This window comes from Chamaesiphon sp. (assembly GCF_041737865.1).
Classification (GTDB): domain Bacteria; phylum Cyanobacteriota; class Cyanobacteriia; order Cyanobacteriales; family Chamaesiphonaceae; genus Chamaesiphon.
The window spans coordinates 1-47,861 of record NZ_JBGSQZ010000049.1 but is presented as its reverse complement, the minus strand read 5'-3'; the positions used below and the strand labels follow the sequence as shown (position 1 = coordinate 47,861).

Below are 47,861 nucleotides of genomic sequence, written 5' to 3'. Positions count from 1 at the left end.
CACTTCGGACATCTCGCCATCATCTTTATATGGTTGAGCGGGATGTATTTCCACGGTGCTCGTTTCTCCAATTATGAAGCGTGGCTCACCGACCCAACTGGGATCAAACCTAGTGCCCAAGTCGTCTGGTCGATCGTCGGTCAAGACATCCTCAATGCTGACGTTGGCGGCGGTTTTCATGGAATTCAAATCACCTCTGGTTTGTTCCAATTGTGGAGATCGTCTGGGTACACCAACTCCACACAGCTTATGGCTACAGCAATTGGCGGTCTCGTCATGGCTGGGTTGATGCTGTTTGCTGGTTGGTTTCACTATCACAAACGTGCTCCCAAACTGGAGTGGTTCCAGAATGTAGAGTCGATGATGAACCACCATCTGGCTGGTTTACTCGGTCTTGGCTGTCTATCTTGGGCAGGTCATCAGATCCACGTCGCTCTACCTATAAATAAATTACTAGATTCTGGTGTCGCACCTAAGGATATTCCTTTACCCCACGAATTCTTGGATCCTGCCAAGATGGCCGAACTGTATCCCAGTTTTGCTAAGGGTTTAACCCCGTTCTTTACATTGAACTGGGCTGAATATGCAGACTTCCTCACCTTCAAAGGTGGTCTGAACCCTACCACTGGCGGTCTCTGGTTATCCGATACGGCTCACCATCACCTAGCTCTGGCTGTACTCTTTATCGTTGCTGGTCACATGTACCGGACGAACTGGGGCATCGGTCACAGTATGAAAGAAATTTTAGAAAATCATCGCGGACCCTTTACTGGCGCAGGTCACAAAGGTCTATATGAAATTCTTACTACTTCCTGGCACGCTCAGTTAGCAATTAACTTGGCAATGTTAGGGTCGATCAGCATCATCGTGGCACAACACATGTATGCGATGCCTCCCTATCCTTACCTCGCTACTGACTACGCTACTCAGCTATCGTTATTTACCCACCACATGTGGATTGGCGGTTTCTGTGTCGTCGGTGGAGCTGCTCACGCAGGGATCTTCATGGTGCGGGATTACGACCCAGCAATGAACCAGAACAACCTACTCGATCGAATGTTGCGTCACCGCGATGCAATCATCTCGCATCTGAACTGGGTGTCGATGTTCCTTGGTTTCCACAGCTTCGGTCTGTATGTCCACAACGACACCATGCAGGCTTTGGGTCGTCCCCAGGATATGTTCTCAGACAAAGCAATTCAATTGCAACCCGTATTTGCTCAGTGGATTCAAGGCTTGCACACTGCTGCGGCTGGAAATACTGCTCCAAATGCTCTGCAAACTGCTAGTCTCGCTTTTGGCGGCGATACCCTCGCTGTCGGTGGCAAAGTGGCGATGATGCCGATTGTATTGGGTACGGCGGACTTTATGGTTCACCACATCCACGCTTTCACCATTCATGTCACCGTCCTCATTCTCCTTAAAGGTGTCTTGTTCGCTCGTAGCTCTCGGTTAATTCCCGACAAAGCTAGTTTGGGCTTCCGCTTCCCCTGCGACGGTCCTGGTCGTGGTGGTACCTGCCAAGTTTCTGGTTGGGATCACGTCTTCCTCGGTCTGTTCTGGATGTACAACGCCATCTCGGTTGTAATCTTCCACTTTAGTTGGAAAATGCAGTCAGATGTCTGGGGTACTGTCGATGCCGATGGTACGGTTTCGCACATTGCTGGTGGTAACTTTGCTGCTAGTGCAGTCAATATCAATGGTTGGCTGCGGGACTTCATGTGGGCGCAATCGGCTCAAGTCATCAACTCCTATGGTTCGGCTCTGTCCGCCTACGGTTTGATCTTCTTGGGTGCACACTTCATCTGGGCGTTCAGCTTGATGTTCCTCTTCAGCGGTCGCGGCTACTGGCAAGAATTGATCGAGTCGATCGTTTGGGCGCACAACAAGCTCAACTTTGGACCAGCAATTCAACCTCGCGCTCTGAGCATTATCCAGGGTCGGGCTGTAGGTGTAGCTCACTATCTCCTTGGAGGTATTGCGACAACCTGGGCATTCTTCTTAGCTCGATCTCTATCGATCTGACAAACTTTGCCTGCTTTCGATGTCAGTCAACAGGCTTAATATCCCAAGATTGACATCGATCGAATCTGGATATCCAGGTTCGATACATCACTAACAATGATGCTAATCAATGCCACACGAGATGGTTACAGTTAGCATCATCTCTACTGTAATCATCTCGTCCGTCCGCGAGGAAATCCGATAAGAAAACTATGGCAACTAAATTCCCTAAATTTAGCCAAGACCTCGCTCAAGACCCGACCACTCGTCGGCTCTGGTACGGGATTGCCACGGCTCACGACTTTGAAAGCCACGATGGCATGACTGAGGAAAATCTTTACCAAAAGATTTTCGCAACTCACTTCGGTCATCTGGGCATCATCTTCCTCTGGGCATCTGGCAACCAGTTCCACGTAGCTTGGCAAGGCAACTTTGAACAGTGGATTAAAGATCCACTGAACGTCAGTCCGATCGCTCATGCAATTTGGGATCCCCACTTCGGTCAACCAGCAGTTGATGCTTTTACCCAAGGTGGCGCGACTAATCCAGTCAACATCGCTTACTCTGGTGTTTACCAATGGTGGTACACGATCGGAATGCGGACGAACGAAGACTTATACTCAGGCTCGATCTTCTTGCTCCTCCTGGCTTCAGTCATGCTATTCGCTGGCTGGTTGCACTTGCAACCAAAATTCCGTCCGAGCTTGTCTTGGTTCAAGAATGCTGAATCTCGCCTTAACCACCATTTATCCGGTTTGTTTGGCGTAAGTTCTTTAGCTTGGACTGGTCACTTAGTCCACGTTGCCATCCCTGAATCTCGCGGTCAGCACGTTGGTTGGGACAATTTCACCACTACCTTACCTCACCCTGCTGGATTAGCACCCTTCTTCACAGGTAACTGGGGTGTATATGCAGAAAATCCAGATACCGCTCAACAGATGTTTGGGACTTCCCAAGGTGCTGGAACAGCAATCTTGACTTTTTTGGGTGGCTTCCATCCTCAGACTCAATCCTTGTGGTTGACTGATATGGCGCATCACCACCTAGCAATCGCGGTGATTTTCATCGTTGCTGGGCACATGTATCGCACCAACTTTGGGATCGGTCACAGCATTAAGGATATCCTCAATGCTCACAAACCACCTGGAGGAAGACTCGGTGAAGGTCATAAAGGTCTTTATGACACGATCAATAACTCCCTTCACTTCCAACTAGGCTTGGCATTGGCTTCACTGGGTGTGATCACCTCCTTGGTGGCTCAACACATGTACTCCATGCCGCCTTACGCGTTCTTGGCACAGGACTTTACCACCCAAGCCGCACTCTACACTCATCACCAGTATATTGCTGGGTTCTTGATGGTTGGAGCCTTCGCCCACGGTGCGATCTTCTGGGTTCGTGATTACGATCCAGATCAAAACCGAAATAACGTTCTAGCGCGGATGTTAGAGCACAAAGAGGCAATTATTTCCCACCTTAGTTGGGTGTCTCTGTTCTTAGGTTTCCACACCCTCGGTCTTTACGTGCACAATGATGTCGTAGTTGCCTTTGGGACACCTGAGAAGCAAATCTTAATCGAACCAGTATTTGCACAGTGGGTTCAAAGTAGCCACGGTAAATTACTCTACGGTTTTGATACTTTACTTTCAAACGCAGATAGTTTAGCTTCCACCACTAGTGCAGTTTACCTGCCAGGTTGGTTGGATGCCATCAACTCCGGTACGAACTCCTTGTTCTTGACCATCGGCCCTGGTGACTTCTTGGTTCACCATGCGATCGCTCTCGGACTCCACACCACCACCTTGATCTTGGTCAAAGGTGCGTTGGATGCTCGTGGTTCCAAACTAATGCCCGACAAGAAAGACTTCGGCTACGCCTTCCCTTGTGACGGCCCCGGTCGTGGTGGTACTTGTGACATCTCTGGTTGGGATTCGTTCTACCTGGCAATGTTCTGGATGCTCAACACCTTAGGGTGGGTAACATTCTACTGGCACTGGAAACACTTAGGTATTTGGCAAGGTAACGTCGCCCAATTCAATGAGTCCTCGACTTATCTGATGGGTTGGTTACGCGATTACCTCTGGCAGAACTCCTCACAGTTAATCAACGGCTACAACCCTTACGGGATGAACAATCTGTCTGTATGGGCATGGATGTTCCTCTTCGGACACCTCGTCTGGGCGACTGGCTTTATGTTCCTGATTAGCTGGCGTGGATACTGGCAAGAGTTGATCGAAACTGTTGTCTGGGCACACGAGCGGACTCCACTTGCGAACGTAGTTCGTTGGAAAGACAAGCCTGTTGCAATGTCGATCGTTCAAGGTCGGGTTGTCGGTTTAGCTCACTTCACAGCGGGTTATATCCTTACCTACGCAGCCTTCTTAATTGCCTCGACTGCTGGTAAGTTCGGATAGCTAAACTTATCATCAGTTAAATAAAATCCCTCGTCACTTAGTGGCGGGGGATTTTTAGATTCAGTCAGTTATAATCGATTTATGGATTACGAATGGGACACGACCAAAGCAGATACCAACTTTAAAAAACATGGGGTAAGCTTTGAAGAAGCTCAAACAGTTTTTAATAATCCTTTATCAATGATTTTTGATGATGAATTACATTCATCGTTAGCAGAATATCGAGAGATTATTATCGGTCATTCCCAACAGAATCGGCTACTGCTAGTTAGCTTTACCGAATGTCCCCAAGCTATTCGCATTATTAGTGCCCGTCCAACGACTCAAAGAGAACGAGAAGATTATGAAAACAACTTATTCTAATCCAGCTCCAGATGATGAAGATGATTTGGCCACCGAATACACTTTTGACTATACCAAGGCAAAACCTAATAGATTTGCGACACGAGACTCTAACTCAACAATGACTGTCATCGTCTTAGATGAGGATATTGCTCAAGTCTTCCCTACATCAGAAGCGGTTAATAAAGCTCTCCGGCAATTAATTGAAACTTTCTCATAAGGCAGCCAACGAAAAGTTTTTCATCTTTGCATAACACTTTAAGCTTTCTCTATTTATTGGTAGTCCTTTTTGATTAAGCCAATCATGATAATCTGTATGAATCCAACCTTTGATTAAAATTATGTTATCTTGATCGGTTGCAAGAGAAGGATCTTCAGATTCGCCCTCAATATGGTGTGCATGTTTCTCATCTTCATCTGTAAAAGGTTCCTCACACAAAAGACAAATGCTATTTTGTCTTTTCAATTTCCCAATTACAGAATTTTTTAACGCCTCTTGGTGTTTAGCTTTAATATTTGATGAAAGTGCAAGCTGAGGATTTCTGGCAACTATACAAGCTAAGAGGGCAAGGCTAGCTCTATAGTCACTTGCTCGCTTAGGGTTTTCTTCAGCTAATGTTTCAAGAAGAGCATAAAGCCCTACTGGCTTTATTGCTGCTGAGACACCAAATTTGTCAAATCGAATAGGATCTCTAACTAAATAAGCTTTAACAACATCTCTATGGTTGTTGACGATTGAGTTTGAAGCTTTTTGACGTTGTATTGACTCTCAGAAAGATTTGACATAAGGTTGTTCCTCTGGCTCAGGACAGATTGATGCTCTAAATAAGTTTCTAGAAAATTTCGAGTACTGTTCGTACCCATATCTATACTAAAGTGCCCAAAATATTGCTGCTTATAACAGTGCAATGAAGAAATCGATCATTTCAAACACACCGCCTTCAATATTGCATTAGAATTAAGCCACAGAATGTATGGTAAGTGATACCTATTGCATGGATTTCAGACAGATTATATCTGACAAATATCGATCGACCTCTGATAATTAGAAAATTGAACAGGGGGTACGATCGACTAGACGGCTAAAATAGAGTCAAGATTTAAATAATTTAGTGAAATATGTAAGAAATATGAACAGCCTCTACAGTAAAATCGATTCCCGACGTATCCCTATCTACTCGCTCCAAGATGCTGCCCGTTATTTACGGATTCCAGTTAGTACAATTAGATCCTGGACGATTGGACATAACTATCCCGTAAAAAGTGGCTCCAACTTTTTCGCGCCTATTATTGATATCTCCCCATCCAAACCCTATTTACTCTCTTTTACCAACCTCGTCGAAATTCATGTCTTACGGGCTATTCGTCAGCATCACAAAATTCAACTCAATCGAGTTAGAGATGCTCTCGATTTTATGGATGAAAGATTTCAAGTGGCTCATCCCCTTGCAACTCAAGAATTTAGTACTGATGGCGTGGATTTATTCATCGATCGTTATGGAGAATTAATTCAAGCTAGCCAAGTAGAGCGGAGTCAATTAAGACTAGCAATTAATACACATCTAGAACGGATCGAGCCAGATGATGGAGGACTTGCTATTAAATTGTATCCCTTCACTCGTTCTCACGAAGAAAATAATCCCCGCATTGTGGTTATAGATCCGCGAGTTGCTTTTGGGCGAAGAACGATCGATGGTACGGGAATAGCAACTAGTATCTTAAAAGAACGCTACTCGGCGGGAGATTCGATCGATGAACTTGCTATCGATTATGATTGTGACAGGCTCTCGATCGAAGAAGCAATTAGATGTGAGCTCTCGACGATTTCTGCATGATTGAATTGGCATCTACAACATTTTTTATAGATCGTTGTCTGGGCAATAAGCTAATTGTAGAAACTTTACGATCGGCAGGTGTCAATGTTGAAATTGATGATGACCATTTTGGTAAAAATACTCAAGATGTCGATTGGATTCCAGAAATTGGCACAAGAGGATGGGTTATTTTAACTAAAGATGCCAGAATCGGTAAAAATAAAATAGAACGCCTAGCTGTAGCAGATGCGGGAGTGAGAATGTTTGTTTTAGTCTCTCAAAATCTTTCAGGAGCGGACATGGCAAATATTTTTCTTGAAGCTATTCCCGAAATAGAAAAATTCCTCCTCAAAAATATTGCTCCTTTCATTGCGAAAGTCGATCGAGACAGTAAGGTTAAAGTATGGAAAGATAATCCAGACTTATTATCGGAACTTGATGGCTTTCTTAAATAGACATTATCGATATCGACATTCTGAAAACATCGATTTTGCAGATATTTAGGGTGATGGATGATAAATTAGATCGATTTCATCTCCAGCAAAATTCGAGAGATTATTTCTATGACAATTAACTTCTATAGTTATTGGAAGTTAATTGTCATACCTGGGATCTATTGCTGCTGAGAATGCCCACATTGGTTGCAGTAGGGTAAATTCTTATAAGTGAGATGATGACAGTTTTGGCATTCACTCAGTTGATAATAACTGCAATGAGGACAGTAAATATCGGACGATCGAATCTTCCTAGCACAGTTGACGCACTGAGATTTTTGAACTCTATTGGCTGTCTGAATTTTGGAATTGAAGACAAATTCTTGGAAGACTTTAATCAGTCCAAATCCAATTAGTGGCACTAGCAAAATATAAATGTAGCTAATTAGGAACAGTAGGCTCCCAAATAGTTGATAGACAATACTTGAGATTAGATTGAAGATTACCCCAATTTGAAGAAATTCAAGAACTTTGAAAAGTAAAGGAATCAGGAAGATTACTAATAGATGCCAGCTAATCAAGGCAATTAGCCCATAACCTCGTCTTTGGGCAAAGTTATTAACTACTAATGCTCCCAATAGCAATGGTAGTAGAAATATAAACTGAAAACCAAATTGAATACTAGGATACCAGAAGGATGCTCGATCGTAACTACTTTTAAGTAGATTAAATTTATTACTATCTTTAAGGATACTAATAAAAGCACTGCTTTCTGGCTTGGCAACTAGTACATTTTCAAGCTCGGTGTTTTTTTGCTTGAGGGTGGAAATCTTAACATTATTTTGCTCTAATATCTGTTTGGCTTTTTCCGCTCCAACTTGATTTATCGATCTATCTCGTTCTTGCCCAGCTATTTTATCCAATAAAGATGAGTCGTATTGACTCTTAATAGTCTGATTTGCCGATTCTAGTTTGCTGATATCTGCTTGTTGTCGGTCGATACTTACTACAGTCTTTTGATTTTCACTCGTGTTTATTTTATCTCTAATTCCAGCATACTCAAAACAGATATTAGAAATAGTACCTAATTTATTTTTGACATCTTCTTTGTATTTTTGACTGAGATCGACTTGTGGAGAAGGGCTACTATAGTCGTAACTATCTACATCCCTAGTCTTTAATAGAATTGCCTGTCTGATGACATCATAATCTTTACCATTTGTAGTTTTAGTTCGATAACTATTCCACTCGGAATAACATGGATGAGCTTGGGTTGGATTGAGATGCCATCTACTAATATCATCGAGTCCAGCGAATACATTAGTGAGGATAAATAGATCGACTAAAAGAATGACGATGAGGCTCATTTTATTGAGTGGCTCATTATTAATCGTTCTAGACCGATCGAACAACCTACTCAAAATCCGACGTACTCTAGCAAACATATAATTTATAAGCTAATTTTTTCAGCCAAAATCATTTTATCCCTTTGTCGATCGACACATGAGTTATTATGTGCCAGATTAACGATCGACCTCACCCCCTCATCAACTTTTTCTGGACAAGTCGAGCATGAAGAGAATATCGGTATAGTGGTTCTCGAAATTCTCTCGATCTAGAAACGATCGAGGGCACATTGGCAACTGGTAATCTAGGGGGTATAGACTTTTGTGACTTCTACGCCTAGTTCTTCACGCCAATCGACTAGAGACTTTGACCATTGTTCTTCCCATTTTTGTGCGAGTAATGGCTTTGCCTTTGCACCGCTACGATAACCTAGAGCGACACATTCCAGCATCCTGTCCAAATCTGCTGGGGATTTGGTTAATGTGCTTAAAAGTCCGCCTGTGAGGAGAATCAAGGACATGGTGCGATGAGTTTGGGCAAGTTCAAAAGACTTTAGCCCAAGTTCTCCAGCGACATCGGTACTAAATCCCCCGACGATGTGCCAAATATCGTGTGTTTGGCGCAAACGTAACATCACATAGCTAATATCATCCTGAACCTTGATGTTGCGGTAGAAGTTAGGATCGAAGTTGGATTCCTTGATGTAGGTAGCATAAGCATACCCGAGGGCATCTGTGGGTAAAGCTAGTAGAGAGTTGAGATCCAGAAGGGGTGGAGTATATCTTTCTCTAATAATTTGCGCGACGGTAGGATCGGACTTCACAAATTCTAGTGCTAGTTGAGTGGCTTTTGTATTTCGCAGTCCATCCTCAATGTCATACACAGAGTCTGTTTGGGTAGGATCTCTGAATAAGGAAATAGCCCCTCTAATTGCCATCAAAAAGTCAAGATGCAGCATTGCTCTACCGATCGCCATAGAAATTTCCTCCGTTTTATAGATAATACACCCGCTCCGTCACTCTAACAGAGCTAAAATAGTAGGGTGAGGCTAAATCGAAGATCGGGTAAATGACACGGCTAAGACGAGCATCTACACAGCCTTTCTTCCTTGTCGATCGAGGTGACGACACATTCAACTAGATTAGTCGAATCAAGTAGGGTTTAAACCCATAAGTTAAAAGATTTGGTATTGCCGAGAAAGATGCCCGATCTTGCCTGATGACTTGCATTTGAATAAGTGACCTGCTACCTTAGTATTCCCTAGCAAACAATCGGGCATTACAGATACGATCGTAAGTAGCGCAGCATACCTAAATAAAGTCGAAATCATGCTATAAGCATAGATTAATACTCTCGTCAATTTTGGTTGCTGGCAGTGCGATCGCCATTTCAGACTGAGACACAGAAAGACGACTCTTTCTGCGGAACGCGGAGCGAACACACCCGTCAAAACCAAACGTTGAACTAAATTAATTACCGATCCTGCCCGCACTACAATCATGAACCACATAGAAAATCATTTGCACATGAACAATTCAACAACTCCGACTACTTCCAATCAAGAGCCATATTTAGGCCCTCGCTGGTTGGTTGAAGAACGAGATGCTTGTGGAGTGGGGTTTATCGCGTGTCCAGCAGGGGAAACTAGCCACAAGCTGATGGAGCAGACATTAGCAGCTCTGACTTGTATGGAGCATCGTGGTGGTTGTAGTGCGGATCGCGATTCGGGCGATGGTGCGGGGATTTTGACGCAGATTCCTTGGGCATTATTTGACTGTTTGGAGCAGGTAACAGATAGATCCAAGTTGGCGGTGGGGATGCTCTTTTTACCCCAGGATTTAGCAAAACGGGCTGTTGCTAAGAGCATTGTTGCGGATGTCATCAGCCAAGAACAGTGTCAATTAATCAGTTGGCGAGAAGTTCCAGTTAAGCCGGAGACTCTAGGTACTCAAGCGCGGGAAAATCAACCCCACATCGAGCAGGTAGTCATTGCGGGAACTACCACTGGGGACGAATTAGAGCGTCAACTGTACATGGTGCGTCGCAAAATTGTCAAGGCAATGCAAGCCGAAGGGACGATTAAGCCTGGAGATAATTTTTATATTTGCTCGCTTTCTAGTCGGACGATTGTCTATAAGGGCATGGTACGATCGGCTGTATTAGGTCAGTTTTATAGCGATCTAACCAATCCGAAATTTACGGCAGCATTTGCCGTCTACCATCGTCGCTTTAGTACGAATACGATGCCCAAATGGCCGCTGGCACAACCGATGCGGATGTTGGGACACAATGGGGAGATTAATACGCTCTTAGGTAATATTAATGGGATGACGGCGCGGGAAAGCGACCTCAATCATCCGCTGTGGAAAGAGCGGTTACGTGAGTTGCAGCCGATTTTGAATCTAGATAATAGTGATTCGGGGACGTTGGATAATGTCTTGGAATTACTCGTACGTTCTGGTCGTAGTCCGATCGAAGGACTGATGATGATGGTACCAGAAGCGTACAAGAATCAGCCAGAATTAGATAATTATCCTGAAATTACCGACTTTTATGAATATTACTCAGGCTTGCAGGAAGCTTGGGATGGGCCAGCATTACTTGCATTTTCTGATGGTAAGGTAGTTGGGGCTACGCTCGATCGCAATGGATTGCGTCCGGCGCGGTACTGTATTACCAAAGATGGTTATCTCTATGTCGGTTCTGAAGCTGGAGTTGTAGATTTACCTGTAGCAGAGATTGTCGAAAAAGGTCGGTTAGGCCCTGGACAAACGATCGTTGTAGACTTAGAAACTAAAGAGATTTTACACAATTGGGAAGTTAAGCAGCGCGTTGCTAATGCTCATCCCTATGGTGCATGGCTCAAAGCACATCGTCAAACACTTACCGCTGGGAAATTTGAATCTAGCTGTCGGCTGGAGTCACCGAGCTTACTCAGTCAGCAGACTGCATTTGGCTATACCGAAGAAGATGTAGCAATGATCGTCAATGATATGGCAGAAAATGGCAAAGAGCCGACTTTCTGCATGGGCGATGATATTCCGCTGGCGGTGTTGTCAGAAAAAGCGCATCCATTGTATGACTATTTTAAACAACGGTTTGCTCAAGTAACTAACCCCGCGATCGATCCGCTGCGGGAAAAATTAGTGATGTCGCTGGATGTCAGTCTGGGCAAAAAGGGTAATTTACTCGAAGCCAAGCCAGAAGCGGCGGGTTTCCTCAAGCTAAATAGTCCCGTACTCAATGAAGCGGAATTAGAAACAATTAAAGCGTCCTCCCTGGGAAGTGAATTTCTCTCGACGCTGTACTCTGTCGATGATGGTGCTCAAGGATTGAAGGTCGCGATCGACAAATTATGTGCCGCCGCGCTCCAGGCTGTCAAGACAGGTAAACAAATCCTCATCCTCAGTGATTGGAGCCAGGATGGTTTAAATGATGAAATTACTTATATTTCCCCCCTACTCGCTGTCGGTGCAGTGCATCATTATCTGACACAGCAGGGATTGCGGGCGCGGGTATCGCTGGTTGTCGATACCGCCCAATGTTGGAGTACCCACCATTTCGCCTGTCTGATTGGCTTTGGCGCAGCGGCTGTCTGCCCTTATTTGGCGTGGGAATCCGTTCGGAGTTGGTGGCATTCGTCCAAAACTCAAGCCGCGATTGGTCGGAACGAAATTCAGATTAGTATTGAAAAAGCTCAGGCTAACTATCGGAAAGCGATCGAAGATGGATTGCTCAAAATCCTCTCGAAGATGGGCATCTCCCTACTATCATCCTACCAAGGGGCGCAAATCTTTGAAGCGATCGGGATCGGACGAGAAGTTCTAGACATCGCCTTTGTCGGGACAACCTCCCGCATCGGTGGTTTGACAATGGTAGATGTCGCCCAAGAAACCATGTCTTTCCACCACAAGGCATTCCCCAAAGAGCTGAAGAAACTCGAAAACCTCGGCTTCTTTAATTATCGTCCGAGTGGTGAGTACCACATGAATAGCCCGCAACTAGCTAAGGCTCTCCATAAAGCGGTCGATACCTATCCGACTCAAGCGGGTTACGACCACTATGAAGTCTACAAAAAATACCTTCAGGAACGCCCCTTAACGGCTCTACGCGACCTACTCGACTTCCAAACCGATCGAACTGCCATTAGTATCGATGAAGTCGAGCCTGTGGTCGATATTGTCAAACGCTTCTGTACGGGCGGCATGTCCCTCGGTGCACTCTCCCGCGAAGCCCATGAAGTCCTCGCCATCGCCATGAATCGCATCGGTGCGAAATCCAATAGCGGTGAAGGCGGCGAAGATCCCGTCCGCTATAAAACCATCGATGATGCTGTCGATGGTAAATCGGCAATCCTCCCTCACCTCAAAGGGTTACGGAATGGCGATACCGCCAAGAGTGCGATCAAACAAATCGCATCGGGACGATTTGGCGTGACACCTGAATACCTGATGAGTGCCAAGCAAATCGAGATCAAACTCGCTCAGGGTGCCAAACCAGGCGAAGGCGGACAATTGCCTGGGCCAAAAGTCAGCCAGTATATCGCCATGCTCCGCCGCTCGAAACCAGGTGTGATGCTGATTTCACCCCCACCTCACCACGATATTTATTCGATCGAAGATCTGGAGCAACTGATTCACGATCTCCACCAAATCAACCCCGTCGCCAAGGTATCAGTCAAACTAGTAGCCGAAATCGGTATCGGTACCATTGCCGCAGGTGTCGCTAAAGCTAACGCCGATATCATCCAAATCTCTGGACACGACGGCGGTACGGGTGCATCGCCACTATCGTCGATCAAACACGCCGGAAGCCCGTGGGAATTGGGACTAACTGAAGTCCACCGCGTGCTGATGGAAAATCAACTCCGCGATCGCGTGTTACTGCGCGTCGATGGGGGGTTAAAATCAGGCTGGGATATTATCGTCGCCGCGCTGATGGGTGCTGAAGAATATGGCTTCGGATCGATCGCGATGATCGCCGAAGGTTGTATTATGGCACGAGTCTGTCATACCAATAAATGCCCCGTCGGTGTCGCTTCCCAACGCGAAGATCTCCGCGCCCGCTTCCCAGGCATCCCCGAACAAGTAGTCAATTTCTTCCTGTTCATCGCCGAAGAAGTCCGCAGCATATTGGCTCGTCTAGGCTACCGATCGCTCAACGACCTGATCGGACGTGCCGACCTATTTACCCTGCGCCCAGAGGCGAAATTAACCAAAGTAGCAGCGATAAATCTCGACTGCCTCACCCAGCTTCCAGATACTAAGATCGATCGCTCCTTCCTGCTCCACGGCGATGTCCATAGCAACGGAGCCGTCTTAGACGACGAAATCCTGGCAGATGCCGAAATCCAAGCCGCCATCCAGGGACAAGGTGTAGCTACTAAATCTTATAAGGTGGTGAATACAGATCGATCGATCGGTGCGCGGATCTCTGGTGCAATTGCCCTCAAATACGGCGACAGCGCATTTGAAGGACAAATCACCCTCAACTTCGAGGGAGCCGCCGGACAAAGTTTCGGTGCATTCAACCACGAAGGAGTCAGCCTCAACCTCACAGGTGAAAGCAACGACTATGTAGGTAAAGGCATCAACGGTGGCGAAATCGTCATCAAACCCTATACAGGCACCACCTTCGATACCAGCCGCAACGTCATCATCGGCAACACCTGCCTCTACGGAGCCACAGGCGGCTACCTCTACGCCAACGGACGCGCAGGCGAACGCTTTGCCGTCCGCAACTCTCGCGCCACCGCCGTAGTCGAAGGCACAGGCGATCACTGTTGCGAATACATGACAGGCGGTGTGGTAGTAGTCCTCGGACAAGTCGGACGCAACGTCGGCGCAGGAATGACAGGCGGTTTAGGTTATTTCTTGGATGAAGACGATACATTCATCGCCAAAATCAATCCTGAAATCGTCAAATGGCAACGGGTACAAACCGCAGCAGGTGAAAAGCAATTGAAGGATTTAATTGCAGCACATGGTGCGAAAACAGGCTCTCAGAAGGCACAGGAAATCTTGAGTCGCTGGGCGGAGTATTTGCCTAAGTTCTGGCAGTTGGTACCGCCTTCGGAGGCGGAAACGCCAGAGGCTAGTGCGAAACAGGCGGTCAGTGCTTAGATTATAATATCATCAACGTTTAAGGTAAAGTGGAGTAATTCACTTTACCTTTTCTTTCGATCTAAATTATTGAGATTGTTGGTGAAAATTGAAATATCCGCTCAAATCTAATATTGAACCTCTTGCTCAACGGCTCCATCCGTTAATGCTAAAAATGAATTTGCCCTAGAGCATAAGATTCCAATATTTACTTCAGAAGAAAAGTAATTTGGTTCCCATTTTTGCATCTTAAACGTATTGCTGAGAACTAAAATAGAGGTCGGTCTTACTTGAGTTTGAAGCTGTCGTCTATATCGATATTCTGATAACTGTCCTACACCGAGACGAATACGTGGCTGGAAATTCCGTCTATTAATTGTCTTAATCTCAAAAATGGTTTCATAACCATTCTTTTCTGCAAGTAAATCAACTGAGTTTGGATCGTCAGTCACAGTGTATGAGAGTTCAGTCAATCTAGTTGCAAGCTGTGCAATGATTTCTTGGTGCTGACGTGTTTTGTCTCGCAGCCGTATTCTACCCCGAACAATGTTTTCAACATTAACTTCAACGTTTACGTCAACAATTTCAGGAATACTTGGGGAAAACGGTCTCAGATTAATTTCTGATACATCGGCAACCGTAGGAGGACTGTCAATTTCATCTCGCAATTCAATATCAGGATAGTTATTCGACAGGTATTCCTGGCTACGTAACTCATCAGGTGCTATCCATTGAGATTCAATGCTTGGGCTTCCAAAGAAACCATACCAAGATAAAGCGTTTTCACTCTTGGTTGAAGAACTTTGTGATATCCAAAAAGTTGTTGGATCGTTATGGAAATCTAAAATAGTTTGAAGTTGCTCAATTTCGGCTAAAGCCAGAGGAGATAAAGAAATTTTGTTATCTTCCTTAACTACAAAATCACTTCGATCCAAAAACTGAAACCATTCTTGAATATCTCGTAACCTTCGCGAATCTACATCTGTTTTTTCACCTGTCTGCCTTAGATTTAATAATTTTGCATAAGCATCTTGCCAATCACTATTACGAATCGTGGGTACAAGTGCTAAAAGACACTCATGACTATTTAAGGTCGGAGAATGGCTTTGTCGATAAAGTTCAACTAATACTTGTAAAATCAGCACTCCTGGCTTCACCAAAATTCCTGAATTGGTATCCAGTTCTGTCCGAGTTGTTGGAATACTCATTCCTGCTTGCGATAATTCTTCTTCTAGTGCAGGCGAGATGTCTGTTTTATGCCCATTGGGATATTGGTACGCAAGAACTTGAGATGAAAAAAGTTCAGAGTAACCAATCGTACCATCGATATACATCAATCCGATTGATGTTAAGTGTGGCTGTTTAATATATTTTGTTGAATAAATTAGACCTAGCTCAGATAGTATCTGTTGATAATCCCTCCAAGCATCCACCTGACCAGAATCTTTTCTGATATTTAGGGTGAAAACCTCGTCAGCAACTAAAGCCTGATTAACTAGCCGTCTATAATTAGGGTATTCCCTAAATCTATATGCAGACTCAAGAAGAGCAAAAACCTCTCTAGGATTTACTCTTCCCATGTGATGGTTGAAAGACCAAGAATATCCTGGATAAGGAAGCGTCAAAATACCAACTCCTTTTTCTTAGTATTCAGTAGAGCCGTTTTAATAGATTGTCCAACTGCACGGGCAAGTAATGGTGGTACCGCATTTCCCACCTGCCGATACTGCGCTGTTGTGGTACCTAAAAATCTGTACCAATCAGGAAATGATTGAAGGCGTGCTGCCTCTCTAACAGTAATGTGTCGGGGAAGATATGGATGAATATGAGGTCTACCACCCCCAGCTTTAGAACCAACTAATACCGTCCCTGAAGGTCTTTCTGGATCGATTCTATCTGTATGGTCTATTTTGTCTCTCCCACCTTGAGGAATCTTTTCATATCGGCTACGTACTCTATCTCCATGAATACGAATGTCCTGATTATATAGCCCGTCAACATCTTCTAGAGCTAATCTAGCGGGTATCCAATCTGGTAGGTTGTGATTATCCAAATCTAACTTTGATGGGTTGCGGTACTCAGGAATAGGAAATATAAATTTAGTCGGCTGACGAAATCCCACAACGAATACTCTCTTTCTAATTTGTGGAACTCCATAATCAGCAGAATTTAACGTATCGGTGTGAATGTCATATCCTGTTTCCGCTTGGAAATGGTAGTAGAGCTTTTTCCAATCTTCACCGCCGTTGAGGGTTAATAATCCTGGTACATTCTCAAACAGAAACGCCTCTGGCTGTAACTCATTAATAAGGCGAATATAGTCAAAAACAAGTTGTCCTCGTAAATCTGAAAAAGAGGCTCTTTGCCCCAAAATACTGAACGATTGACAAGGCGGGCCTCCTACCATGAGACTTATTTTGTCTGCCTTAATAATTTCTCTGACTTCCTGACCTTTTAAGTCACGGACATCTTTGGCTTCTGCTATACAATCTCGGAAGTTATAGGAAATAGTATCACAGTAATATTGAACTTCATCGTTCGCATACCCAAAATCAAACCCTGCCAGCGATAGCCCTAGATCTAATCCACCTCCACCTGAAAATAGAGAGACGGCGACAAACTCCTTATTCCTTTGTCGGGGCAGATGTAGAGCATTGAGAGCGGTAAGATGAGAGTTCATCAAGGTTTTAAGAGCTTGCCTTACAAGGGTTCTAAATATGTGATTATATCTCAAAAGTGACGCTTAGTTGCCCTGGATGATAATAATTTGGCTTTCTGAGTCAGTTCTGGGTCGATTTGGTTACAATGAGGTCAAGCTACTAGAACAAGCTATTGCCAAACTGAAGACTCGCCCTATTAGCGATCGAGATCGAATCTCGATCGAGCCGACAAGACTATACGCGATCGAGAATTTAGTTAAAATATTCACAGATAGCCAAAGGTAGCAAAGATGAATCATCAATTACAACAAGTACTGACAGAGATCGATCGATTGTCATCAACGGAACAAATCCAAGTAATCGAACACATCACAGTCAATCTCAAAGAGATAGTGCCAACGACACAGCCCAGCAAAAGTAAATCCTGGCGCGACTTAGCCGGAATCGCACCCAATTTATTGAGTGGTGAAGATGCTCAAGCATGGGTAAATAGAGAGCGAAATGAGTGGTCGCAGCGCGAAGAACAGATCCTGGCTGACTGATGAAAAGAGAACAAGCGATCGCAGGAGTGAGGCTAATATTTTTAGATACGGCTCCAGTTATTTATTATATCGAGCGACACCCAACTTTTTTTCCGCTGGTACGACCGATATTTGAGAGCTTGAGCGATGGAGATTTACGAGCGGTAAGTTCGCCTATAACTCTAGCTGAATGCTCAATCGTGCCCTATCGACAGGGATTGTTAGAACTGCAACAAGATTTTACAGATGCTTTGGTACGGAATGAAAGTGTGATATTTAGAATCACCGACGAACTAGTAGCAATTGAAGCAGTAAAAATGAGAGTCAAATACGGATTGAAGTTACCAGATGCAATCCAAGTTGCTACGGCGATTGTTTCTACTTGTGACGCTTTTTTAACCAATGATATTGCATTGAGTAAGGTTACAGAAATTCGAGCGATTGTGGTAAGTGAGTTAATACTGTAAAGTACTTAAAATAAAGCTAGCCCAAAGTAACTATACCTAGACTGAGTTACTGGAACAAGCCATTGCCAAACTGAAGACTCGCCCTATTAGCGAACAAGATTCGATCTCGATCGATCCTAAATGAGAATTTGAGTTGTGGATCGATCGACCTTACCCTACTGAATCGATCGCAAAGCCTTGATAGAATAGAGATAGTGACTCACTAAAACCATGAAATACCCTCTCCATACCGTCTCAAAACCCGTTTCCGGTAGTGAAGCCGAGAAACTAGCCCAAGCAATCCAAAGCGGTGGACACACAGCTAATGAAATCGCTCTAGCTTTAATGCAGCAAATCGCCGCACGTCGCCTTCAGAAATCTGCAAATGCCTCCAAATAGTAAATTTGCAGACGTTGACTTTTCCGCGATACCAGTCGAGCGTGTTACTCCTGTATTAGCAGAACTAGGACAAGGGTTTCGTTGTGCGCGGGGAGAATTTGTTACCTATTGGCGAAAAGGGCGGATTCAGCGAGAGATTAACGCCAGAATTAGCCAATGTTGGATATTGCAATGTGAGGATTCTTTGGCTGGGTATATCACCCTGATTGCTGATAAATTAGAGATCGATCGACCGATTTTAATTGATGAAGACGTTCGATATCAAACATTTCCAGCCATCAAGATTGGTTTGCTCGCAGCCGACAAGAGAGCAAAAGGTGCAGGTCGTCTACTGGTAGAGTGGGCGATAGAATATGTAGCAGGTGAGATCGCGCCGACTATCGGTGTCAGATTTCTAACGGTTGATGCCATGTATGATGCGGATTTAACACCACATTATGATGCTTCTGGCTTTTATGAAAAGTTTGGTTTCAAATTTGTCAACTCCGAAGAATCCTTACCACCTTCGACTCCCTACCGAACGATGTATCTCGATCTCAAACCTCTAATCGATTTGTTGGACAGCTCTGATTAGAATAAAATTAGACCAGATTAACTATACATAGACTGATTTGTAGGACTGAGTTACACAGAACAAGCTATTGTCAAACTGAAGACTCGCCCTATTAGCGATCGAGATCTGAGATCGATCGATCCTAGACAAGAATTTGGTACTTTGAGTTGTCGATCGATCTCAAAGTATTGCAGTAGGTAAATCGAGTAGACTAAAAGAGTAGATTATTGAATCATGGAGACAATAATATGACATTAGCTGAAGTACTTCCTGGGGCGCGACAACTTTCCGCTGTCGAGAAACTCAAACTAATTCGGATTCTCGCAGAAGACTTAGACACCGCCGAGGACATTTCACCACTAGAGCCATTCAAAACCTACGATCTTCCCACACCCTACGATAGCTTTGGGGCTGGGGCAATTTTAATGGCGAGTCTATCTTCACCTCAACCGTAGATTGTCAATAGAATATGAGATTCAAATATTCAACCACTAATCCAACCCAGAACGAGTTCGATAGTCTGCCCAGAATTCTCTTAGTCTTGAGACGAGGAGATCGCCGAATTGAAGCGATTGGCTTGGTGGATAGTGGGGCTACAGTGAATGTCTTACCTTACGAACTAGGTATTCAACTAGGTGCCGAATGGGACGATAATAAGGCTATTATTCAATTATCAGGCAATCTTGGTAATCAGCCAGCAATGCCTTTAGCTGTAACTGCTGAAATCGAAGCCTTTCCCCCAACCGAATTACTATTCGCCTGGACACACAGCCAAAATGTGCCACTTATTCTCGGTCAAACCAACTTTTTCCTGGAATTTGATGTCTGCTTTTATCGCTCTCGATCGGAGTTTGAAATTAAACTAAAGTCTCGATCCTATCGATTCTCTACCGAAATGCCATGCCAACTAAGTGAAGAGCTATTCCTCATTTAGATTTAATTCAATGTCAAAAAAAGATCGACAATCTGATTTAGTAGATCGTGAGGATCTGAGTTATTATTAGCAGCAATTTGTCTGAGCCTAGTAATATTATCTGAAGATAATCGGAGTGGTGCAAATCGATCGGTAGCTATCACCAAACATCAGAGTTGTGTTACTATAAGATAGATACAACTCTGATGTTGTCTAAGGCTCTGTTGCTGATTCCGATAACCGTGACTTTACCCCCATTTGACGACCTAGGAAATCTGCCATCTGGTATCTACCAAGTAAGTTGGACTGATTTTCACGAAAGGTTCGCTAATAATTCTCACCGACAACAGGTTCTAGTTGGGTTAAAGCAGGCTCTCAGGGAACTGGCGATTGCAGGTTGTCACACTGTTTATATTGGTGGGAGTTTTGTCACCAGCAAAGAGCAACCGAATGATTTTGATGGCTGTTTCGATCCGATGACAGTAGATTTGTATAGTCTAGATCCGGTTTTTGACAGTGCAGCCGCTCAACAAGATCGGTTTGGAGGAGATCTTAAACCCAATCCCAATTTTGTTGGTTTTTTTCAAACAGATAGAGATGGTAATTCTAGAGGAGTTATCGAGATCGATCCTCGCGAAGTATTGCATTCACCATAATTTATACCTGGGAAATGAGCAATGATCCAAAACGAACGTCAATATAAAGTTACTAAAGCTAAATTAAAAGATTTAGAGCAAGAATTATTAGCACTTTTAGAAAATCGAGAATTACCTATGAATACTCATTCTCGCTTGATGAAAATGCAAAGTGCAGCTTTGGAAGATCAAATTCAGGTGATGTACGGAGAGATCGCCGAGTATGAGAATTTAAAAGATGGTAAAGTAAGGATTACGATCGATCGCCTATCTGAATTACCGATCGCATTAATTAAAGCGAGAATTTCAGCCGGAATGACTCAAGGAGAACTAGCAGATACGATCGGGATTAAAGAACAACAAATTCAACGATATGAAGCAAATCATTATCAGGCAGTGGGATTCGATCGATTGTTAGAAATTGCCAAAATTCTGTCGATCGAATTAGTCGATGAAGCAGTACTGCAACTTAGTCGTTAATCCGATCGTAGTTAACAAAAATCATTAGTAGCAATTTTACGGGGATGCTACTTAAACAGCTAAACTGGATGATATTCGGAACGCGATCGACAATCAAGGCGTAGCTACTAAATCATACAAGGTGGTGCATACCGATCGCTCGATTCTCCGAAGGAGACGCTCCGCGATCGGTGCCCGCATCTCCGGTGCAATTGCCCTTAAATATGGCGACAGCGCATTTGAAGGACAACTCACCCTCAACTTCGAGGGAGCCGCCGGACAAAGCTTCGGTGCATTAGGGTCTCTTTTCTTATTTACTGGCAATTGGGATAGTGCTTTTGCCCTATATTTTCTCACTTCATTCTTAACCTCCGTGTAAATACATACGCTCTCACAAGTCCGAGAAAAATATATCTCTGCGGGGAAGTCAAGAATTTTGTACTTTGATTTAGGAATAGATCGATTAAAATAAAACTAGACCAGATTAACTAGACCTAGACTGATTTGTATAACTAAGTTGCTAGAAGAAGCGATCGCACAACTAAAAACTCGTCCCATCAGCGAGCAAGACTCGATTCGATCCTAAATGAGAATTTGATGATTTGAGTTGTGGATCGATCGAATAGCTTACTAAGCTGAATTTTTAGGATTAACTTCAAAATTTAACTGCGATCTGTGAAAGCAAATATCAAACTCGATAAAGAAATTAACCTGTCCCAATAGTAGGGGAATATCCGTCGCCTTCGTCCAAGCAAAAACAAGCTGTACTGGCTCAAATTGACCGACAACAGCCCGAACAACAACTGCACGGGTTCATGCTGCCCTATATTTCCAGCTAAATCTAGCGGGACTTTCTGTTGACTCCAGACAAATCCTAGTTCAAGACCTATTTCATATGGCAATAAGTTAAGCATTGCCCCCGTATCGAGCAATCCTTCTGCCATTACTACCCGATCTCCATTCATCAGGGCAATCGGCAAAAAAGGTCTGAATCCAGCTTCACCCATTTCTGGATTTACAGAAGTGAATGGAAATCTAATCGGCTGAGTCATGTTTGCTGTTGCTGTTTAGACTGTTCCAAAAATTCCAGCATTGCTTGGGCTGCACCAAAAGAATTGTCAGGAGAAGAAACCTCATATGGTACTCCAGGTTGGAGCAAATTAGCTTCTTCTTGTGCTAGACCTGAAACCAGAACTTGGACAGCATAAAGTTTATCCGCACGATTTAAGTCTCGTAACGACTTGAGCAAATTTCCTGACAGCATAAGAATTACTATGACTAATGCAGTGTACTAATTATCATAGCTTTATTCGATTCGATTACAATAAAATTAACCCAGATTAACTATACCTATACTGATTTGTATGACTGAGTTACTGGAACAAGCTATTGCCAAACTGAAGACCCGCCCTATTAGCGAACAAGACTCGCTCTCGATCGACCCTAGACGAAAATTTGATACTTTGAATTGGCGATTATCTCCGGCAGGCTATGCCAACGATCGAATAGCTTAATTATCAGCTTAATCCCCAGAAAGCATGAAGCCGAGCACTCCTAAAGGTTGGTATTCAAACTAAGACTGCTATGTACCTACAGCGACTTGAGAATTTAAAGATCGATCGCACACAGATCCCCGACTGCTCTGAGCAGTCGGGGATCTGTGATGGCTGAAACAAATTCTTGCATGTCCACGATCGAGAGGTTGAATTGTAAAGAAATGCAAATATAATTAAATTTGGTAGAGTATTGATTAGAACGTCGATCGTATAGGGGTAGTAGGAATAAATGCGTGTAGCCATTGCAGGAGCAGGTTTAGCCGGACTAGCTTGTGCTAAATATTTGTCAGATGCCGGACATACCCCCATCTTGTTTGAGAGTCGGGATGTATTGGGTGGTTTAGTTGCGGCTTGGAAGGATGAGGATGGCGACTGGTACGAAACTGGACTCCATGCTTTCTTTGGGGCTTATCCAAACATGCTCCAGTTGATGAAGGAGCTGGGAATTGAAGACCACTTGCAATGGAAAGAACACGCTCTGATCTTCAATCAGCCAGAGAAGCCAGGTAAGTACTCATACTTCAGCGTGCCGGACATCCCAGCACCTTTTAACGTCATTGTTTCGATCCTGAAAAATAATGACATGCTGACTTGGGAGCAAAAAATCAAGTTTGCCCTCGGCTTGTGGCCAGCAGTCTTGCGAGGACGCAAGTATGTCGAAGACATGGACAAGTACAGCTTGCTCGAATGGCTGCGACGTCAGGGAATCGACGATCGAGTTAATTCGGATATCTTTGTGGCGGCATCCAAAGCTTTAACTTTTATCAATCCTGAAGATGTATCGGCAACGATTCCATTGACTGCGATCAACAAGTTCCTCAAGGAACGCTATGGCTCCAAAATCGCCTTTCTAGATGGGTCGCCGACCGAACGATTGTGTCAGCCTATTGTGGAGCATTTTGAAGCCCGTGGCGGCGAGATTCGGATGGAGAAGCCACTCAAACAAATCGTACTGAATGATGATGGGACGGTCAAGCATTTTGTGATGCGGGGAATTAATGGTCAGTCGGATGAAATCGTCGTGGCTGATGCCTATGTGTCGGCAATGCCTGTCGATGTCATCAAGATCCTCATGCCCGAACCGTGGCGGAAGATTGATTTCTTTGAGAAAATGCAGGAATTGGAAGGTGTGCCAGTGATTAACCTGCACCTTTGGTTCGATCGCAAGTTGACTGATATCGATCATCTGCTATTTTCGCGATCGGATATTCTGAGTGTCTATGCTGATATGAGCGTAGCTTGCAAGGAGTATGAAGACCCAGATCGATCGATGCTAGAACTGATTATCGCTCCAGCCAAAGATTGGATCGACAAATCCGACGAAGAGATCGTAGCGGCGACCATGACCGAACTAGAACGCTTGTTCCCACAGCATTTGACTGGCGATAGTCCTGCTAAATTACGTAAATCTAAAGTAGTCAAGACACCTCGATCGGTTTATACTGCATCTCCAGGGCGACAAGATTGCCGACCGAGCCAATCTACGCCGATTTCCAATTTCTTTCTTGCTGGTAGCTACACGATGCAAGAGTATCTTGGGAGTATGGAAGGTGCGGTACTTTCTGGTAAGCTTGCAGCACAGGAGATCGCCAATTATCAGCCCACAGTCGCAAAATCACTAGCTACTGCGGTTTAGGGCAGAGGGGATCGGGGATTGGGGATAGACCAATTAGTGACTAGCGATCGCAGATCGCCTCATCACATTGGGATAGCCTTGAATTATTAGCGATCCCACCCCTAATCCCTGACACCCAAGCCCTAACACCTAACTAATCTCTATCCCCTAGTCCCTAGTCTCTGCAAATGCTGCAACTGGAAAAGTCCCTACAGATCGTGACAATGCCAACATCAACTGAGGAATCGTATGAACTCTGTCGTCAAATAACTGCTGAATACGGCAAAACCTTTTATTTGGCAACACTATTGATGTCAGTCCCCAAGCGACGGGCGATTTGGGCAATTTATGCCTGGTGTCGGAATACCGATGAATTGGTGGATGGGGCGGATGCAGATGAGACTACTCCAGCTACACTCGATCGCTGGGAAGCGCAGTTGGAAGGGATGTTCAGGGGTATTCCGACAGATAGTTATGATGTAGCATTGGTCGATACGATCGCCAGATTTCCCGATTTGGAGATTCAACCTTTTCGCGATATGGTGACTGGACAGCGGATGGATCTGCGGAAAAATCGCTATGACAGCTTTGAGGAATTGTCGCTCTACTGTTATCGAGTCGCTGGTACGGTGGGAATAATGTCTAATGCGATCGTGGGGATCGATGAAAGTCAATTTACCGCCCCCTGGAATTGTCAGAACATCGAGATTCCGCTAGAACAAGCTGTGGCTTTAGGAATTGGTAAACAGTTGACTAATATTCTTAGGGATGTGGGCGAGGATGCCGAGCGGGGAAGGATTTATTTACCTTTGGATGAGTTGGCACTATTCAACTATACCGAGCAAGACTTGATGAATCAGGTTGTCAATGACAATTGGCGAGCCTTGATGAAGTTTCAGATCCAACGCGCTCGGAAATACTATCAGCAAGCTGAAAGTGGGATTAGTCGTCTCAGTCCTGACGTACGTTGGCCAGTGTGGGCAGCTTTATTACTATACCAACAGATTTTAGACTCGATCGAGCGTAATGATTATGATGTGTTTACTCGCCGCGCTTATGTAAGTACACCCAGAAAGTTATGGTGTTTACCTGGCTCCTTCATCCGCGCGCAGGTGAAATAAGGGGATATTTTTGGCACTTTAGTTCGATCGTTGTTGTCAGTAATAGTGTCCTCGTTTTTATTCACATCTGCAACTATAAGTATTGCTCTTAATTGCTTGCAGTATATTATGGTGGCTGTTATCAGCGATCGCCAATTTTAACTGAGAGTACACCCTGTCTGCTCTTAAATATTTGCCCGCGCGATCGATACCATACCAAAATTGCACCTAACCATAGTTATTTACGTGAGTATTTTATTCAATGCAAATCCCGATTAAAAAGTCCGATTTCGTACTAACTCCGTATATGAAGAGTAACGATATTTGGGCAACTTATCAGGTTCTGAATACTGTTGTTCCTTATATCTTACTCTGGGTTTTAGCTGTAAAGGTTGCTCCAATTTCGATTTGGCTTTTACCGCCAATTATAGTTTTAATGGCACTGTTTTCAGTGCGATGTTTTTCGTTAATGCACGATTGTGGGCATTATTCGCTCTTTAACTCCAAAAAAGTCAATAGATGTGTGGGTTTTGTGCTTGGTGTTATCAATGCCATTCCCCCTTACGCATGGGCGAGAGATCATGCCTATCACCACAAAACTAATGGAGATTGGGAGCGGTATCGCGGTGTTGCCGACTTTATTTCTACTGATGAGTTTTCCAAATTAAGTTTAGCCGATCGACAGTTTTATGAATTGCTACGACATCCATTGATGGCGATTCCTGGAGGTTTTTTCTACTTAGCAATTCAGCCTAGGCTGACATTAGTTCTCGGTATTTACGATCTGATAAAGGAGCTATTTACTTGTATAAAGCAAGATGCTGGATCGGGTTTATCAAAAATCGTTGCTAATCATCAGTCAAAACATTGGCAGACAGCGGCTGAGTTCTGGGATTTGCTACTTAACAATATTTGTGTGCTGGGCGGGTCGATCGTCCTTTGCCATTTCTTAGGGGCAGGTTTCTTCGTGAGTGTTTACTCGCTCGTGTTGACTCTGGCTGCGGTAATCTTCATCTATCTGTTCTTTGTCCAGCATATTTTTGAAGGTACTTATGCTCACAAAACAGCGGATTGGGACTATCTATTAGGCGCGATCGAGGGTAGCAGTTATTTAGAGTTACCAACAATTTTCAAGTGGTTTACCGCAGACATTGGCTATCACAATATTCATCATCTGTCAGAACGAATCCCTAACTACCATCTCGAAGCTTGTCACAACGAAAACATTCACTTGCTCTCGAACGTAAAAACCCTGCGGATCGCTGACATGCTCGACTGTGCCAAATTTATTCTGTGGGATGCGGCTACCGATCGATTGGTATCTGTAGCATCATTTCATCAAGCAGCGATCAACACAGAAAAAGAATATCAACTTCAACCGATCGCTGTAGAGATAAAGTAATTACGATGAAGATCGGGATATTTTTTATCTCTCAATTACCAAAAATTTTGAGGCTCGATCTCGATGAATTTATTTCTGCTCGCGCTGGCAATTCCACTGGCAATCCTGACGGTCGGGATCGCGCTGTATCTGGCTACTGCTCGTCCTTATCAGTCTTCAGATTCTGTTGCTACTTCCTATGATGAATGGACAGAGGATGGGATTTTAGAGTTTTACTGGGGCGAACATATTCACTTGGGTTATTATGGTTCGCCGCCACAACAGCGAGATTTCTTGACAGCTAAAGCTGATTTTGTCCATGAGATGATGCGCTGGGGTGGTTTAGACGGTTTACCTGCTGGGACTACGGTGCTAGATGTGGGTTGTGGGATTGGCGGTAGCAGCCGGATTCTAGGACGAGATTATGGGTTTGCAGTTACGGGGATCACGATCAGTCCTGGGCAAGTACAACGCGCCCAACAGCTTACACCACCAGAACTAAATGTGCGGTTTCAAGTCGATGATGCGATGGCATTATCATTTCCCGACGCGAGTTTTGATGTGGTGTGGTCGATCGAGGCTGGCCCCCACATGCCTGACAAAGCAGTTTTTGCTAGAGAGTTGATGCGGGTACTCAAGCCAGGTGGTGTGCTGGTTGTCGCTGACTGGAATCAGCGGGACGATCGTCAAATTCCGCTAAATTATTGGGAAAAACCCGTAATGCAGCAACTCTTGGATCAATGGTCACATCCGGCTTTTTCGAGTATCGAAGGCTTTTCCGAGCTGTTGGCAGCAACAGGCTTTGTCGAGGGCAATGTAACTACCGCCGACTGGACGGAACAAACTCTGCCTTCATGGTTGGATTCGATCTGGCAAGGGATCGTTCGTCCTCAGGGTTTGGTAAGTTTTGGTGGGGCGGGATTTATTAAGTCTTTGCGCGAAGTCCCAACGATTTTATTGATGCGGTTGGCTTTTGGGGCTGGATTATGCCGATTTGGGATGTTTCGGGCACGCAGATCTCAGACTGGGACACAGGAATCTCCGGCTTCGGAGCAATTAACAGCAGGAAGTCGGGCGGTGTGAGGTTAAAAGCCAGATCCCCGACTTCTTAAAGAAGTCGGGGATCTGTCCGCAGCGATCGCCCACACATCAACCGCGATCGAGCGCAGGGAGTGTCAAAACCCATCAACCAGAGGTCGGATTGCCGCTCTTAATCCTAAAGAAACTCTTTAGAAATAAAAACTTTGACGCATTGTTATTGGCTAACCTACCAATCGAGTTGTTAAATTGTAGAGAGTTGTTAAAAAACTTATAGATTTCGGTCGGTTCGCGGTGAGTAAGACTCACTTAACATTGTCTATGACTTCGCTCCAAGATCGTAATAATTTAGTCGCTACTAACAACTCTATTGAATCTGGTGCCGAACTGCGACCGATGGATCGATCGGACAGTGCGACTCGGATCTGGCTCTACTCTGGCATCTTCTGGATGTCAGTAACGATGTTAATCGGTCTGATCGAAGCAGTCAAACTGTTTTATCCAGAATTCTTGCAGGGGATCCCGATGCTGGCATACGGTCGCCTTCGTCCCGTACACATCAATATCGGTCTATTTGGCTTCATGAGTATGGGTTATCTGGGAGCGACCTTTTATATGGTGCCTCGGCTGACCCAAACACCTCTGTTTTCAGAACGCTTGGGGTCGCTCACAGCATGGGTCTGGAACTTCAATTTGGTGGGTGGCTGTCTGGGAATTTTGATGGGCTACAGCAAGGGGAAAGAATATACTGAGATTCCCTTTCCCTTTGATATGATTATCGGGCTATTGGTGATTGCGATCGCCGGAAACCTATTTTCTACCATTACAATGCGGCGGGAACAGCGGGTATATGTATCACTATGGTATATTCTGCTAGCGATTATTCCCTTCCCGATCTACTACACCTTGGGCAATGCCTCGAAGTTTAGCGGGATTGAAGACGCCATCATTAATTGGTTCTATAGCCATAACCTGTTTGGGATTTGGCTGACCACTCTGGGTCTAGCAACGCTGTATTACATCGTACCCAAGCAAGTCAACAAGCCGCTGTACAGCCATATCGTCTCCTTTGTGGGGTTCTGGTCATTGGCAGCATTTTATCCGTGGAATGGCGGACATCATGTGATCTGGGGGCCTGTGCCGATGTGGGTGATGACGGCTTCAGTGACAGCCTCGATCGCGATGTTTGTGCCGACATTTGCCACGATGGTCAACTTTGGTGGTACAGCTTGGGGCACATGGGCGATTATGCAGCGAGATATCGGTTATCGATTTAGTTTGATGGCTTATGCTTGCTATGTGGGCGCGTCGTTGTGGGGGACTGGTTTAGCGGTGATGTCACTAAATGCCAAACTGCATTTTACCAATATGACGATCGCTCATGTCCATTTAGGATTTCTGGGATTTGGCGTACCTGGATTGATTGCCTTTACTTACTTCTATATCGAACGATCGCTCAAGCTCAAATACTCGCGTCCGCTGGCGGAATGGCACTTTTGGTTGACCATGCTAGGGATCGTCGGCTATGTCGTCTCGATGGGAATTAGTGGTTGGGTAGAGGGATCTGCCTGGGAAGCGGGAAATTCGCCCCAAGGTACGATGGTCGATCGCTATCCTTATCACGTTGCGCGGGCGATTAGCGGTCTGATCGTACTGCTAGGACAGTTTCTATTTGTAACTAATGTTGTCAAAACTGTCAACGCTCCGGCTGCTCTGACCGAAACTGCTCCCGATGCTCTTCAAAGCTAGAGCATCACTATCTAAGGTTACATATGAGATACACTCGCGTTTTTCCAATTGTCATCGTTTTATCGATTCTGTTTGGACTTGCCTTCACCGGACTGGTAATTGCGCCAGGATTTGCATCGGATATCGCTCGTGCGCCCACGGTGGGCTTGGTAGCTTATACGGCACCTGAAGCCAGAGGTCGGAAAATATATGCGCGTGAAGGCTGCGTTTACTGCCATTCTCAGCAAGTCCGAAATGTCAAAGCAGATGAAAATATGGTGGCATCATATGGGGTTTCTAAAGCAGGAGACTACTTCTATGACACGCCGCACCTACTCGGTACCGGACGCCAAGGGCCAGATCTTTCCAATGAAGGGCGGATCTGGCGACGAGATATCGGGCAACCTGCTAGAGATTATCTGATCGCACATTTCATCAATCCCCGTCAGTACAATCCCAGTTCGATCATGCCCTCCTTTGACTATCTCTCAGAGCAGGAATTATCCGATTTGACGGACTATATTCAATCTTTGGGAGCATGGAAAGATAATGTCCCAGCGGAGGTAGCATCATGATTGGAATATGGCTGGCGATGACTCAGGCCCATCCAGAGCAAGCCCACATGGGCAGTTGGCTGGGAATTGGTGACGGCACATTAATTATGTGGTCGTTGGTGTGGGTGCTACTACCGATCGGTTTTCTGGCGGTACTGTCGTTGATTTGGGCGACCAAAAACGGTCAGTTTCGCGATGCTCAAGAAATTGCTGAACGTCAGTTAAAAATTGAAGATTGAGTCATGCTTGAGAGGCTGTTTTCCCCTTGCACTAAATTAGTTCTAGTTCAGCACCGCTGGAATTTCCAGCCCGAATATAGGTTAAATTGAGGATGAGAATGTTATGAAAGTCTTAATTGCAGCCGATATTTCGCCTACCGCCGTTCAAATTTGCGAGTTTCTCGAAAACTATTTGAAGCCTTTGGCAGATGAGGTTCCAGAGGTAACTGTCCTACATGTTTATGAGCCGGAACTAGATTACTCTGAAGATGCGCCAACTCAAAATTGGCAAGCGGTGCCCAAGAGCGAACATGAGTTGCGCCATATTTTTCAACCGTTGGCAGCAACCTGTAATTTGCAATATGTGGTAGTGAATGAGGCTCTAGGCGATAGTATTCTCAAACATGCTGCAACAGTCGATCTAGTCGTGATGGGACGGCGACGACGGGGGCAAATGCTAGAGATGGTGACGGGAAGTTTGAGTCAATACGTGCTACATCGCGCACCTTGCCCAGTGCTAATCGTCCCCGAACCTACTGCGCGTCAGCTAGCCCATAAGATCCTCGATCGCGAATCTTCGCAGCCGATTATCATGTCCACGGAGTCATTAGCACGGCTGAAGGTACTGATTGGGGTAGCTCAAGCCGATGGCGGTATCGATCCGCAAGAACGGCTCTGGCTGGAATCCAATGTCCGACAACGGCATTTTCCAGAGGAGCTAGTTTGGGAAACGCTACTAGCAGAATCGATCGATCTAACTCATGAGCTAGCGAAAATTTCCGATCCAGCCGAGCAAGAATTGACCTATTACGCTGCCTATTTGTTAGCGAATGTCGATGGTAACTATCACGACGAGGAACGAAGATCGATCGATCTCATCGCTGCGGCGTTTAACTTGACATTAACAAAAGTCGAGCAGTTACAAGGCTTGGTCGATCGCATCTCTAGCTTCCAGTATGGCGATAAAGTGCAACCGATCCTCGATCCGCAACAAAGATTGCTGGCGATCGAGCAAAAAATCCTCCGCTATGCGATGGCTACTGCCGTCTTAGGGGCAGATCCATCCCCACTATTAAGCTCCTACACACAGTCGGCGGCATTAGGGCTACAAATGATTCTAATTGCCGAAATTGCGGATATTTGGGGCGAGAGTGAATTTTCAGTCAAGCCATTTTTTGAGGAAATGGTTGGGAGCTTGGGGCTAGTCAGTGCTTGGTTGATGGCGTTAGACATGGCGAAGCTGGTGCCCAATGTGGGCGCGAGTCTGGGAGCCGTGGATGCGTTTACAGCGACTTGGGCGATGGGACAGACGACTGCTGCTTACTTTGAGGCTGCTTATTCTGAGCCAAAGGTAGCTCTAGCAGCGGCATCCCTCCGGCAATTATTCAAGCAAAATCGGAAGTCCGCTGAAACTATTTACGATCTCAACGAACTAGCAGTAGGCGAACACAAGCGCGAACATGCGGCCCAAATCAAGTTACTCACCGAGGGTTTGAGAACGGGGAAACTCACCGCCCAAGTCTACCAGAATCGTCTCCAACAGCTTCTCTTAACTGAAAAGCATCCCCAGCTCAGTATGTTGTAAAGAGGATGGTTTAAGGTCAGTGTCTCCTGACGGCGAGACGGAGCCTAGAGACTGAAGTCTCCGCTCATGATGCAAAGTCCGCCTACGCGGACTAGTTTATACAGTCCGGGTAGGCAGGCTTTTGCCGCTCGCGGCAACAACCGGACTTTGTGACGTTAGCCCCGATTTCAATTGGAGGCGGCTGGAACAGAGCAAATATCCTTAAATCGTTGGCGTAGCTTCTCCGTCAAGAGATGCCGACGTTAATTAGTCCGCATAGGCGGACTAATTGGGGCTTGCTGAAGATCTCAGCAAGCCAATCACTGCAAGGGTTTTGAGCCTTTTTTCAGAAATCAAGTGCAAGGTTTTGACGTTGAAAGGCTCAGAACCCTTGCACTCGATCGCTTGAATCTGGCGATCGAGTGAGAATATTTGCAACAAAACCATTTTTTAGCAAGGAGTTCAGGCTTTAGAACAGCATCAGGGACTAATTCAGCAAGCCCTATTTAAGCTCTGCATTACCCCGTAAATAATTCACAAGCAATATATACAGAGGTAAACTGAACTGATTCTAATAACTTTGCCCAACCCCAATCATCGATCTGTTCTACACATTCCTGGTACTTAGGATCGTTTACAGAAATTAAAGCTGTCAACATCTCGATCGCGATTTGACTTAATATTTGGGCGATCGCATTAGCTCCTACCAGATCGCCCCCTTTGACTAATTTACTCTTCTTGGCTACTACTTGACAAGCCTCTCTAATCGCCTGTGCAGCAGCTTGTTTTTTGCTAATGTCATTGCTAGACAATTGGGGAAAATAATGCTCGATCGAGTCCCATTCTGGTCGGAGATTGCGAATTAATAACTCAACCGTATGCAAATATATACCCAGATCGATAATTAGATCGGTAGCTTTTGCCTGTCTAGCCAAAAATAGTCCGCCAGCTAATACCAATTGCGGACAACTATAGTTGAAAGCATCACCGACTTTTCCCCATTTTTGATATAAATCTGCTGTACTGAGTTGCTGGTAATTGGGATTTACTTGGAGTGACAAACTAACTGGAAAATAACTAGCGATTAGCTCGATATCTAACTGCTCGGTAAGAATTTGGGTACGGTTACAGTGATATTGAGTAGATATATTTAGCTTTTGATTGGCAAGTTTTTCAAGGATCTTTTCACCATAAGTAGAGGGTTCGATGCCGATACTCAGATCTGTTAATGGTTTCTCCTCGACTGCTAGCCTTTGATACAATTCGCCGAACTGATTTCCGCCTTGGGTGAGTGCAATTAGGGGAATAGAATAGTTATGTTTATCATCATCAGGTAACGAAAATTCATCGCCCCACATCGTAAATAATAAAGGTGGACTCCAGTACTCATTTTGTAGCTCTCTAGCGATCGATCTGATCGCCATCGGACACCATGCACTCTCACCCAAATGACTGGCTACATCCTCAATCTTTACATCCCAACAATAAGCTAGCAACTCATCAGCTACTCCAAATGGATAAGGTAATCCCGCCATCTGTCTAATTTGGGTATTGACATCAATGTATAAATCTCGTTTGGGTAAAGCTTTTTTCATGCCACGATCCTGAATGGCGATCAGATCGAGCAATTCTTTCCGCTGCTGAGATTTGAAAAACCACAAGGGATATAATGAACCAATTGCAGTTGTCACAATTTGGATATATCGATCGCTATCGAGGTAGATAATCCGCTGAATCAATGACTCTCGATCGGCTCCTGTCATCGATACTTGTGGCGGTTGGATTCCTACCCAGAGATCTTTTAGCTGTGCCAGATTAGTTTGACTGCTGAAGTTTTCCCAGCCACCATTGAGCGCGACTAATTGAATGGCATAGTCCCCCCATTGTTCGAGATAGCGATCGTATTTACTATCCTTTTTACCGCGCCTAGCTTCAGGTTCGAGCGTTTTGTGTCGATCGATCGCCAGATCCAATAGTTTATTCAACCGCTGTAATAAGTTATTCGGCGCATCCAACCCATAAAAACTCCGACACTGATAAATCGAATTGAGCGGACTTTCACCTTTTTCTACGGATTTCCCACAAAACCAGATCTCCCAAGCTTTCTTACTAATTCCCACTACTGGCTCACGATCTATTTCACCAGTCGGTTTGGCAAACAAGCTACTCAACTGGAGATCGGCTACCAATTGTTTGACGGGATAGCGATGCTCCGTCCCCCCGATTTCTCGCAATTGTGCAAGTACTACCATCCATCGCAGGTGATCTGCCAATAATTTTGGCACTTGCATAGACTGGTTTTTGTTGGTAGTTGTCGTCATGGGGATAGGAAGTCAGGGAGGGGAGTAATGGGATAAAATGCGATCTATTAATTTAAGTACAGATAGCTGTGATGACTGGAGAGCTGCATGTTTTTGTCTACGGTACGCTCAAACCTGGGGCAGCTAATTTCGACCGCTATTGTGGCAATAAAGTCGTTAATAGCCACCGTGCCTATATTTATGGAGAAAATTGTACGATCTACCTTTGTTCGGCTATCCAGGGGCAATTCATGGCATTAGAAAAGTGTATGGATTTGTGATGTCATTTAATGACATCACAATCTTGCAGAAATTGGATGAACTCGAAGACTACGATCCTCAACGGCAGCCAGTAGAGAACGATTATACCCGTGAATTAGTCATCACATATCCACTTACCGGAAATTCTCGTATCCTTGCTTGGGCGTATTTGATGACTCCCGATCGAATTCAACGATCGGGTGGTATTTTCCTCCCTAACGGCTGGTGGTAAAGCCAGCTCCTCAATCCCTCTAATTACTCCCAAACCATCCACCATTCACCATTCACCATTCACCATTCACTGTCTTGAAAAGGTGCTCTACTTGGGGAAACCCCAAGAACGCACTTTTCGCCATCCACCATCCACCATCCACCATTAACTCAATTGTCGATCGGTCAGTTACACTATAAGAGCATAGAACTGTATTCGGAGTAAATATGATTCAACGTCGTTCGCATTCTCACTTTGACTCGATTCAGATTGCTTATCGAGCTGAGGAACTGATTGGCGCAGCTTCTAATCGCTACAAAATTACTGTTCAAGTGGCAAACCGTGCGAAAAAACGCCACCGCTATGAATCCGATAATATTGACGATCCTTCGATCAAGCCCGTAATGCGTGCCATTATCGAGATGTCTGACGAGCTAACTCAGCCAGAGATTTTGGGAGATTAGAGCCAGAGAGTAGGAGCGATAATTGCTTCTACTCTTTTTTGTATTATAATACTTGCATTAATGTCGCTTTTGGCGCGGACAATCTGTCGGTAAGTTTTCACACCAAATCTATGCAAAAAGTCTTGAAATCGGGCATTGGGTGGCGAATCGGTTGGAATCCAGTAAGTAAGTATCAAGGATTAGTTGGTAGTGACGATTGGGCGTTTGAATTGGCGGCTCAGGAGCTAGAAGATTTTTGTCGGTTGCTAGGGCAATTAGTGGATAATATGCGATCGATCCAGGCAGAATTGATGGATGAAGAGAGTATTACCTGTGAAGCAGAAAGCGAACTAGTGTGGATGCAGGTAGAGGGACTACCCACCCAGTACAGCTTGAGACTAATTTTAAATACCGGACGTAGTTGTGAGGGCAATTGGGCTGCTGATGTAGTTCCTGAATTAATTGTTGCTACCCAGAGCGTCGAGTTTTTTTGATTTAGGTGGCTGCGATTTTCAATTAATCAAAGCTTAAACAATCGTTAACCTAATTATAATCAATCAGTGAGTAAGGTTGCGTTAAGATGCTTCTGATATCAAAAAAAGTTAAGAATACGCCTAACAGCTATCGTCGGAACTTGTGACTTTGAAATCAGTCAATCGTAACTGCTCTAAATAAATCTGACAGCTTCAACTATGCAATTCACTAATTTCGGTCGGCTTACTACTCTTGCGGCAGTAGCAGTATCAGTTTTAGGCACTCAACTAGCAGCTATGGCTGATGTAACTCTCAGTGGTGCAGGAGCTACTTTTCCCCAAGCTTTGTATGAGAGATATGCGCGGGAAATTCGGAAAGCTCATCCAGATATAAAAATGAACTATCAAGGAGTTGGTAGTGGTGGTGGTATCAAACAAACGATCGCTGGTACGGTAGATTTTGGGGCAAGTGATTCTGCCATGACCGACGCAGAAATGGCGCAGGTAAAAGGTGGCGTATTGTTGATCCCGACTGCTGGCGGTGCGGTATCTGTCGCTTACAACCTACCAGGTGTCAAGGGTCTCAAGCTTTCCAATAAAGCCTTGAGCGGAATTTTCCTGGGCAAAATCACCACCTGGAATGACCCAGCGATCGTTCAAGACAACAAAGGTCTAAACCTACCAAGTACCGCAATCAAGCCTGTTGTCAGAGCTGATGGTAGTGGTACTGCTTTCATCTTTACCAATCATGTCAGCGCGATCAGTCCTGAGTTCAAAGGGGCAGTTGGTGCAAGCAGAGACCCAAAATGGTCGTCAGGCTTTTTGAAAGGTAAAGGTAATCCTGGTGTTGCTGCTACGGTAAAACAAACTCCAGGCGGAATTGGTTTCATGGAGTATGATTTTGCGCTCAAAAACGGACTCAGCTCGGTAGCAGTTCAAAACGGTAGCGGCAAATATGTAGCTCCGTCCCTCAAAGCTGCCAATCAAGCTCTGTCTGACATTGAGTTTCCAGCGAACTTCCGCGCATTTGACATCAACTCCAAACAAGGATATCCGATCGTGGGTATGACTTGGTTATTGATTCCCAAAGTTCAAAAAACGCCTGCTAAAGCTCAAGCAGTCAAAACCATGGTGAAGTGGATACTCACCAGCGGGCAGCAGTTCAACGACGATCTCAGCTTCACTTCGGTTCCTAGTGCTGTTGCCCAGCGCGCGATCTCAGTTGTTGAATCCAGTGTGAAATAATCTAAATTTAACAATGTCGTCTCCTCAAAACTTATTTGTACCTACGCCTACCAAAGATAGTTTGGATAGGCGTAATAACTCTCCCAAAAACGATCTAGCCGATCGATTATTTCGCTATCTGATGTATGCAGCCAGCGGCTTATCGGTGGCTATTTTCTTTTTGATGGTCTGGAAGATTGTCGAACGTGCTCTGCCTGCGATTCAGCAGTTTGGCTTGGGATTTCTGTTCGGTCAGGAATGGAATGTTACAGATAGTAAATTTGGTGCCTTACCACTGATTTACGGCACGATCGGTAGTAGTATCATCGCGCTAGTTATTGCTGTGCCGATCGGCTTGGCGGTAGCTATCATCACTAGTGAGGATTTATTGCCGCAACGGTTACGAACGGTTATCGCCTTCACGATCGAATTAATTGCGGCTATTCCTAGTGTGATTTTTGGATTGTGGGGATTTTACTCCTTCATCCCCCTACTACTACCCGTGCAACAATTTTTGCACGCCAACTTCGGCTTTATTCCCTTATTTGGTAAACAACCAACCGGATCTGGACTGATGACAGCCGGACTCTTGTTAGGAATCATGATTCTGCCAACGATGGCGGCTGTGAGTCGGGAAGTCTTATTAGTTGTTCCTGGTTATCTCCGCACAGGCTCGATGGCACTGGGATCTACTCGCTGGGAGACAATCTTTAGAGTCATTTTACCGACAGCTTTTTCAGGTATTCTCGGCGCGGTGATGTTGTCATTGGGACGCGCTCTCGGTGAGACGATGGCAGTGACAATGGTGATTGGTAATACCGAAAATATTAGTGCTTCAATCTTTGAGCCAGCAAACTCGATTCCCGCCATCTTGGCGACGAAATTTGCCGAAGCTGATGGTCTCCATACTGCTGCACTCACTTATTTAGTACTGATTCTATTTGTTATCACTCTCAGTGTCAATATTGGCGCGATCGGATTGGTGAGATTGTTAGAACGTGGGGGAAAATCTTAATATGAAACAGTCATCGGTAGCGAGTAAATTAATAACGCCCTTGTCCCCCCAGCGCACCTTCTTCGATCGGGGCATGACCGTCTTTGCTTTTGGATTGACGCTCGTTGGTATACTACCACTGATTTCAGTGTTGTGGAATATCCTGGTCAAAGGATTTCCCGGATTGACAGTAGCAATGTTTACTAAAGAAATTATTGATGATGGTTTTGCTAACGCAATTGTCGGTACATTGACGATGGTAGCGATCGCCTCTTTGTTGAGTATTCCGCTCGGTATTGCTACTGGGATCTATCTAGCAGAATACGAACCTAATAGTAAAATCAATCGTAATATTAGATTCTTGGTCACAATTCTCACAGGTGTCCCGTCGATTGTGGTGGGGATTTTTACCTATGACGTAATTGTCTTAACTACCAAGGAATTAGATAGCCCGTTTTTCTTTGGCAATAAACTATTTGATTTCAATTTTAGTTACAGTGCGCTGGCTGGTGGGATGAGTTTGGCAATCATCATGCTGCCAATTATTGCGCTGACGACAGAGGAAGTACTAAAGCTGGTACCTAATACTTATCGGTTTGCTTCATCTGGACTGGGTGGAAGTCGATTTCAAACCATTACCCGCATCATTTTACCGACGGCACTACCAGCGATCTCCACAGGGGTCTTGTTGGCGATCGCGCGCGCGAGTGGCGAGACAGCTCCGCTACTATTTACGGCTCTCAACGCTCAGTACTGGGCAGAAAATCTGTTGAGTCCTACCGCTTCGCTACCCGTCCTTATTTTCAACTTATACAACGATCCAGACCCAGTTAAAAATCAGTTGGTCTGGACTGCATCTCTATTTTTACTAGGAATAGTTTTAGCAATCAACTTACCTACCCGACTATTGTCTAATCGAGGGAGATAGCCCAGGTAGCCGTCATCGATTGTATTCTTAAAGCTAAATTTTTGACGATCGAAACACTGCGACTCACATGTCATCGACTGTATTATTCTTAAAGGTGAATTTTTTATGCTCGAAACACAGCAACCAACAAAAGAACTCGAAACAGCAATTCAAGTCAACAACTTGAGCTTTTTCTACGGTACGACCAGAGCAATAGAAAGTGTCAACATGACGATCTTAAAAAATCATGTGACGGCAATCATCGGCCCATCTGGTTGTGGCAAATCTACTTTTATTAAAGCACTCAATCGGATTGGTGAACTAGAGGGTAAAATCAAAACCGAAGGACAAGTTGAGCTATATGGACAAGATATCTATCACCCCCAAGTTAATCTCAATCAATTGAGACGACAGGTAGGAATGGTATTCCAAAAGCCCAATCCTTTCCCGATGAGCATCTATGAAAATGTTGCCTACGGGGTCAAAATTGGCGAGGAGAAGGTGCAGCGATCGGAACTTGACAATATTGTCGAATCTGCTTTGCAGGGCGCAGCAATCTGGAATGAAGTCAAAGACAAATTACATAAATCAGCACTAGGACTATCGGGGGGACAACAGCAAAGAATTTGTATCGCTCGCGCTCTGGCTGTGAAACCGAAAGTTCTGCTGATGGATGAACCTTGTTCGGCACTAGATCCGATCGCAACCATCAAAATCGAAGAACTGATCCATAGTTTACGCAACGATCTAACGATCGCGATCGTTACTCACAACATGCAGCAAGCGGCACGGGTGTCTGACTATACTGCCTTTTTTAGTACCGATGAAAGTCGGATCGGGCGGATGGTAGAATTTGGCGAAACCAAGCAGATTTTCTCATTCCCAGTCGATAAGCGTACCAATGATTATGTATCGGGTCGGTTCGGCTAATCATCATCCATTCCAAGATGTTAAACTAAATCCCCGACTTCCACGAGAAGTTGGGGATTTAGTGTCATGGGCATCTAAAATTTAAGTAATAGTTTTAAATAGATTGGGGCTGCTGATGTTAATAGGTCAATGGTTGGGATTATTCGCTCTAGTAGTGTCGCTATGTATACTCTGGCAAATTCGTCAAGTACTATTGATAGTTTTTGCAGCGATAGTTTTTGCCACAGCCCTAAATAAGCTAGCCCGAAAAATTCAGTATCAGTTTAAGCAGTCACGGACAATCGGCATACTTGCAGCGATCGGGATATTTAGTACGATTTTAGTTGGCTTTTTTATTCTGATCGTACCGCCATTTATTACTCAGTTCCAAGAATTAACGGCGACAAAGTTTCCCGCAATTATTCAGTCTGCCGATCGATGGCGGACTAGTATTCAGTCTTATATTCCAGCTCCACTACTTCCTTACTTACCAAACCTAGAAGATCTCGATCGACAGATTCAGCCACTGTTAAAGTCGATGGCGGGACAATCGCTGACATTATTTTCTAGTTCTTTAGCAGTAATTCTCAATCTCCTATTTGTAGTAATTCTGACGATTATGCTATTGGCTCAACCCAATGCTTATCGTCAAGTATTTATCTCGCTATTTCCGAGCTTTTATCGACGGCGCGTGGATGGGATTTTAACTGAATGTGATGTCTCGCTGGGTAAGTGGGTCGGAGGTGCTCTCCTGAGCATGGTAGTGGTGGCTGTACTCAGTTTGATTGGTTTATTAGCCTTGGGTATTCCCCTCGCTTTAGCTCAAGCGATCCTGGCGGGGTTACTCAATTTTATTCCCAATGTCGGGCCGACGATGAGTGTAGTGATGCCGATGGCGATCGCATTACTCGATGAACCCTGGAAAGCTGTAGCGATCTTGGTTATTTACCTGCTAATTCAACAATTTGAGAGTAATTTACTGACGCCATATATTATGTCGCAACAAGTATCTTTACTACCAGCACTCACCCTGATCTCTCAAGTATTTTTTACGACATTCTTTGGTTTCTTGGGTTTATTATTGGCACTACCACTAACTGTAGTTGCCAAAATCTGGATTAATGCTGTGTTGATCGAGGATATCCTCGATCGCTGGCAGGAGCGGCGCGGCATCAATCCTAAATCTAGTGGTGGTGAAGAAGTTATCGATCCGTTACCCGATCGAATCGGCGAAACCGAAATAGTCGTTACTAGCAAAGAAAGCTAATACTGCGATAACCCGTGGGTACCCTCAGATCTATGCTTTCACTAGTCTCTATGTATTGGTGCAAGATGTGAGTTAAGTTTGTTGGCGAACGAAAACTCTTTGGACAAGGCTTTGCAGAGTGCTGACAGATCGTATTTACCAATTTTGGCATTGTCCATCCAGTATCGAACACAGCTATTGCGAACAAACAGAGCAGTACGAATCGCTTCATCAATGAGGCGGTATTGCTGTGCGGTTCCAGATAGTTTGAATTCGTAGACTAGCATTATGCTTTATCGGTTTACAACCAATACTGTAGCGTAAAACTAAGAATAAATCAACGAATCGAACAAGGTGATATCATTGGCTTAAAGGCGTTAGGCAACTGGGCGGGTTCCCCGACCAGCAGGCTAAAGCCGCACGCGAAAGTCTTTCATCCCTGCTCTTCAGAGACAGGGCTTTCAGACATCCCGCCCTCTTCTGGTAACAAGTAGATGCCGATGATGACCGCCAGCCAACTTAGCCACCCAGCAATAAATCTCATCCAAAAAGATGTACCCAGAATAGATTGCTGCTGAGTCGGATCTGCGACTAATCGGCGGACTACTACTACATCTAGACCTAGATTTGCTAATGGATTAAATATTGCCACAAAAGCTATTGCATAGTTGAGCAGCCCAAACTGCTGTACGCCTAAATAACGAGCAACCCAAATCCCAACTACTAACCCAAAACCCATCCGCAGAATTCGATCTGCAAACAGCCAACTAATATTAGCTAAAATTTTGTGTAACCCAGTACGACCTTTGAGAAGTGATACTTTTTGAATTACTTTGGAAATAAATATAGCGATCTAGAAGCCAACTATTAGATTAACGATGATGTATTGAGACTAGAGCGATTCTCATCGTCTCAGACACAGCCAATGTGATATGTTTGAGCGGGTGGGAATTTCTACTTATCTCTTCTAGCGTCGATCATCATCCTGACAATATCCGCTATTTTATGTTTTGCTCCCCAGCCGAGCTGTTCGCGGGCTTTTTTTGGCGATCCTCGACTAACCGCAATATCAGTCGGTCTCCGTAGCTCCTTGTCACTAATCACATACTCGCGCCAATCCAAACCTACCAGTCGAAAAGCGATCTCAATAAATTCGGCTAATTTATAACTCTCTCCAGTAGCAATGACATAATCATCAGGCTGCTCTTGTTGAAGCATCAAGTGCATCGCTTCTACATAGTCCTCAGCCCAACCCCAATCCCGCTGAATATCAATATTACCTAGATACAACTTGTCCTGCTTGCCTGCGGCGATTCTACAAGCACTAGAGATGACTTTCTGCGTCACAAATCGCTCTGGTCTTAATGGTGAATCATGATTGAATAAAATCCCCGAACAAGCAAACAAACCATAAGCTTCTCGATAGTTCGCAACTTCCCAAAATGCAGTTGCTTTAGCCACTGCATAGGGACTCCGAGGTGAAAAAGCTGTGGACTCATCAGCCGCCGCACCATTGATATCCCCAAACACCTCACTCGAAGCAGCATTATAAAATCTAATCGGTTCCCCAATAAACCTAATTGCCTCTAAAATATTTAGTGTGCCCACTGCAATACTTTCTAATGTCTCTACTGGTTGCTCGAAAGACAGCCCTACAGATGTTTGACCAGCGAGATTGTAGACTTCATCAGGTCGGGTCTTAAACAATACTTGCAGTACACTCCGAAAATCATTGAGTGCTGTAGATTCTAGCTGAACCCGATCGCGAATCTCCAAATACTCCAAATTCCGAAATGAGGAAATCTGAGCGTCCCGCGAGGTACCGCAGACAGTATACCCTTTACTCAGCAGTAGCTTGGCTAAGTACGCACCGTCTTGTCCTGAAACTCCAAAGATAAGTGCTTTTTTATTCATCCGTCTTGATTGAATGTATTTACATTGGCACCGTTGTGCCTGAGCAGCAAGGTAATCCCGACTGACAACTGTTGATGTGTCACCCGATCGAGCTTGTAATCGGCACAACTGAATTGAAACCGATTTGTCATCAGTATAGTTGGTTTTTAACCAGTCTTTAAATAGTTGACAGTTGACTGGGCGATCGCCTGCTGAATAAGTAGATAAAGTAATATAAAAAATTCAATAGATTTACGCTATTTTACTGAGTTCTGGTATGGTGGTGAAATTAGTAACTGAGGAATAACTGACAAATCGATCCAGATGATTTGGATATCTACAAGCGATTGCCATCACATCTGATGCAGTCCTATTAAAAATAGAGTTACTTTCGGTCAGATAATTCTAGAATTTAGTAGGAACGACTTATGTTTACGCCATTTTGAGTGAACTGAATTAAGATGATTAGCTGATTTAAAGTATAATTTCATCAGCTAGGATTGGGGATAGTGAATCGAACTTAAATCGTCACACTATGCAGTTTCTATAAAATAGCTTTATTAGCAATAATTTAAGATATACTTGGCACGGTCATAATTTGAGGTTAGGGTGTGGGGTGTGGGGTGTCGGGTGTCGGGTGTCGGGTATGGGGACATTATCGATAGATCGTGTTTTTATCAAAAGCGCAAGCTTTGACCGTGCCAAGTATAGCTAATTATTAATTAAACTTAGAGCTAGTTTCAAAAAAAATAGTGTTACTTTAAGTTTAGTGAGCTACATTTCAAAAGACTAAAAGTCCGATCGCAATCCAGTATAAATTTATTAATGTTTTCTTACCTATTACCAGAAATTAAGCTTTCCCTGGAATTCTCTGAGCGCAAGCTGCTACTTAGTCTTGCCGATCTTAGTTTAGTCGCCAGTGGCATTATCGGTGCTCTCTGGTATTGGACTGGTCGAGCTAACCGAGCATTTAATTGGGATCTGGTGAGATCCCAGTCTTTGTGGATCGTGGCAATGGGGATCGGTTGGTTGGTGTGGATGTTTGTCAACGATCTATACGATCTGCGGATTGCCGTGAAGCTCAAACGCACTCTCCAGCGGATTGGATGGGGTTGCGCGATCGTCGGGATCGTTTATCTGATTTATTACTTTGTGACAGCATCAGCACCATTGAGCGAGGAATCGTTTTCGCTGAGGTTTGCACCCGCACTCGCAATCGTGTTTACAAGCATCTTCTTGTCAATATGGAGAACGATTTATGCTGTATTTTTGGGGATGGGACATGCTAGCCAACGCGTGGTGATTGTTGGGGCTGGAGTGACAGGGACGATTCTGGCAGAAGCTTTTGGATACTATCCTCATTATCAAGCGATCGGATTTATTGATGATAATCCACAACTTCATGGTAGGGTGTGTCAGAATATCCCGATTTTGGGCGATCGTCACAATCTGCTCCAGGAAATCGATCGTCATCAGGTGGATGAGATCGTGTTGGCAATTAGCAGTCCGATCGATCGAGAATTGCTCCAGCTCTTGGCAAATTTTCACGAGCGGGGGATTGCGATTACGCCCATGCCTGTACTCTATGAGCAACTAACGGGCAAAGTAGCTGTCGAACATATCGGCAGTCAATGGTACTCCGCTCTTCCGCTCAAAAAGAACCCTTTCGACACATTTAATCGGATCGGTAAACGGTGTTTGGATCTCATTTGTGGAGTGGCGATCGGTTCGATACTTGCAGTGGTATTTCCCTTTGTGGCGATCGCGATTAAACTAGATAGTCCAGGGGCAATTTTTTATAAACAAGAACGCGTCGGACAGTATGGCGCTAAATTCACTGTTTAGAAGTTTCGATCGATGGTGCAAAATGCCGAACGGAATGGGAAAGCCCAATGGGCAGTCAAAGGCGACGCTCGGATTACCAAAGTCGGCAACTTCATCCGCAAAACTCGACTAGATGAGTTGCCTCAAGTATGGAACGTGTTGCGGGGAGAGATGAGTATGGTCGGGCCGCGCCCCGAACGCTATGCTTTTATCAAGGATCTGCAACAGCAAATTCCTTTCTATCGGACTAGACTGGCTGTTAAGCCCGGATTGACTGGATGGGCACAAATTAACTACGGTTATGGCAGCACGATCGAAGATGCTCTAATCAAGCTTCAGTAGGATCTGTACTATCTCAAGCATTGGTCGCCGTGGTTGGATTTCAAAATCTTATTACGGACATTTTCAGTAGTTTTAAAAATGAAAGGGCAGTAATGTTTGTCAAGCATCAGTACGCTACACTTTTAGATATTCCCAGTTCGCTATCATTGCCAAAAGTAATCTTTCTCGATGCCTTTGGGACACTATTTGGCGTACGGGGCAGTGTCGGACATATCTATAGTCAAATAGCTAGTAAATATGGTGTCAATTGCTCACCCGAATTAGTCAATAAATACTTCTATACAGCTTTTAAAAACTCCACTCCCTGTGTTTTTCCTGGTGTGCCCACTTCAGACATCCCCATGTGCGAGTATCAGTGGTGGCGAGACATCAACCGTCAGACTTTTACCGCTATTGGAGCCATCGAGCAGTTTGCCGACTTCGAGCTATTTTTTAAAGAGTTGTATTGGTACTTCACCACTCCAGCCGTGTGGGAAATTTATCCCGACACGATCGCGGCTCTAACGAACTGGCAGCGATCGAACGTACAATTAGGGATATTATCCAACTTTGACTCGCGGCTGCATACCGTGCTCAAAGTCTTGGACTTAGATGGCTACTTTTCGACAGTGACAATCTCTACCGAAGTTAGCGCAGCCAAACCAAATGCCGAAATCTTCACCGCAGCTTTGAACAAATATCAATGTTTGCCTCAATCCGCATGGCACATCGGCGATAGCCTCGAACAAGACTATCTGGGTGCCGATAATGCTGGCTTAACGGCAATCTGGTTGAATCGGCGTTAAGCCACTACCGCCGAGCCGCGTTTTGCTCTAATCTAGAGGGTAATAATATCCTGACCTATAAATTGGAGTCGATCGACGTGAGTAGCGTTACAGTCATTAATGATGCACAGTTTCAGAACGAAGTTTTACAAGCAGACTTACCTGTATTAGTATATCTTTGGGCTGCATGGTGCGGGCCTTGTCGATTAGTTTCGCCCTCGATTGACTGGATTGCTGCCAATTATGGCGATCGAGTCAAGGTTGTCAAGATGGAAATAGATCCCAATCCCGAAACTGTCAAAACTTACAAGGTAGAAGGTGTTCCCGCCATTCGATTATTCAAAGGTAAAGAACTGGTTCATACGTTAGAAGGTGCGATCACTAAAGATAAGTTGACAACGATCCTCGATCGTAATCTCTAATACTTCCTAAATAGTGACAAATTAGTACCGACAAGTCTCATAGTTGATGTAGGGTGTGTTAAGCACAAGCCGCATGAGTACCAATGTTTAATACCAGCGATCTGATTTAGGATTACTATATCCAGAGGGTGGGGTTGAAATTCCCACCCTAATAACCCAACTATCAATTATCAAGTATCAATTATCAATTATCAACTAAATACGAACTCCTAACTGAATTTACATGCGTTTTTCTCAACGGCTCCAACCACTAAAAAGCAATGTATTCGCCGATATGGATCGGGCAAAAGGACGAGCGCGGGCATTGGGACAGGAGATAATCGATCTATCATTGGGTTCGTCAGATTTGCCCACCCCACCGCATGTAATCGAGGCAATTCAGTCAGCTTTAGTCGATCCGAGTACTCACGGTTATTTGCTCTTTAATGGTACGCGGCTGTTTCGCGAAGCTGTGGCGAATTGGTATACCAACAAATACGGGGTAAGCGTAGATCCAGAGACAGAAGTATTGCCACTGATTGGTTCTCAAGAGGGTACAGCACACCTACCCCTAGCCATCTTGGAACCTGGAGATATTGCCCTGCTGATGGATCCTGGTTATCCCTCTCATGCGGGGGGTGTGTATTTGGCAGGGGGTGAAATTTACCCGATGCCGTTACGCGCCGAAAACGGATTCTTGCCTGTATTGGGGGATATTCCGGCTGCAACCCTGGCGAAATCTCGCATGATGGTATTGAGCTATCCGCACAATCCTACCACCGCGATCGCGCCGCTAGCCTTCTTTGAGCAAGCAGTCACTTTTTGTCAGCAGCACGATCTGGTACTGGTGCATGATTTTCCCTATGGAGATCTGGTATTTAGCGATCTTCAGGTACCATCGATATTTCAGGCGGATCCAGTCAAAAGTGTCTCGATCGAGTTTTTTACGATGTCTAAGTCCTATAATATGGGCGGATTTAGAGTCGGCTATGCGATCGGTAATCGGGAATTAATTCAAGCTTTGCGCCAAGTTAAAGCGGTAGTCGATTTTAATCAATACTTAGGTATTCTACACGGTGCGATCGCGGCTCTCAATGGCGAACAGATGTGCGTCCACAATACAGTCGATACCTTCAAACAACGGCGCGATACCTTTGTCAAAGCCTTACACGATATCGGTTGGTACGTTCCTACACCCGAAGCGACGATGTATATCTGGGCAAAACTACCCCCGCAATGGGCACACAGCTCGATCGATTTCTGTACGGAGTTAGTCTGTCAAACAGGTGTGGCTGCTTCCCCTGGGATCGGCTTTGGCAAGAGCGGAGAAGGCTATGTCAGATTTGCCTTGGTACACGAGCCAGCTAAATTGCAGCTTGCAGTCGATCGCATGGCGAAATTTTTGTAGTTCGGGTTTATCATCCTATCCTGCGTTCGATCGAAGTTACTTTCTCTACTGATTGGCATCCAGCCAAGCCAACAAATCACTCATCTGACTAAAATCTAATAATGCCTCACCTAGAGATTCTACTCGATCGATGGGGAGACTATTTACTCGTGCCATCGGCTCAAGATTGAGATTTCCTAGCTTGCGATTTAGAATTCTGATAACTAAGGCTCGTCCCTCCTCAACGCGCCCTCGATCTCGTCCCTCAATACGCCCTTCAATACGTCCTTCTTGTAAAATCTCTTGATAAATTACTGATTCACGCATCACATCACTCCTAATGATTCTTCTAATTAGGGCTTGCTGAATTAGTCCCTGATGCTGTTCTAAAGCCTGAACTCCTTGCTAAAAAATGGTTTTGTTGCAAATATTCTCACTCGATCGCCAGATTCAAGCGATCGAGTGCAACGGTTCTGAGCCTTTCAA

49 protein-coding genes and 3 pseudogenes are annotated in these 47,861 nt (G+C 44.7%); 39 read left to right on the top strand and 13 right to left on the bottom strand.

Translation table 11 applies throughout. The features are described from left to right. The 4 genes from psaA to ACEW9J_RS03710 form a co-directional block, all read left to right on the top strand. Positions 1–2,025, top strand: a 2,025-nt coding sequence (psaA, locus tag ACEW9J_RS03725) for a photosystem I core protein PsaA (RefSeq protein ID WP_373543797.1), incomplete at its 5' end; no start/stop codon positions are given. A gap of 191 nt (positions 2,026–2,216) precedes the next feature. Further along, the gene (gene psaB, locus ACEW9J_RS03720; RefSeq protein ID WP_373543796.1) at positions 2,217–4,418 is read left to right on the top strand and encodes a photosystem I core protein PsaB; all 2,202 of its coding nucleotides are present in this window, start codon (positions 2,217–2,219) and stop codon (positions 4,416–4,418) included. Between the two features lie 81 nt (positions 4,419–4,499). Continuing rightward, positions 4,500–4,781: a BrnT family toxin gene (locus tag ACEW9J_RS03715; RefSeq protein ID WP_373543795.1), complete on the top strand. Its 282-nt coding sequence runs from the start codon at positions 4,500–4,502 to the stop codon at positions 4,779–4,781. After that, positions 4,762–4,980: a hypothetical protein gene (locus ACEW9J_RS03710; RefSeq protein WP_373543794.1), complete on the top strand. Its 219-nt coding sequence runs from the start codon at positions 4,762–4,764 to the stop codon at positions 4,978–4,980. Before ACEW9J_RS03715 ends, ACEW9J_RS03710 begins: the two co-directional genes overlap by 20 nt. Here ACEW9J_RS03710 and ACEW9J_RS03705 read toward each other — a convergent pair. After that, a complete protein-coding gene (locus ACEW9J_RS03705; RefSeq protein ID WP_373543793.1) occupies positions 4,975–5,226 on the bottom strand; it encodes an HNH endonuclease in 252 nt (83 codons plus the stop codon). The genes ACEW9J_RS03710 and ACEW9J_RS03705 overlap by 6 nt on opposite strands. A gap of 664 nt (positions 5,227–5,890) precedes the next feature. On the opposite strand from ACEW9J_RS03705, the gene ACEW9J_RS03700 reads away from it, so the two are divergent. Both ACEW9J_RS03700 and ACEW9J_RS03695 read left to right on the top strand, forming a co-directional pair. Further along, positions 5,891–6,595, top strand: coding sequence for a DUF433 domain-containing protein (locus tag ACEW9J_RS03700; RefSeq protein WP_373543792.1), 705 nt, complete (start codon positions 5,891–5,893; stop codon positions 6,593–6,595). After that, entirely contained in the window at positions 6,592–7,029 is a 438-nt protein-coding gene (locus ACEW9J_RS03695; RefSeq protein ID WP_373543791.1) for a hypothetical protein, read from the top strand. Before ACEW9J_RS03700 ends, ACEW9J_RS03695 begins: the two co-directional genes overlap by 4 nt. 158 nt (positions 7,030–7,187) lie before the next feature. Here ACEW9J_RS03695 and ACEW9J_RS03690 read toward each other — a convergent pair whose 3' ends face one another. Beyond that, the gene (locus ACEW9J_RS03690) at positions 7,188–8,453 is read right to left on the bottom strand and encodes a hypothetical protein (RefSeq protein WP_373543790.1); all 1,266 of its coding nucleotides are present in this window, start codon (positions 8,451–8,453) and stop codon (positions 7,188–7,190) included. A gap of 206 nt (positions 8,454–8,659) precedes the next feature. Continuing rightward, complete coding sequence (locus ACEW9J_RS03685) at positions 8,660–9,331, bottom strand: Coq4 family protein (protein WP_373543789.1); 672 nt, start codon at positions 9,329–9,331, stop codon at positions 8,660–8,662. Positions 9,332–9,881: 550 nt separating this feature from the next. Between ACEW9J_RS03685 and ACEW9J_RS03680 the strand changes: the two genes are divergently transcribed. Then, on the top strand, positions 9,882–14,477 hold the full coding sequence (locus ACEW9J_RS03680; protein WP_373543788.1) for a glutamate synthase-related protein: 4,596 nt from the start codon (positions 9,882–9,884) through the stop codon (positions 14,475–14,477). Between the two features lie 107 nt (positions 14,478–14,584). On the opposite strand, the gene ACEW9J_RS03675 is transcribed toward ACEW9J_RS03680, so the two are convergent. Next, entirely contained in the window at positions 14,585–16,081 is a 1,497-nt protein-coding gene (locus tag ACEW9J_RS03675) for a hypothetical protein (protein ID WP_373543787.1), read from the bottom strand. After that, the gene (locus ACEW9J_RS03670; RefSeq protein WP_373543786.1) at positions 16,078–17,136 is read right to left on the bottom strand and encodes a DNA cytosine methyltransferase; all 1,059 of its coding nucleotides are present in this window, start codon (positions 17,134–17,136) and stop codon (positions 16,078–16,080) included. Before ACEW9J_RS03670 ends, ACEW9J_RS03675 begins: the two co-directional genes overlap by 4 nt. 76 nt (positions 17,137–17,212) lie before the next feature. On the opposite strand from ACEW9J_RS03670, the gene ACEW9J_RS03665 reads away from it, so the two are divergent. The 10 genes and pseudogenes from ACEW9J_RS03665 to ACEW9J_RS03620 all read left to right on the top strand — a co-directional run. Continuing rightward, on the top strand, positions 17,213–17,401 hold the full coding sequence (locus ACEW9J_RS03665; protein WP_373543785.1) for a hypothetical protein: 189 nt from the start codon (positions 17,213–17,215) through the stop codon (positions 17,399–17,401). A 5-nt stretch (positions 17,402–17,406) separates the two neighbouring features. After that, the gene (locus ACEW9J_RS03660; RefSeq protein WP_373543784.1) at positions 17,407–17,658 is read left to right on the top strand and encodes a hypothetical protein; all 252 of its coding nucleotides are present in this window, start codon (positions 17,407–17,409) and stop codon (positions 17,656–17,658) included. Further along, a complete protein-coding gene (locus ACEW9J_RS03655) occupies positions 17,658–18,104 on the top strand; it encodes a type II toxin-antitoxin system VapC family toxin (RefSeq protein WP_373543783.1) in 447 nt (148 codons plus the stop codon). The genes ACEW9J_RS03660 and ACEW9J_RS03655 overlap by 1 nt, the downstream gene beginning before the upstream one ends. A gap of 210 nt (positions 18,105–18,314) precedes the next feature. Beyond that, positions 18,315–18,482, top strand: coding sequence for a hypothetical protein (locus ACEW9J_RS03650; protein ID WP_373543782.1), 168 nt, complete (start codon positions 18,315–18,317; stop codon positions 18,480–18,482). Beyond that, on the top strand, positions 18,469–19,056 hold the full coding sequence (locus tag ACEW9J_RS03645; RefSeq protein WP_373543781.1) for a GNAT family N-acetyltransferase: 588 nt from the start codon (positions 18,469–18,471) through the stop codon (positions 19,054–19,056). The genes ACEW9J_RS03650 and ACEW9J_RS03645 overlap by 14 nt, the downstream gene beginning before the upstream one ends. Before the next feature lie 227 nt (positions 19,057–19,283). Beyond that, positions 19,284–19,490: a hypothetical protein gene (locus tag ACEW9J_RS03640; protein ID WP_373543780.1), complete on the top strand. Its 207-nt coding sequence runs from the start codon at positions 19,284–19,286 to the stop codon at positions 19,488–19,490. 14 nt (positions 19,491–19,504) lie between these two features. After that, entirely contained in the window at positions 19,505–19,969 is a 465-nt protein-coding gene (locus ACEW9J_RS03635) for a hypothetical protein (protein WP_373543779.1), read from the top strand. Between the two features lie 185 nt (positions 19,970–20,154). Beyond that, positions 20,155–20,604 (top strand): hypothetical protein, encoded by a 450-nt coding sequence (locus ACEW9J_RS03630; protein ID WP_373543778.1) that lies wholly within the window; start codon positions 20,155–20,157, stop codon positions 20,602–20,604. 21 nt (positions 20,605–20,625) lie between these two features. Next, positions 20,626–21,063 (top strand): helix-turn-helix transcriptional regulator, encoded by a 438-nt coding sequence (locus ACEW9J_RS03625; RefSeq protein WP_373543777.1) that lies wholly within the window; start codon positions 20,626–20,628, stop codon positions 21,061–21,063. A gap of 70 nt (positions 21,064–21,133) precedes the next feature. Next, a pseudogene (locus tag ACEW9J_RS03620) lies at positions 21,134–21,337 on the top strand (hypothetical protein); the annotation flags it as partial. A gap of 367 nt (positions 21,338–21,704) precedes the next feature. Here ACEW9J_RS03620 and ACEW9J_RS03615 read toward each other — a convergent pair. Then, positions 21,705–22,094: a hypothetical protein gene (locus ACEW9J_RS03615; RefSeq protein ID WP_373543776.1), complete on the bottom strand. Its 390-nt coding sequence runs from the start codon at positions 22,092–22,094 to the stop codon at positions 21,705–21,707. Beyond that, positions 22,091–22,306 (bottom strand): hypothetical protein, encoded by a 216-nt coding sequence (locus tag ACEW9J_RS03610; RefSeq protein ID WP_373543775.1) that lies wholly within the window; start codon positions 22,304–22,306, stop codon positions 22,091–22,093. The genes ACEW9J_RS03615 and ACEW9J_RS03610 overlap by 4 nt, the downstream gene beginning before the upstream one ends. Positions 22,307–22,406: 100 nt before the next feature. Here ACEW9J_RS03610 and ACEW9J_RS03605 point away from each other — a divergent pair, with 100 nt between their 5' ends. The 9 genes from ACEW9J_RS03605 (at position 22,407) to ACEW9J_RS03565 (ending at position 31,817) form a co-directional block, all read left to right on the top strand. Continuing rightward, positions 22,407–22,556 (top strand): hypothetical protein, encoded by a 150-nt coding sequence (locus tag ACEW9J_RS03605; protein WP_373543774.1) that lies wholly within the window; start codon positions 22,407–22,409, stop codon positions 22,554–22,556. A 271-nt stretch (positions 22,557–22,827) separates the two neighbouring features. Next, positions 22,828–24,234 (top strand): 15-cis-phytoene desaturase, encoded by a 1,407-nt coding sequence (gene pds / locus ACEW9J_RS03600; RefSeq protein ID WP_373543773.1) that lies wholly within the window; start codon positions 22,828–22,830, stop codon positions 24,232–24,234. A 167-nt stretch (positions 24,235–24,401) separates the two neighbouring features. Next, entirely contained in the window at positions 24,402–25,334 is a 933-nt protein-coding gene (locus ACEW9J_RS03595; protein WP_373543772.1) for a phytoene synthase, read from the top strand. 241 nt (positions 25,335–25,575) lie between these two features. Continuing rightward, positions 25,576–26,715, top strand: coding sequence for a fatty acid desaturase (locus ACEW9J_RS03590; protein WP_373543771.1), 1,140 nt, complete (start codon positions 25,576–25,578; stop codon positions 26,713–26,715). A gap of 63 nt (positions 26,716–26,778) precedes the next feature. After that, positions 26,779–27,777, top strand: coding sequence for a methyltransferase domain-containing protein (locus ACEW9J_RS03585; protein WP_373543770.1), 999 nt, complete (start codon positions 26,779–26,781; stop codon positions 27,775–27,777). A gap of 276 nt (positions 27,778–28,053) precedes the next feature. After that, complete coding sequence (locus ACEW9J_RS03580) at positions 28,054–29,481, top strand: cbb3-type cytochrome c oxidase subunit I (protein ID WP_373543769.1); 1,428 nt, start codon at positions 28,054–28,056, stop codon at positions 29,479–29,481. A gap of 23 nt (positions 29,482–29,504) precedes the next feature. Next, on the top strand, positions 29,505–30,035 hold the full coding sequence (locus tag ACEW9J_RS03575; RefSeq protein ID WP_373543768.1) for a cbb3-type cytochrome c oxidase subunit II: 531 nt from the start codon (positions 29,505–29,507) through the stop codon (positions 30,033–30,035). Next, entirely contained in the window at positions 30,032–30,253 is a 222-nt protein-coding gene (locus ACEW9J_RS03570) for a cbb3-type cytochrome oxidase assembly protein (protein ID WP_373543767.1), read from the top strand. Before ACEW9J_RS03575 ends, ACEW9J_RS03570 begins: the two co-directional genes overlap by 4 nt. A gap of 103 nt (positions 30,254–30,356) precedes the next feature. Further along, a complete protein-coding gene (locus tag ACEW9J_RS03565; RefSeq protein WP_373543766.1) occupies positions 30,357–31,817 on the top strand; it encodes a DUF533 domain-containing protein in 1,461 nt (486 codons plus the stop codon). 264 nt (positions 31,818–32,081) lie between these two features. Here ACEW9J_RS03565 and ACEW9J_RS03560 read toward each other — a convergent pair whose 3' ends face one another. Next, complete coding sequence (locus ACEW9J_RS03560) at positions 32,082–32,243, bottom strand: hypothetical protein (protein WP_373543765.1); 162 nt, start codon at positions 32,241–32,243, stop codon at positions 32,082–32,084. 71 nt (positions 32,244–32,314) lie between these two features. Then, positions 32,315–34,087, bottom strand: a complete 1,773-nt coding sequence (locus ACEW9J_RS03555) for a hypothetical protein (protein WP_373543764.1) — start codon at positions 34,085–34,087, stop codon at positions 32,315–32,317. Positions 34,088–34,188: 101 nt separating this feature from the next. Between ACEW9J_RS03555 and ACEW9J_RS03550 the strand changes: the two are divergent. The 9 genes and pseudogenes from ACEW9J_RS03550 to ACEW9J_RS03510 all read left to right on the top strand — a co-directional run bounded on the left by ACEW9J_RS03550 (position 34,189) and on the right by ACEW9J_RS03510 (position 40,785). Further along, positions 34,189–34,589 (top strand): annotated as a pseudogene (locus ACEW9J_RS03550) (gamma-glutamylcyclotransferase). Further along, the gene (locus ACEW9J_RS03545; protein ID WP_373543763.1) at positions 34,558–34,737 is read left to right on the top strand and encodes a hypothetical protein; all 180 of its coding nucleotides are present in this window, start codon (positions 34,558–34,560) and stop codon (positions 34,735–34,737) included. The pseudogene ACEW9J_RS03550 and the gene ACEW9J_RS03545 overlap by 32 nt, the downstream one beginning before the upstream one ends. Positions 34,738–34,795: 58 nt before the next feature. After that, positions 34,796–35,032 carry a DNA-directed RNA polymerase subunit omega gene (locus ACEW9J_RS03540; RefSeq protein ID WP_015161319.1) on the top strand — a complete coding sequence of 79 codons (237 nt, stop codon included), beginning with the start codon at positions 34,796–34,798 and terminating at the stop codon, positions 35,030–35,032. Positions 35,033–35,142: 110 nt separating this feature from the next. Then, positions 35,143–35,505: a DUF1818 family protein gene (locus ACEW9J_RS03535; protein WP_373543762.1), complete on the top strand. Its 363-nt coding sequence runs from the start codon at positions 35,143–35,145 to the stop codon at positions 35,503–35,505. A 198-nt stretch (positions 35,506–35,703) separates the two neighbouring features. Then, complete coding sequence (gene pstS / locus ACEW9J_RS03530) at positions 35,704–36,729, top strand: phosphate ABC transporter substrate-binding protein PstS (protein ID WP_373543761.1); 1,026 nt, start codon at positions 35,704–35,706, stop codon at positions 36,727–36,729. A 13-nt stretch (positions 36,730–36,742) separates the two neighbouring features. Beyond that, positions 36,743–37,723 carry a phosphate ABC transporter permease subunit PstC gene (gene pstC, locus ACEW9J_RS03525; RefSeq protein ID WP_373543760.1) on the top strand — a complete coding sequence of 327 codons (981 nt, stop codon included), beginning with the start codon at positions 36,743–36,745 and terminating at the stop codon, positions 37,721–37,723. A gap of 1 nt (position 37,724) precedes the next feature. Next, the gene (gene pstA / locus ACEW9J_RS03520) at positions 37,725–38,630 is read left to right on the top strand and encodes a phosphate ABC transporter permease PstA (RefSeq protein WP_373543759.1); all 906 of its coding nucleotides are present in this window, start codon (positions 37,725–37,727) and stop codon (positions 38,628–38,630) included. 105 nt (positions 38,631–38,735) lie between these two features. Beyond that, the gene (gene pstB / locus ACEW9J_RS03515) at positions 38,736–39,539 is read left to right on the top strand and encodes a phosphate ABC transporter ATP-binding protein PstB (RefSeq protein WP_373543758.1); all 804 of its coding nucleotides are present in this window, start codon (positions 38,736–38,738) and stop codon (positions 39,537–39,539) included. 115 nt (positions 39,540–39,654) lie between these two features. Continuing rightward, complete coding sequence (locus ACEW9J_RS03510) at positions 39,655–40,785, top strand: AI-2E family transporter (protein ID WP_373543757.1); 1,131 nt, start codon at positions 39,655–39,657, stop codon at positions 40,783–40,785. A 412-nt stretch (positions 40,786–41,197) separates the two neighbouring features. On the opposite strand, the gene ACEW9J_RS03505 is transcribed toward ACEW9J_RS03510, so the two are convergent. The 3 genes from ACEW9J_RS03505 to ACEW9J_RS03495 all read right to left on the bottom strand — a co-directional run bounded on the left by ACEW9J_RS03505 (position 41,198) and on the right by ACEW9J_RS03495 (position 42,809). Further along, positions 41,198–41,536 (bottom strand): oligosaccharide flippase family protein, encoded by a 339-nt coding sequence (locus ACEW9J_RS03505; RefSeq protein ID WP_373543798.1) that lies wholly within the window; start codon positions 41,534–41,536, stop codon positions 41,198–41,200. A 182-nt stretch (positions 41,537–41,718) separates the two neighbouring features. Then, positions 41,719–42,678 (bottom strand): GDP-mannose 4,6-dehydratase, encoded by a 960-nt coding sequence (locus ACEW9J_RS03500; protein WP_373543756.1) that lies wholly within the window; start codon positions 42,676–42,678, stop codon positions 41,719–41,721. Further along, positions 42,675–42,809 (bottom strand): hypothetical protein, encoded by a 135-nt coding sequence (locus ACEW9J_RS03495; RefSeq protein WP_373543755.1) that lies wholly within the window; start codon positions 42,807–42,809, stop codon positions 42,675–42,677. The genes ACEW9J_RS03500 and ACEW9J_RS03495 overlap by 4 nt, the downstream gene beginning before the upstream one ends. A gap of 673 nt (positions 42,810–43,482) precedes the next feature. Here ACEW9J_RS03495 and ACEW9J_RS03490 point away from each other — a divergent pair. The 4 genes and pseudogenes from ACEW9J_RS03490 to ACEW9J_RS03475 all read left to right on the top strand — a co-directional run bounded on the left by ACEW9J_RS03490 (position 43,483) and on the right by ACEW9J_RS03475 (position 47,396). Continuing rightward, positions 43,483–44,916: pseudogene (locus tag ACEW9J_RS03490) on the top strand (sugar transferase). Then, positions 44,916–45,608 carry an HAD-IA family hydrolase gene (locus ACEW9J_RS03485; RefSeq protein ID WP_373543754.1) on the top strand — a complete coding sequence of 231 codons (693 nt, stop codon included), beginning with the start codon at positions 44,916–44,918 and terminating at the stop codon, positions 45,606–45,608. Before ACEW9J_RS03490 ends, ACEW9J_RS03485 begins: the two are co-directional and overlap by 1 nt. Positions 45,609–45,685: 77 nt before the next feature. Next, complete coding sequence (locus ACEW9J_RS03480; protein ID WP_373543753.1) at positions 45,686–46,009, top strand: thioredoxin family protein; 324 nt, start codon at positions 45,686–45,688, stop codon at positions 46,007–46,009. Positions 46,010–46,232: 223 nt separating this feature from the next. Further along, positions 46,233–47,396 carry an LL-diaminopimelate aminotransferase gene (locus ACEW9J_RS03475; RefSeq protein ID WP_373543752.1) on the top strand — a complete coding sequence of 388 codons (1,164 nt, stop codon included), beginning with the start codon at positions 46,233–46,235 and terminating at the stop codon, positions 47,394–47,396. Positions 47,397–47,441: 45 nt separating this feature from the next. Here the strand turns inward: ACEW9J_RS03475 and ACEW9J_RS03470 are convergent, their stop codons facing one another. Then, entirely contained in the window at positions 47,442–47,702 is a 261-nt protein-coding gene (locus ACEW9J_RS03470) for a DUF4351 domain-containing protein (protein ID WP_373543751.1), read from the bottom strand. Positions 47,703–47,861: the final 159 nt, after the last annotated feature.

Coding starts and splice junctions, on each gene's coding strand:
- psaB (WP_373543796.1), top strand. CDS start 2,217: ATGGCAACTAAATTCCCTAAATTTAGCCAAGACCTCGCTCAAGACCCG.
- ACEW9J_RS03715 (WP_373543795.1), top strand. CDS start 4,500: ATGGATTACGAATGGGACACGACCAAAGCAGATACCAACTTTAAAAAA.
- ACEW9J_RS03710 (WP_373543794.1), top strand. CDS start 4,762: ATGAAAACAACTTATTCTAATCCAGCTCCAGATGATGAAGATGATTTG.
- ACEW9J_RS03700 (WP_373543792.1), top strand. CDS start 5,891: ATGAACAGCCTCTACAGTAAAATCGATTCCCGACGTATCCCTATCTAC.
- ACEW9J_RS03695 (WP_373543791.1), top strand. CDS start 6,592: ATGATTGAATTGGCATCTACAACATTTTTTATAGATCGTTGTCTGGGC.
- ACEW9J_RS03690 (WP_373543790.1), bottom strand. CDS start 8,453: ATGTTTGCTAGAGTACGTCGGATTTTGAGTAGGTTGTTCGATCGGTCT.
- ACEW9J_RS03685 (WP_373543789.1), bottom strand. CDS start 9,331: ATGGCGATCGGTAGAGCAATGCTGCATCTTGACTTTTTGATGGCAATT.
- ACEW9J_RS03680 (WP_373543788.1), top strand. CDS start 9,882: ATGAACAATTCAACAACTCCGACTACTTCCAATCAAGAGCCATATTTA.
- ACEW9J_RS03670 (WP_373543786.1), bottom strand. CDS start 17,136: ATGAACTCTCATCTTACCGCTCTCAATGCTCTACATCTGCCCCGACAA.
- ACEW9J_RS03665 (WP_373543785.1), top strand. CDS start 17,213: ATGATAATAATTTGGCTTTCTGAGTCAGTTCTGGGTCGATTTGGTTAC.
- ACEW9J_RS03660 (WP_373543784.1), top strand. CDS start 17,407: ATGAATCATCAATTACAACAAGTACTGACAGAGATCGATCGATTGTCA.
- ACEW9J_RS03655 (WP_373543783.1), top strand. CDS start 17,658: ATGAAAAGAGAACAAGCGATCGCAGGAGTGAGGCTAATATTTTTAGAT.
- ACEW9J_RS03650 (WP_373543782.1), top strand. CDS start 18,315: ATGAAATACCCTCTCCATACCGTCTCAAAACCCGTTTCCGGTAGTGAA.
- ACEW9J_RS03645 (WP_373543781.1), top strand. CDS start 18,469: ATGCCTCCAAATAGTAAATTTGCAGACGTTGACTTTTCCGCGATACCA.
- ACEW9J_RS03640 (WP_373543780.1), top strand. CDS start 19,284: ATGACATTAGCTGAAGTACTTCCTGGGGCGCGACAACTTTCCGCTGTC.
- ACEW9J_RS03635 (WP_373543779.1), top strand. CDS start 19,505: ATGAGATTCAAATATTCAACCACTAATCCAACCCAGAACGAGTTCGAT.
- ACEW9J_RS03630 (WP_373543778.1), top strand. CDS start 20,155: ATGTTGTCTAAGGCTCTGTTGCTGATTCCGATAACCGTGACTTTACCC.
- ACEW9J_RS03625 (WP_373543777.1), top strand. CDS start 20,626: ATGATCCAAAACGAACGTCAATATAAAGTTACTAAAGCTAAATTAAAA.
- ACEW9J_RS03615 (WP_373543776.1), bottom strand. CDS start 22,094: ATGACTCAGCCGATTAGATTTCCATTCACTTCTGTAAATCCAGAAATG.
- ACEW9J_RS03610 (WP_373543775.1), bottom strand. CDS start 22,306: ATGCTGTCAGGAAATTTGCTCAAGTCGTTACGAGACTTAAATCGTGCG.
- ACEW9J_RS03605 (WP_373543774.1), top strand. CDS start 22,407: ATGACTGAGTTACTGGAACAAGCTATTGCCAAACTGAAGACCCGCCCT.
- pds (WP_373543773.1), top strand. CDS start 22,828: ATGCGTGTAGCCATTGCAGGAGCAGGTTTAGCCGGACTAGCTTGTGCT.
- ACEW9J_RS03595 (WP_373543772.1), top strand. CDS start 24,402: ATGCTGCAACTGGAAAAGTCCCTACAGATCGTGACAATGCCAACATCA.
- ACEW9J_RS03590 (WP_373543771.1), top strand. CDS start 25,576: ATGCAAATCCCGATTAAAAAGTCCGATTTCGTACTAACTCCGTATATG.
- ACEW9J_RS03585 (WP_373543770.1), top strand. CDS start 26,779: ATGAATTTATTTCTGCTCGCGCTGGCAATTCCACTGGCAATCCTGACG.
- ACEW9J_RS03580 (WP_373543769.1), top strand. CDS start 28,054: ATGACTTCGCTCCAAGATCGTAATAATTTAGTCGCTACTAACAACTCT.
- ACEW9J_RS03575 (WP_373543768.1), top strand. CDS start 29,505: ATGAGATACACTCGCGTTTTTCCAATTGTCATCGTTTTATCGATTCTG.
- ACEW9J_RS03570 (WP_373543767.1), top strand. CDS start 30,032: ATGATTGGAATATGGCTGGCGATGACTCAGGCCCATCCAGAGCAAGCC.
- ACEW9J_RS03565 (WP_373543766.1), top strand. CDS start 30,357: ATGAAAGTCTTAATTGCAGCCGATATTTCGCCTACCGCCGTTCAAATT.
- ACEW9J_RS03560 (WP_373543765.1), bottom strand. CDS start 32,243: ATGGTTTTGTTGCAAATATTCTCACTCGATCGCCAGATTCAAGCGATC.
- ACEW9J_RS03555 (WP_373543764.1), bottom strand. CDS start 34,087: ATGCAAGTGCCAAAATTATTGGCAGATCACCTGCGATGGATGGTAGTA.
- ACEW9J_RS03540 (WP_015161319.1), top strand. CDS start 34,796: ATGATTCAACGTCGTTCGCATTCTCACTTTGACTCGATTCAGATTGCT.
- ACEW9J_RS03535 (WP_373543762.1), top strand. CDS start 35,143: ATGCAAAAAGTCTTGAAATCGGGCATTGGGTGGCGAATCGGTTGGAAT.
- pstS (WP_373543761.1), top strand. CDS start 35,704: ATGCAATTCACTAATTTCGGTCGGCTTACTACTCTTGCGGCAGTAGCA.
- pstC (WP_373543760.1), top strand. CDS start 36,743: ATGTCGTCTCCTCAAAACTTATTTGTACCTACGCCTACCAAAGATAGT.
- pstA (WP_373543759.1), top strand. CDS start 37,725: ATGAAACAGTCATCGGTAGCGAGTAAATTAATAACGCCCTTGTCCCCC.
- pstB (WP_373543758.1), top strand. CDS start 38,736: ATGCTCGAAACACAGCAACCAACAAAAGAACTCGAAACAGCAATTCAA.
- ACEW9J_RS03510 (WP_373543757.1), top strand. CDS start 39,655: ATGTTAATAGGTCAATGGTTGGGATTATTCGCTCTAGTAGTGTCGCTA.
- ACEW9J_RS03500 (WP_373543756.1), bottom strand. CDS start 42,678: ATGAATAAAAAAGCACTTATCTTTGGAGTTTCAGGACAAGACGGTGCG.
- ACEW9J_RS03495 (WP_373543755.1), bottom strand. CDS start 42,809: ATGACAAATCGGTTTCAATTCAGTTGTGCCGATTACAAGCTCGATCGG.
- ACEW9J_RS03485 (WP_373543754.1), top strand. CDS start 44,916: ATGTTTGTCAAGCATCAGTACGCTACACTTTTAGATATTCCCAGTTCG.
- ACEW9J_RS03475 (WP_373543752.1), top strand. CDS start 46,233: ATGCGTTTTTCTCAACGGCTCCAACCACTAAAAAGCAATGTATTCGCC.
- ACEW9J_RS03470 (WP_373543751.1), bottom strand. CDS start 47,702: ATGCGTGAATCAGTAATTTATCAAGAGATTTTACAAGAAGGACGTATT.